At 73.0% G+C, this 56,785-nt stretch carries 53 protein-coding genes (1 of these 53 cut by a window edge); 16 read left to right on the forward strand and 37 right to left on the reverse strand.

The annotated features are described in order from the left end of the window. The 24 genes from AB0M46_RS31015 to AB0M46_RS31130 form a co-directional block, all read right to left on the reverse strand. Complete coding sequence (locus tag AB0M46_RS31015) at positions 1-774, reverse strand: alpha/beta hydrolase (RefSeq protein WP_363341730.1); 774 nt, start codon at positions 772-774, stop codon at positions 1-3. A gap of 118 nt (positions 775-892) precedes the next feature. Beyond that, entirely contained in the window at positions 893-1,912 is a 1,020-nt protein-coding gene (locus tag AB0M46_RS31020) for an LLM class flavin-dependent oxidoreductase (RefSeq protein WP_363341732.1), read from the reverse strand. Next, positions 1,909-2,232, reverse strand: a complete 324-nt coding sequence (locus tag AB0M46_RS31025) for a TIGR04076 family protein (protein WP_363341734.1) — start codon at positions 2,230-2,232, stop codon at positions 1,909-1,911. The genes AB0M46_RS31020 and AB0M46_RS31025 overlap by 4 nt, the downstream gene beginning before the upstream one ends. 3 nt (positions 2,233-2,235) lie before the next feature. After that, positions 2,236-3,210, reverse strand: a complete 975-nt coding sequence (locus AB0M46_RS31030) for an NADPH:quinone oxidoreductase family protein (RefSeq protein ID WP_363341736.1) — start codon at positions 3,208-3,210, stop codon at positions 2,236-2,238. Then, the gene (locus AB0M46_RS31035; protein ID WP_363341738.1) at positions 3,207-3,587 is read right to left on the reverse strand and encodes a nuclear transport factor 2 family protein; all 381 of its coding nucleotides are present in this window, start codon (positions 3,585-3,587) and stop codon (positions 3,207-3,209) included. Before AB0M46_RS31035 ends, AB0M46_RS31030 begins: the two co-directional genes overlap by 4 nt. Next, positions 3,584-4,801, reverse strand: coding sequence for an amidohydrolase family protein (locus tag AB0M46_RS31040; protein WP_363341740.1), 1,218 nt, complete (start codon positions 4,799-4,801; stop codon positions 3,584-3,586). Before AB0M46_RS31040 ends, AB0M46_RS31035 begins: the two co-directional genes overlap by 4 nt. Beyond that, a complete protein-coding gene (locus AB0M46_RS31045) occupies positions 4,798-6,456 on the reverse strand; it encodes a hydantoinase B/oxoprolinase family protein (RefSeq protein ID WP_363341742.1) in 1,659 nt (552 codons plus the stop codon). The genes AB0M46_RS31040 and AB0M46_RS31045 overlap by 4 nt, the downstream gene beginning before the upstream one ends. Further along, positions 6,449-8,113, reverse strand: a complete 1,665-nt coding sequence (locus AB0M46_RS31050) for a hydantoinase B/oxoprolinase family protein (RefSeq protein WP_363341744.1) — start codon at positions 8,111-8,113, stop codon at positions 6,449-6,451. Before AB0M46_RS31050 ends, AB0M46_RS31045 begins: the two co-directional genes overlap by 8 nt. Continuing rightward, positions 8,110-10,146 carry a hydantoinase/oxoprolinase family protein gene (locus AB0M46_RS31055; RefSeq protein WP_363341746.1) on the reverse strand — a complete coding sequence of 679 codons (2,037 nt, stop codon included), beginning with the start codon at positions 10,144-10,146 and terminating at the stop codon, positions 8,110-8,112. The genes AB0M46_RS31050 and AB0M46_RS31055 overlap by 4 nt, the downstream gene beginning before the upstream one ends. Next, entirely contained in the window at positions 10,143-12,047 is a 1,905-nt protein-coding gene (locus AB0M46_RS31060; RefSeq protein ID WP_363341748.1) for an ABC transporter ATP-binding protein, read from the reverse strand. The genes AB0M46_RS31055 and AB0M46_RS31060 overlap by 4 nt, the downstream gene beginning before the upstream one ends. A gap of 8 nt (positions 12,048-12,055) precedes the next feature. Next, entirely contained in the window at positions 12,056-12,913 is an 858-nt protein-coding gene (locus AB0M46_RS31065) for an ABC transporter permease (RefSeq protein ID WP_363341750.1), read from the reverse strand. Beyond that, positions 12,913-13,923 carry an ABC transporter permease gene (locus tag AB0M46_RS31070; protein ID WP_363341752.1) on the reverse strand — a complete coding sequence of 337 codons (1,011 nt, stop codon included), beginning with the start codon at positions 13,921-13,923 and terminating at the stop codon, positions 12,913-12,915. Before AB0M46_RS31070 ends, AB0M46_RS31065 begins: the two co-directional genes overlap by 1 nt. Next, positions 13,924-15,558 (reverse strand): ABC transporter substrate-binding protein, encoded by a 1,635-nt coding sequence (locus tag AB0M46_RS31075; RefSeq protein ID WP_363341754.1) that lies wholly within the window; start codon positions 15,556-15,558, stop codon positions 13,924-13,926. A gap of 196 nt (positions 15,559-15,754) precedes the next feature. Further along, positions 15,755-16,747 (reverse strand): amidohydrolase family protein, encoded by a 993-nt coding sequence (locus AB0M46_RS31080; RefSeq protein WP_363341756.1) that lies wholly within the window; start codon positions 16,745-16,747, stop codon positions 15,755-15,757. Further along, complete coding sequence (locus AB0M46_RS31085; RefSeq protein WP_363341758.1) at positions 16,744-17,262, reverse strand: 3-hydroxyanthranilate 3,4-dioxygenase; 519 nt, start codon at positions 17,260-17,262, stop codon at positions 16,744-16,746. Before AB0M46_RS31085 ends, AB0M46_RS31080 begins: the two co-directional genes overlap by 4 nt. Next, positions 17,255-17,686, reverse strand: coding sequence for a RidA family protein (locus AB0M46_RS31090; protein WP_363341760.1), 432 nt, complete (start codon positions 17,684-17,686; stop codon positions 17,255-17,257). Before AB0M46_RS31090 ends, AB0M46_RS31085 begins: the two co-directional genes overlap by 8 nt. Continuing rightward, on the reverse strand, positions 17,683-18,405 hold the full coding sequence (locus tag AB0M46_RS31095) for a 4-oxalocrotonate decarboxylase (protein ID WP_363341762.1): 723 nt from the start codon (positions 18,403-18,405) through the stop codon (positions 17,683-17,685). Before AB0M46_RS31095 ends, AB0M46_RS31090 begins: the two co-directional genes overlap by 4 nt. Beyond that, a complete protein-coding gene (dmpG, locus tag AB0M46_RS31100) occupies positions 18,402-19,415 on the reverse strand; it encodes a 4-hydroxy-2-oxovalerate aldolase (RefSeq protein WP_363341764.1) in 1,014 nt (337 codons plus the stop codon). The genes AB0M46_RS31095 and dmpG overlap by 4 nt, the downstream gene beginning before the upstream one ends. Then, positions 19,412-20,290 (reverse strand): acetaldehyde dehydrogenase (acetylating), encoded by an 879-nt coding sequence (locus AB0M46_RS31105; protein ID WP_363341766.1) that lies wholly within the window; start codon positions 20,288-20,290, stop codon positions 19,412-19,414. The genes dmpG and AB0M46_RS31105 overlap by 4 nt, the downstream gene beginning before the upstream one ends. Beyond that, positions 20,287-21,099 carry a fumarylacetoacetate hydrolase family protein gene (locus AB0M46_RS31110; RefSeq protein ID WP_363341768.1) on the reverse strand — a complete coding sequence of 271 codons (813 nt, stop codon included), beginning with the start codon at positions 21,097-21,099 and terminating at the stop codon, positions 20,287-20,289. The genes AB0M46_RS31105 and AB0M46_RS31110 overlap by 4 nt, the downstream gene beginning before the upstream one ends. Then, positions 21,096-22,550 carry a 2-hydroxymuconic semialdehyde dehydrogenase gene (locus AB0M46_RS31115; protein ID WP_363341770.1) on the reverse strand — a complete coding sequence of 485 codons (1,455 nt, stop codon included), beginning with the start codon at positions 22,548-22,550 and terminating at the stop codon, positions 21,096-21,098. Before AB0M46_RS31115 ends, AB0M46_RS31110 begins: the two co-directional genes overlap by 4 nt. Continuing rightward, the gene (locus tag AB0M46_RS31120) at positions 22,547-23,920 is read right to left on the reverse strand and encodes an NAD(P)/FAD-dependent oxidoreductase (protein WP_363341772.1); all 1,374 of its coding nucleotides are present in this window, start codon (positions 23,918-23,920) and stop codon (positions 22,547-22,549) included. Before AB0M46_RS31120 ends, AB0M46_RS31115 begins: the two co-directional genes overlap by 4 nt. Beyond that, a complete protein-coding gene (gene kynU, locus AB0M46_RS31125; protein WP_363341774.1) occupies positions 23,917-25,134 on the reverse strand; it encodes a kynureninase in 1,218 nt (405 codons plus the stop codon). Before kynU ends, AB0M46_RS31120 begins: the two co-directional genes overlap by 4 nt. Further along, on the reverse strand, positions 25,134-25,946 hold the full coding sequence (locus tag AB0M46_RS31130; RefSeq protein WP_363341776.1) for a tryptophan 2,3-dioxygenase family protein: 813 nt from the start codon (positions 25,944-25,946) through the stop codon (positions 25,134-25,136). The genes kynU and AB0M46_RS31130 overlap by 1 nt, the downstream gene beginning before the upstream one ends. A gap of 119 nt (positions 25,947-26,065) precedes the next feature. On the opposite strand from AB0M46_RS31130, the gene AB0M46_RS31135 reads away from it, so the two are divergent. From AB0M46_RS31135 to AB0M46_RS31145, 3 genes are all read left to right on the forward strand, one after another. Further along, complete coding sequence (locus tag AB0M46_RS31135) at positions 26,066-26,497, forward strand: Lrp/AsnC family transcriptional regulator (protein ID WP_363341778.1); 432 nt, start codon at positions 26,066-26,068, stop codon at positions 26,495-26,497. Between the two features lie 92 nt (positions 26,498-26,589). After that, positions 26,590-27,633, forward strand: coding sequence for an AI-2E family transporter (locus tag AB0M46_RS31140; protein ID WP_363341780.1), 1,044 nt, complete (start codon positions 26,590-26,592; stop codon positions 27,631-27,633). Positions 27,634-27,649: 16 nt separating this feature from the next. Then, positions 27,650-28,585, forward strand: coding sequence for a polyphosphate kinase 2 family protein (locus tag AB0M46_RS31145; protein WP_363341782.1), 936 nt, complete (start codon positions 27,650-27,652; stop codon positions 28,583-28,585). On the opposite strand, the gene AB0M46_RS31150 is transcribed toward AB0M46_RS31145, so the two are convergent. Together AB0M46_RS31150 and AB0M46_RS31155 are read right to left on the reverse strand one after the other, a co-directional pair. Continuing rightward, on the reverse strand, positions 28,586-29,164 hold the full coding sequence (locus AB0M46_RS31150) for a DUF308 domain-containing protein (RefSeq protein ID WP_363341784.1): 579 nt from the start codon (positions 29,162-29,164) through the stop codon (positions 28,586-28,588). A 147-nt stretch (positions 29,165-29,311) separates the two neighbouring features. Further along, the gene (locus tag AB0M46_RS31155) at positions 29,312-29,449 is read right to left on the reverse strand and encodes a hypothetical protein (protein ID WP_363341786.1); all 138 of its coding nucleotides are present in this window, start codon (positions 29,447-29,449) and stop codon (positions 29,312-29,314) included. Positions 29,450-29,534: 85 nt separating this feature from the next. On the opposite strand from AB0M46_RS31155, the gene AB0M46_RS31160 reads away from it, so the two are divergent. After that, entirely contained in the window at positions 29,535-30,044 is a 510-nt protein-coding gene (locus AB0M46_RS31160; RefSeq protein ID WP_363341788.1) for a DUF1269 domain-containing protein, read from the forward strand. 221 nt (positions 30,045-30,265) lie between these two features. Beyond that, positions 30,266-32,236 (forward strand): multicopper oxidase family protein, encoded by a 1,971-nt coding sequence (locus tag AB0M46_RS31165; RefSeq protein WP_363341790.1) that lies wholly within the window; start codon positions 30,266-30,268, stop codon positions 32,234-32,236. 16 nt (positions 32,237-32,252) lie between these two features. On the opposite strand, the gene AB0M46_RS31170 is transcribed toward AB0M46_RS31165, so the two are convergent. From AB0M46_RS31170 to AB0M46_RS31190, 5 genes are all read right to left on the reverse strand, one after another. Then, positions 32,253-32,537, reverse strand: coding sequence for a hypothetical protein (locus tag AB0M46_RS31170; RefSeq protein WP_363341792.1), 285 nt, complete (start codon positions 32,535-32,537; stop codon positions 32,253-32,255). A 26-nt stretch (positions 32,538-32,563) separates the two neighbouring features. Then, on the reverse strand, positions 32,564-33,325 hold the full coding sequence (locus tag AB0M46_RS31175; RefSeq protein ID WP_363341794.1) for an alpha/beta fold hydrolase: 762 nt from the start codon (positions 33,323-33,325) through the stop codon (positions 32,564-32,566). Positions 33,326-33,485: 160 nt separating this feature from the next. Continuing rightward, on the reverse strand, positions 33,486-34,202 hold the full coding sequence (locus AB0M46_RS31180) for a polysaccharide deacetylase family protein (RefSeq protein WP_363341796.1): 717 nt from the start codon (positions 34,200-34,202) through the stop codon (positions 33,486-33,488). Beyond that, on the reverse strand, positions 34,199-34,939 hold the full coding sequence (locus AB0M46_RS31185) for a glycosyltransferase family A protein (RefSeq protein ID WP_363341798.1): 741 nt from the start codon (positions 34,937-34,939) through the stop codon (positions 34,199-34,201). The genes AB0M46_RS31180 and AB0M46_RS31185 overlap by 4 nt, the downstream gene beginning before the upstream one ends. Positions 34,940-35,050: 111 nt before the next feature. After that, on the reverse strand, positions 35,051-37,297 hold the full coding sequence (locus tag AB0M46_RS31190) for a polymer-forming cytoskeletal protein (protein ID WP_363341800.1): 2,247 nt from the start codon (positions 37,295-37,297) through the stop codon (positions 35,051-35,053). A 94-nt stretch (positions 37,298-37,391) separates the two neighbouring features. On the opposite strand from AB0M46_RS31190, the gene AB0M46_RS31195 reads away from it, so the two are divergent. Continuing rightward, positions 37,392-38,195, forward strand: coding sequence for an SDR family oxidoreductase (locus tag AB0M46_RS31195; RefSeq protein WP_363341802.1), 804 nt, complete (start codon positions 37,392-37,394; stop codon positions 38,193-38,195). Positions 38,196-38,296: 101 nt separating this feature from the next. Here the strand turns inward: AB0M46_RS31195 and AB0M46_RS31200 are convergent, their stop codons facing one another. The 4 genes from AB0M46_RS31200 to AB0M46_RS31215 are packed head-to-tail and all read right to left on the reverse strand — an operon-like array spanning position 38,297 to position 42,118. Beyond that, positions 38,297-38,869, reverse strand: a complete 573-nt coding sequence (locus AB0M46_RS31200) for an ATP/GTP-binding protein (protein WP_363341804.1) — start codon at positions 38,867-38,869, stop codon at positions 38,297-38,299. Beyond that, positions 38,850-39,218: a DUF742 domain-containing protein gene (locus tag AB0M46_RS31205; RefSeq protein ID WP_363341806.1), complete on the reverse strand. Its 369-nt coding sequence runs from the start codon at positions 39,216-39,218 to the stop codon at positions 38,850-38,852. The genes AB0M46_RS31200 and AB0M46_RS31205 overlap by 20 nt, the downstream gene beginning before the upstream one ends. Positions 39,219-39,251: 33 nt before the next feature. Then, entirely contained in the window at positions 39,252-39,659 is a 408-nt protein-coding gene (locus tag AB0M46_RS31210; RefSeq protein ID WP_363341808.1) for a roadblock/LC7 domain-containing protein, read from the reverse strand. Further along, positions 39,659-42,118 (reverse strand): nitrate- and nitrite sensing domain-containing protein, encoded by a 2,460-nt coding sequence (locus AB0M46_RS31215; RefSeq protein WP_363341810.1) that lies wholly within the window; start codon positions 42,116-42,118, stop codon positions 39,659-39,661. The genes AB0M46_RS31210 and AB0M46_RS31215 overlap by 1 nt, the downstream gene beginning before the upstream one ends. A 392-nt stretch (positions 42,119-42,510) precedes the next feature. Between AB0M46_RS31215 and AB0M46_RS31220 the strand changes: the two genes are divergently transcribed. The 5 genes from AB0M46_RS31220 to AB0M46_RS31240 all read left to right on the forward strand — a co-directional run bounded on the left by AB0M46_RS31220 (position 42,511) and on the right by AB0M46_RS31240 (position 47,136). Next, positions 42,511-43,641 carry an ABC transporter substrate-binding protein gene (locus tag AB0M46_RS31220; protein WP_363341812.1) on the forward strand — a complete coding sequence of 377 codons (1,131 nt, stop codon included), beginning with the start codon at positions 42,511-42,513 and terminating at the stop codon, positions 43,639-43,641. A gap of 74 nt (positions 43,642-43,715) precedes the next feature. Beyond that, the gene (locus tag AB0M46_RS31225) at positions 43,716-44,738 is read left to right on the forward strand and encodes an ABC transporter substrate-binding protein (protein WP_363341814.1); all 1,023 of its coding nucleotides are present in this window, start codon (positions 43,716-43,718) and stop codon (positions 44,736-44,738) included. 2 nt (positions 44,739-44,740) lie between these two features. Continuing rightward, positions 44,741-45,541, forward strand: a complete 801-nt coding sequence (locus tag AB0M46_RS31230; protein ID WP_363341816.1) for a class I SAM-dependent methyltransferase — start codon at positions 44,741-44,743, stop codon at positions 45,539-45,541. Then, the gene (locus AB0M46_RS31235; protein ID WP_363341818.1) at positions 45,534-46,313 is read left to right on the forward strand and encodes an ABC transporter permease; all 780 of its coding nucleotides are present in this window, start codon (positions 45,534-45,536) and stop codon (positions 46,311-46,313) included. Before AB0M46_RS31230 ends, AB0M46_RS31235 begins: the two co-directional genes overlap by 8 nt. Positions 46,314-46,326: 13 nt before the next feature. Further along, positions 46,327-47,136, forward strand: a complete 810-nt coding sequence (locus AB0M46_RS31240) for an ABC transporter ATP-binding protein (RefSeq protein WP_363341820.1) — start codon at positions 46,327-46,329, stop codon at positions 47,134-47,136. A 69-nt stretch (positions 47,137-47,205) separates the two neighbouring features. Here the strand turns inward: AB0M46_RS31240 and AB0M46_RS31245 are convergent, their stop codons facing one another. Next, positions 47,206-50,145, reverse strand: a complete 2,940-nt coding sequence (locus AB0M46_RS31245) for a M36 family metallopeptidase (RefSeq protein WP_363341821.1) — start codon at positions 50,143-50,145, stop codon at positions 47,206-47,208. Positions 50,146-50,570: 425 nt separating this feature from the next. Here AB0M46_RS31245 and AB0M46_RS31250 point away from each other — a divergent pair, with 425 nt between their 5' ends. Then, positions 50,571-51,446, forward strand: a complete 876-nt coding sequence (locus tag AB0M46_RS31250; protein WP_363341823.1) for an LLM class flavin-dependent oxidoreductase — start codon at positions 50,571-50,573, stop codon at positions 51,444-51,446. 125 nt (positions 51,447-51,571) lie between these two features. Here AB0M46_RS31250 and AB0M46_RS31255 read toward each other — a convergent pair whose 3' ends face one another. Beyond that, positions 51,572-52,105 (reverse strand): DinB family protein, encoded by a 534-nt coding sequence (locus tag AB0M46_RS31255; protein WP_363341825.1) that lies wholly within the window; start codon positions 52,103-52,105, stop codon positions 51,572-51,574. Positions 52,106-52,205: 100 nt separating this feature from the next. Here AB0M46_RS31255 and AB0M46_RS31260 point away from each other — a divergent pair, with 100 nt between their 5' ends. From AB0M46_RS31260 to AB0M46_RS31275, 4 genes are all read left to right on the forward strand, one after another. Further along, positions 52,206-52,547, forward strand: coding sequence for a VOC family protein (locus AB0M46_RS31260; protein WP_363341827.1), 342 nt, complete (start codon positions 52,206-52,208; stop codon positions 52,545-52,547). Between the two features lie 66 nt (positions 52,548-52,613). Then, a complete protein-coding gene (locus tag AB0M46_RS31265; RefSeq protein WP_363341829.1) occupies positions 52,614-54,980 on the forward strand; it encodes an excinuclease ABC subunit UvrA in 2,367 nt (788 codons plus the stop codon). A gap of 97 nt (positions 54,981-55,077) precedes the next feature. Further along, complete coding sequence (locus AB0M46_RS31270) at positions 55,078-55,881, forward strand: SGNH/GDSL hydrolase family protein (protein ID WP_363341831.1); 804 nt, start codon at positions 55,078-55,080, stop codon at positions 55,879-55,881. A gap of 257 nt (positions 55,882-56,138) precedes the next feature. After that, positions 56,139-56,785: the start of a glycosyl hydrolase gene (locus AB0M46_RS31275; protein WP_363341833.1), read on the forward strand. Its footprint extends 2,302 nt past the window's final position; only the first 647 of its 2,949 coding nucleotides appear in the window; its start codon is at positions 56,139-56,141; the stop codon falls past the right edge of the window.

The following is a 56,785-nucleotide window of genomic DNA, read 5'->3' on the forward strand; positions in this document are numbered from 1 at the left end:
TCAAGCTGGAGATCGTCGATGGGTACGCGCTCGCCGAGTGGCTCGCGGAACCGGACCTCTACTGGATCGCGCACACCTACCTGCCCGCACCGCGAGCTGCCCGCCGGCCGAATGACCGAACAGCGCCAGCCGCGACGGGTCGACCCGGGCATCGGCGGCGCCCGCGAAGGCCAGGCCCGCGGCGACGTCGGCCGTCGTGGCCGCCCAGCCGTGGCGGTCCGGGCGCCGGTACTCGAGGTTCCACGCGGCGAACCCGCGCTCGGCCAGGTCGATCGCCATCGCGTCCATGAGGTCGGCACCCCAGACCGAGCGCCAGAAGCCGCCGTGCAGCAGCACCGCGACGGGTGCCGGGCCGGTGCCGGCGGGCAGCCGCAGCTCGCCCCACTGCTCCGCGTCCGGACCGTAGGCGATGCGCCGGGCCGGGTGCCGCAGCCGGTGCACGGCCCGCCGGACGGCCCAGGTGACGCCCCAGATCTCGCGGCCCTGATGGTGCTCCGACCCGGCCGCGACGGGCTGTGGCCCGGTCGCGGTCAGGTCGAGCCACACCGTGCGCGGGGCGTGGCGGCCCGGCGTCGCCATCAGCGCCCGGGCCGATGCCGTGGGCCCGGGCAGCGCGACGACGGCGCCGGTCGTGGCCTCCAGCGCCGCCGCGAGGTCCGGCGCCGCGTGGACGGCGCCCTCCACGCCGAGCCCGGCGAACTCGGCCGCGGCGAGTTCGCGCACCAGGTCGAGGTCGGCGACCACGTCCGGGCCCACGATGACGTCGACGTTCACGCCGCCCTACCTTCAGCAGTGGGAACCGATCCAGGAGCGCGGCAAGCCCGCCTGCGCATCGCCGCGGCACGCCGCAAAGCAGGTCCACGCCGCCGCCGTCCGCCCATCGCCGCGGCAGTCATGGCGCCTCCCGCCGCAGCAGGGGCAGCACCGCGCCGCCCAACAGCTCCACGCCGCCGTCGTCGGTCAGCCCGTGCGGCGTGCCGAACTCCACCCGCCCGACGCCGGCGTCGATGAGCGCCTGCGCCTGGGCCGCGACCTGCTCCGGCGTGCCGGAGAACGCGAACAGGTCGAGCACGTCGTCGGGCACGAGCCGGCCGGCGGCCTCGTGCTCGCCCCGGTCGACCAGCTCGGCGACCCGGCGGACGAGATCCGCCGGCACGCCCGCGGTCGGGTCGAGCTCGGCGACCACCGCGAGGTACATCGCGACCTCGGTGCGGGCCTTGGCCCGGGCCGCGGCCCCGTCCCGGTCGACCACGGTCACCGCGCCGAGCACGATCCGCACGTCGCTCACCGACCGGCCGGCCGGTTCGGCGCCCGCCCGCAGCCGCTCGCGCATCACGCCGGCCATCGCCGGGTTGGCGCTGCCGCCGACCTTGATCTCGGCGGCGATCCGGCCGGCGAGCGCCGCGCCCTGCGCGCCCCAGGCGCCGATCAGCAGCGGCGGGTCGGGCCGCTGGACCGGATAGCGCAGGGCGACGTCCGGCGCGAGCCGGAACACCCGGCCGTCGAAGCCGTCGGTCCGGCCGCCGAGGAGGCGGTAGACGACCTCGGCCGCCTCGCCGAGCGCCGAGATCGGCCGGGGCTGGTCGATCCCGACCGCGCCTAGCCAGGTGCCCCGGGCCAGCCCGAGGTAGGCGCGGCCGGCCGAGGCGAGGTCGAGCGCCGCGACCTGCCCGGCGATCTCGTAGGGCGCCATGGAGTACGGGTTGAGGCAGGCCGCGCCGAGCCGGACCCGCGAGGTGGCGCCGGCCATCTCCAGCAGCGGGAAGATCGGCGGCTGGAACATGAGGTCGCCGAAGACGGTCAGCACGTCGAAGCCGTGCGCCTCGGCCGCCCGGGCCAGGCGGGCGTAGTCGCCGGGCCGCTTGTCGCTCTGGATGCCCAGGCCGATCTCGACCCTTGCCGGCACGCTCACGTGAGGTCGCCCGAGCGCATCCCGCGCTGCCGGGTGCGCTCGACCCGCATCACCAGTCGCTCCTCCGGATCGGGGCAGCAGAACAGGGTGTCGCGCTCCAGCCAGTCGCCGGCCGGCAGCGCGCGCTGCTTGGCCGCCAGGAACGGCAGGACGGCCGCCAGCGCGTAGACGCAGAAGTGCTTGCCGTCGGGCAGCCGCAGGTGGGCGCTGCGCTCCAGCTCGAACCAGTCACCGACCGCCATCCCGCAGACCGAGCGGCCCTCGATCTGCTCGACGGTGACCCTGAGGTCGTAGATCTCCATGTCGTTGTCTTCGGACATTCCTCACCCTCCGATCCGGACGACGATCTTGCCGGTGGTGCGCCCGGCGGCCAGGTCCTGCAGCGCGGCGGGCGCCCCTTCGAGCGGCTCGACCCGGTTGACCGGCGGCTGCACGGCGCCCGAGGCGCAGAGCACGAACAGGGCCTCGTAGGCGGCGGCGACCTCGTCCGGCCGCCGCCACGGGTAGGCCGATCCCCACGAGAGGCCGACGAGGGTGGCGTTGCGGGCGACGAGGCGCATCGGGTCGACCGCCGGCGGCGGGCCGGCCGCGGCGCCGACGGCGACGATGCGGCCCTCGAAGGCGAGGCAGTCCAGCGAGCGGGCGAACACGTCGCCGCCGACGGGGTCGATCACCACGTCGACGCCCGCGCCGCCGGTGGCGGCGTCCACGGCCCGGGGGAAGTCCTCGGCGTGATAGTCGATCGCGACGCCGGCACCGTTGGCGCGGCACGCCTCGGTCTTCGCCGGGCCGCCGGCGGTGCAGATCACCCGCGCGCCGCGGGCGACGGCGAGCTGGGTGGCCGCGACGCCGACGCCGCCGGCCCCGGCGTGCACGAGCACGGTGTCCCCGGCGGATACCCCGGCGCGCTGCAGGGCGAACCACGCGGTCTGGTACGTCACCGGGATCCCCGCGCCGGTCACCGGGTCGAGCGCGGCGGGCCGCGGCACGAGCAGGCCGGCGTCGATGGTGACGGTCTCGCCGAGGGCGCCGTGCGGCAGCGCCGGGCAACCGATCACCGCGCGGCCGGCGTCGGGCCCGGTCAGGACCCGGCCGCTGAACTCGACCCCGGGCGTGACCGGAGGCTCCGGGCGCACCGGGTAGGTCCCGCGGCACAGCATCACGTCGAGGAAGTTGAGACCGACCGCCTCGACCGCGACGGTCACTTGGCCCGGGCCGGGCTCCGGGTCGTCCGGCACGTCGGCGACGGCGAGCACGTCGAGCGGCTCGCCGTCGCGGTGGGCGACGAGGCGCTTCACGGCCGCACCAGCTCCGCGTGGTGGTGCACGATCCGCCAGCCGTCGCCGGTGCGGCGCAGCACGTCGGTGACGCGGGTGACGGACACCCCGCCCTCGGCCCGGGCGTGCAGCTCGTAGCGGGCCACCCCGACGTCGCCGAAGACGTCGATCCGCTTGGCGTGGGCGGACAGCTCGGCCGGGCGCGGACGCTGGCCGGCGGAGTCCCGCCGGTCGCGGTACTCGTCCAGCTCGGCCCGCGTGCGCAGCGGCCCCGGCAGATGTGTCTCCCAGGTGGTGACCTCGGGGTCGAGGTGGGCGTCGAAGCGGCCCCGGTCGCCGGCGAGGAAGGCGGCGTACATGTCGTCGATCGCGGCGGCGATCTCCACGCGGGCGGTCACGGCCGCACCCCGGCCCGGTCGTCGCGCACCACGGCGCCTCCCTTCATCACCCACCGCACGCCCCGAAACGCCGAGGTGCGGGCCGTCGGGTCGTCGTCCATCGCGATCAGGTCGGCGTACTTGCCCGGCTCGACCGTGCCCAGGTCGTGCTCGGCCCGCAGCCAGCGCACCGGCCCGAGCGTGCCGGCGTAGAGCGCCCGCTGCGGACCGATGACCGCCGACATGTGCTCCAGCTCGCGCACGGTCGCGCTGGTGCCCTCGAACTGCCAGAACGGCGGCATGTCGCTGCCCAGCAGCACCTCCACCCCGGCGGCGACGGCGAGCTGGTAGCTCTCGAGGTGCCGCTCGCCCGCGCCCAGCGACCGCTGCTGCATCCACTCCGGGACGCCAAGCTCGTCGAAGAACGCCTTGCACCGGGTGACGAGCAGGGTCGGCACGAGGGCGGTGCCGCGCTCGGCCATGAGCGCGGCCAGTTCCGCGGTCAGCTCGTAGCCGTGTTCGACACAGTCGAGGCCCAGTTCGACCGCCTCGGTGATGACCGGCGCCGGGCCGGCATGGGCGGTGACCCGCCGCCCCCAGTCGTGCGCGGTCTTCAGTACCGCCGCCAGCTCGTCGGCGTGCAACTGGCGGGTGTCGATCGACTCGTGCCGGCCGGCGATGCCGCCGGAGATCATCACCTTGATCAGGTCGGCGCCGGCCTTGACCTGCTCGCGCACCCCGCGCCGGAAGCCGTCGGCGCCGTCGCACTCGAGGGTGTCGCTGCTCTCGTGGCCGTGGCCGCCGGTGCACACCAGGGCGCGGCCGGCGGTGAAGATCCGCGGTCCGGGCGCGCGGCCGGCCTCGATCGACCGGCGCAGCGCGAAGTCGGCGTGGTCCTTCTCGGCGACGCACCGGACCGTCGTCACGCCGCAGTGCAGGGTGCGGCGGGCTCCGTCGGCCATGTAGAGCGCGAGCTCGTGCGGGCCCATCTGCTTGAGCCGGTCGCCGGCCGTGCCCGGCAGGGTGAGCGACAGGTGGGTGTGCATGTTGGCCAGGCCCGGGGTGAGCCAGGCGCCGCCGAGGTCGATGCGGGTCGCGTCGCCGCCGGCCTCGGCCAGCACCCGCTCGCGCGGGCCGACGGCGGCGATGCGCTCCCCGACCACCCAGACGGCGGCGTCCTCGACCGGCTGGATACGCCCATCGACGACCGTGCAGTTCTCCAGCAGCAGGCTCATGGTTGCACTCCGTAGATCGTGCGGGCGGCGCCGGCGGAGACGTAGCCGTCGGCCACGTCCTCGCGGACCGCGTCCGGATGGCGCAGGGCGGGGTCGCCGTGTCCCCCGCCGCCGGCGGTCAGCACCGTCACCCGGTCGCCGGCCGCAACGGGCGTGCGCCTGGTGCTGACGGCGCGCTCCCGGGCGGTGCCGGGGAACAGCAGGATCCGGTTCGCCTCCGGGACCGCGCCGCCGTCGCTCGCCCAGGGCCGGGACTTGGTCTTCTTGATCACCGACAGGAACTCGCCCGGGGTCACGAACCGGATGTCCCGGCGCAGCCCGGGCCCGCCGCGGAACCGGCCGGCCCCGCCCGAGTCGGTGCGGATCTCCATCCGCTCGAAGAACATGCCGGTCTTCGCCTCCAGCACCTCGACCGGCGTGATCCGGGCCTGGGTCTGGCACGGGTGGTTGGCCGGCCCGATGCCGTCGTGACCGGGCGTCCCGCCCCAGCCGACCGGCTCGTTGTTGGACACCGCGAACAGCGATCCGGTGTCCGGGTGGACGCCGACCATCATGAAGCCGGGCACGTCCCCGCCTGACGAGGCCGGCAGCCGGCCGCCCATGCCCTGCGCCAGCGCCTTGTAGATCAGCTCCAGCGCGACGGTGCCCGTCCACTGGGTGAACGTCGCGGCCGGGTAGACGGCGTGGAAGAGCGTGCCCGGCTCGGCCCGCACGACCAGCGGCGCGAAGTGGCCGGCGTTCGTCTGCTCGGCCGGCGTGGTGATCGCCTTGAACGCCACCCGGCAGGTGGCGATGGTCGCGCCGAGGGGCAGGTTGACCGGGCCCGGCACGGCCGGCGACGAGCCGGCGAAGTCGACGGTGAACGTGCCGCCGTCGATCGTCACGGTGACCCGCATCAGGATCGGCTCGTCGGTGATCCCGTCGTCGTCGAGCCAGTCCTGCGCCGTCCACGAGCCCTGCGGCAGCGCGTCGACGGCCTCCCGGGCGGACTGCGCGGCGGCGTCGATGACGGCGTCGACCACCGCGCCCACCGTCTCCCGGCCGTACGTGGCGAACAGCTCGGCGACCCGCCGCTCGCCGGTGCGCAGGCACGCCACCTGGGCGTGCAGGTCGCCGAGCACCGCGTCGGGCATGCGCGAGTTGAAGCGGATCAGCTCGTGGATCTCCCGGACCGGCTCGCCTTCCGCGAACACCCGGGTGCCCGGAAAAAGCAGGCCCTCCTGGTGTACGTCGGTGGAGTCGAGCACGTAGCCGGGGTCCTTGGCGCCGAGGTCCATCCAGTGGGCCCGCACGCACAGGAAGGCCACGAGCGCGTCGCCGGCGAACACGGGCGCGAACAGCGTCGCGTCGTAGGCGTGCGCGGCGTTCCAGTACGGGTAGTTGAGCAGCACGATGTCGCCCGGCCGCAGCGTGTCCCGGCCGACGTACTCCACGCCCTTGCGGATCGAGTAGTCGTTGGCGCCGAGGAAGCGCGACAGGCCCGTCGACTCGGCGACCAGGCGCAGGTCGGGGTCGTAGATCGAGATGCCGAAGTCGTGGACCTCGTAGATGACCGGGTTGAACGCGGTGCGCACGAGCGCGGCGCGCATCTCCTCGGCCGCGGCCACGAGGTAGCTGCGCACCACCTCGGCGGTGGCGCCGTCGACCTCAGGCATCCTCGACCCCGTACACCTCGCGGGCCCGCTGCGCCGAGACGTACCCCTCGGCAACGTCCTCGCGCACGAGGTCCGGGTCGCGCTCGCGCGGGTCGCCGTGCCCGCCGCCCCCAGCGGTCAGCAGCGTGACCCGGTCCCCGGCGGCGACGGCGGTGCGCTTCGTGCTGACCGACTGCTCCCGGTCGGTACCCGGGAAGATGATCACGCGGTTCGCCTCGGGGGACAGCCCGCCGGCAAGCGCCCACGGCCGGGACTTGGTCTTCTTGATGACCGACAGGAACTCCCCCGGCGTGACGAACCGGATGTCCCGGCGCAGGCCTGCCCCGCCGCGGAACCGGCCGGCACCGCCGGAGTCGGTGCGCATCTCCATCCGCTCGAAGAACATCCCGGTCCGCGCCTCCAGCACCTCGATCGGCGTGATCCGCCCGGTGCTGCCGGAGACGTGGGTGGCGGCGTTCATGCCGTCGTGGTGCGCCGTGCCGCCCCAGCCGACGGGCTCGTTGTTGGAGACCGCGAACAGCGCGCCCGTGTCGGGGTGGACGCCGACCATCATGAAGCCGGGCACGTCGCCGCCCGACGAGGCCGGCAGCCGGTCGGGCATGCCCTGCGCGAGCGCCTTGAGGATCAGCTCGACCGCGACGATGCCGGTCCAGAGCGTGAACGTCGGCTGCGGGTAGACGGCGTGGAACAGCGTGCCGGGCTCCGCCTTCACCACCAGCGGTGCGACGGTCCCGGCGTTGGAGGGCTGGTCGGCCGACGTCAGCGACTTGAGGATGACCTTGCAGATCGCCTCGGTCGCGCCGTAGGGCATGTTGACCGGCCCGGCCACGGCCGGCGACGACCCGTCGAAGTCGACCGTGAACGCGCCGTCGGCGATCGTGACGGTCACCTTCATGTGGATCGGCTCGTCGGTGATGCCGTCGTCGTCGAGCACGTCCTGGGCGGTCCAGGAGCCCTGCGGCAGCGCGGCCAGGGCTGAGCGGGTGCGGGCGGCGCCGTCGGCGATCATCCGCTCGACCGTCGCCTCGACGGTCGGGCGGCCGAACTTCTCGACGATCTCCAGCAGCCGGCGCTCGCCGGTGCGCAGGGCGGCGATCTGGGCGTGCAGGTCACCCATCACCTCGTCGGGCATGCGCGAGTTGAACCGGATCAGCTCGTGGATCTCCCGGACCGGCTCGCCGCGCGACACGACCTTGGTGCCCGGGAAGAGGATGCCTTCCTGGTGTACGTCGGTGGAGTCGAGCACGTAGCCGGGGTCCTTGGCGCCGAGGTCCATCCAGTGCGCCCGCACGCAGAGGAACCCGACCAGCGGCCCGTCCGGCTCGAACACCGGCGCGAAGAGCGTGGCGTCGTAGGCGTGGGCGGCGTTCCAGTACGGGTAGTTGAGCAGCACCACGTCGCCGGGGTGCAGGTTCTCCCGGCCGACGTACTCCACGCCCTTGCGCAGCGAGAAGTCGTTGGCGCCGAGAAAGAACGTCAGGCCGGTCGCCTCGGCGACGAGGCGCAGGTCGGCGTCGTACAGCGAGAGCCCGAAGTCGTGGACCTCGTAGATGACCGGGTTGAACGAGGTGCGGATCAGCGTCGCGCGCATCTCCTCGGCCGCGGCGAGCAGGTAGGAGCGCACGACCTCGGCGGTAGCGCCATCCAGCGTCGTCATGCCGCACGCACCAGCAGGTAGCCGCAGGCGTTGACCGAGACCCGCTGGCCCGAGGGCACCACGGTGGTCGACGTGCCCTCGTCGACGAGCGCCGGCCCGTCGAACGCGTCGCCCGGCGCGAGCAGCGACCGGTCGTAGACGGCGAACGGCACGACCGCCCGGGTGCCGAAGTCGAACGCGTCCCGGTGCCCGAGCAGGGCCCGCGCCGGGTTCCCGTCGCCCGGCGGCTGCTCGACCAGCGTCGGGTTCGCCGTGCGGCCCACCGCGCGCAGGCGCAGGTTCAGGATCTGCAGGCGGTTGTGCATCGCGTGGCCGTACCGGGCGGCGTGCAGCTCCTGGAATGCGGCCCGCGCGCTGCCGGGGTCGAGGGTGCCGCGCCCGATCGTGACCGTGAGGCTGTGCTCCTGCCCGAGGTAGCGCAGTTCCAGCTGCCGCTGCAGGACCGCCAGCTGCGCGGGCACGCCCTGCGCGCTCAGCGACTCCATCGCCTCCGCCTCGATCTCGGCGAAGGTGGCCTCGACCGCGGCCGGCTCGATCTCGTCGAGCGGGGTCATGAGGGTACGGCTGAAGTTGTCCTCGATGTCGGCGCTGAGCATGCCCCACGCCGAGAAGCCCGACGGCGCGAACGGCACGACGACCTCCGCGATGCCCATCTCCCGGGCGAGCAGCGGCGCCAGCAGCGGCCCGGCGCCGCCGAAGGCGAGCAGCGAGAACTGCCGCGGGTCGCGGCCGCGCTCGACGGTGATCTGCCGGACCGCGCCGACGGTGCGCGCGAGCAGCACGTCGAAGATGCCCGCGGCCGCCGCCTCGACCGGCAGCCCGAGCGGCCCGGCCACCTGCTCGTCGAGGGCCTTGCGGGCCTCGTCGGCCTGCAGCCCCATCTCGCCGCCGAGGAACCGGTCCGGGTCCACGTAGCCGAGCGCGACGGCGGCGTCGGTGACGGTCGGGCGGGTGCCGCCGCGGCCGTAGCAGACCGGGCCCGGGTCGGCACCCGCGCTCTGCGGGCCGACCTTGAGCAGGCCTCGGTCGAGCCAGGCGATCGAGCCGCCGCCGGCGCCGATGGTGCGGATGTCGTACGTCGGGATCAGCAGCGGGAAGTGCTCCAGCTGCGCCTCGTGGGCGGCCACCGCGCTGCCCTGCTCGATGACGCACGCGTCGAGCGAGGTGCCCCCGATGTCGAAGGTGAGGAGGCTGTCGCGGCCCAGCGCGGCGGCGAGGTACGCGGCGCCGACGATGCCGCCGGCCGGTCCGCTGAGGACGGTGTGGGTCGGCGAGCGCTTGGCCGCCTCGCTGGTCATCGACCCGCCGCCGGAGCGCATGATGAGGAAGCGCCCGGCGAAACCGCCGTCGGCCAGCCCCCGCTCCAGCTCGTCGACGTAACGCTCGAAGATCGGGCGGATGTACGCCTCCAGCACGGTCGTGCTGGAGCGCTCGTACTCGCGGTACTCCCGCGCGATGTCCGTCGACAGCGAGAGGCTGACGTCGGGGTAACGCTCGCGGATGAGGGCCGCCGCGGCGCGCTCGTGCGACGGGTCGAGGAACGCGTGCAGGAAGCAGATGGCGATCGACCGCACGCCCTGCACCTCGACCAGCTCGCGGGCGGCGGCCAGCACGGATTCGGCGTCGAGGTCCTCGACCACGCGGCCCTTGTAGTCCAGCCGCCCCTTCACCCCCGCCGTGTGCCGGCGCTTCACCAGGCTCGGCGGGCGCTCGTACTGGAAGTCGTACATGTGGTCGGAGGGGACGTTGCCGCGCCCGATCAGGAACACGTCCCGGAAGCCCTCGTTGGTGATGATGCCGGTCGCGGCGCCGCGGCGCTCCAGCACTGCGTTGAGGCCCAGCGTCGTACCGTGGATGAACAGCTCGACGTCGGACAGGTCCGTGCCGAGCGCGGCCACCGCGGCGAGCACGCCGTCGGCCGGGCGGGCCGGGGTGGTCGACGCCTTGCGGAACCGCACCTGATTGGTCCGGGTGTCCAGCTCCATCGCGTCGACGAAGGTGCCGCCGATGTCGACGGCCAGCCTGAGACTCACACCAACTCCCCAATCTCCGGCACCCGCCAGCAGGCGGCCCGGCTCTGCCCGTACTGCTGCAACTGCTGGTCCTCGCCGCGGCACCGGTCGGCGACGAACGGGCACCGGGCCGCGAGCGCGCATCCGGTCGCCGCGTCGGCCTCCTCCAGGTCGCGGACCAGGGCCGTGCCGGGCGAGAGGCCACGCGACAGCAACGCCCGCGTGTAGGGGTGCCGCGGCCGCGCGAAGACCTCCTCGACCGGCCCCTCCTCGACGATCCGGCCGAGATAGAGCACGACGACCCGGTCGGCGAACCCGCGGACGGTGGCGAGGTCGTGCGAGATGAACACCGAGCCGCGCCAGCGGTCCGCGGCGAGATCGTCGATCACCGCGAGGATCTGCGCCTGCACGGTCACGTCCAGCGCCGACGTCGGCTCGTCGAAGACGATCAGGTCCGGCTCCGCGACGAGCGCGCGGGCGATGCCGACCCGCTGCGCCTGGCCGCCGCTGAGCTCGTGCGGCCGGCGGGTGAGGATCGAGCGGTCCAGCTCCATCCGGTCCAGCGCGGCGGCCGCCCGGGCGGCCCGCTGCGCGGCGGGGACGCCGAGCGCGCGCAGCGGTTCGCCGATCGCGTCCTCGACGGTCCGGCGCGGGCTGAGCGAGCCGATCGGGTCCTGGAAGACCAGCGCGCTGCGGGCGGCCGTGACGCTGCCGCTGGTCGGCTTGGCCAGCCCCACGATGAGCCGGGCGAGGGTGGACTTGCCGCACCCGCTCTCGCCGACGACGCCGACCCGCTCGCCCTTGGCGACGGTGAGGCTGACCCCGCGCAGCGCGTGGTGCCCGCCCCGGCCGAACCGGCTCTTGTAGACCACGTGCGCGTCGTCCACGACGAGCACGGGTTCGGCGCCCTCGGTCGCCGCGGCCCGCCGGGCGGGGGTCCCGACCGTCACGTCGGTCGCCTGCCCCGCCTCGACGGCGTCGTGCAGCGGGTGGAAGCAGGCCGCCGTCCACTGCCGGCCCTGCCGCTGCGGCTGCGGGCGAGCGGTCCGGCAGTCGTCCTCGGCGTGCGCGCAGCGCGGCGCGAAGGGGCACGCGGCCGGCGCCTCGCGCAGCAGCGGCATCGCGCCGGGCGTCACCACCACGGGCCGGCCGTCGAGGTCGGGCACCGAACGCAGCAGCGCCCGGGTGTACGGGTGCGCCGGCGCGGTCAGCACCCGCCGGGCCGGGCCGGTCTCGGCGACGGTGCCGGCGTAGAGGACCACGATGCGGTCGCACACGGCCGCGATCGCGTCGATGTCGTGGGAGACCAGCAGCACGCCCCGGCCGTCGTTGTCGGCGGCGTGCCGGAACTGGCGCAGGATCTCGGCGGTCAGCGTGACGTCGAGGCCGGTGGTCGGCTCGTCGGCGATGAGCAGGCGCGGCGCGCACCCGGCGGCGAGCGAGATCATCACCCGCTGGGCCATGCCGCCGGACAACTCGTGAGGGTAGGCGTCGAGGCGGCGCCGGGCGCTGCGGATGCCGACCGCCTCGAACAGTTCCAGCGCCGACGAGCGGGCCCGCTCGCCGTCCATGTCCTGATGGGTCCGCAGCCGGTCGACCAGCTGCCGCCCCGCGGTCCGGGTCGGGCTGAGCGCGCCGCGCGGGTTCTGGAAGCACATCGCGGCACCGTGGCCGCGGTGGTGGGCCAGCCGCTCGGCGGACATGGTCAGCACGTCGATGCCGTCGAAGCCGACCCGGCCGGTCGCCACCGAGCCGGTGGGCAGCATGCCGACGATCGCCCGGCCGACCATGCTCTTGCCGCCGCCGCTCTCCCCGACCAGCCCCACGACCTCGCCGGTGTCGACGGTGAACGAGACGTTGCTGAGCGCGGCGACGCGCCCGCCGATGACGACGGAGAGGTTGTCGATCGAAAGCAGGCTCATGCGGCTCCTCACCGTCGGACCCGGTCGGCGCGCTCCTGCAGGCCCTCGCCGAGGAGGCTGAAGCCCAGGACGCAGACGAGCAGTGCGATGCCGGGCGGCACCGAGGTCCACCACCGGCCCGCCACCACGTCGCTGGTGCCGAGACTGATCATGGCGCCCCACTCGGCGTCGGGCACCGCGATGCCCAGCCCGAGAAACGACAGGCCGGCCAGGGTGAGCATCGCCCAGCCGCAGTTGAGCGGGGCGATCACCCGCACCGGCGTGAGGCTGTTGGGCAGCACGTGCCGCCACAGCAGCCCGATCGTCGAGGCGCCGGAGGTGCGCGCGGCGTCGACGTAGGTCAGGTCGCGGATCGTGCGCACCTCGGCGCGCACCAGGCGGGCGTAGGCGGGCGCGTTCACCAGCGCGATCGCCACGGTCAGGTTGAGCGGTCCGCTGCCCAGCAGGGCGGCGACGGCCAGCGCGAGGATGAACGTGGGGAACGCCTGGAAGATGTCGGTCAGGCGCATCAGCACGTCGTCGAGCCAGCCGCCGAAGTAGCCGGCGACCACGCCCAGGGTGCTGCCCAGCACGACGGCGGCGGCGACCGCGGCGATCGCGATGCCGAGGTCGACGCGCCCGGCGTACAGCAGCCGGCTCCACACGTCCATGCCGTTGACGTCGGTGCCGAACAGGTGCGCGTCGCCGGGCTCGGCGAGGGTGGGCGCGTCCCCGTCGATCTGGTTCGGTCCCCACGGGGTGAGCAGCGGGCCGAGCAGCACGGCCAGCGCGACGACGGCCAGGATCCCGGCGCCGGTGGCCACCAGGACGGTGCCGAAGCGGCCGTCGCGGTCCTGCCGGCGGCGGCCGGTGCGCAGCAACGACATCAGATCCTCACCCTCGGGTCGAGCATGGCGTGCACGACGTCGGCGATCAGGAACACCACGACGTAGCAGAGCGCGATCACCAGCACCGACGCCTGCACCACCGGGTAGTCGCGGTAGAGCAGGCCGCGCAGCGCCCACTGCCCGAAGCCCTGCCAGGAGTAGACGTACTCGATGAGCACCGTCGAGCCGATCGCGAAGCCGAAGACGAGGGCGGCCAGCGACGGCAGGCGTACCAGGGCCGCCCGCACCAGGTAACCGCGGCGCAGCAGCCGGCCGGGCAGCCCGTGGGCCTCGGCGGCCGCGTAGGGCTCGGAGCGCAGTACCTCCAGCGCCGACGCGCGCACGCTGCGCAGCAGCGGGGCCACGATCGCGATGACGAGCGTGAGCACCGGCAGCGCCAGGTGCCACAGCGCCGACGTCAGCGCCGGCATGTTGCCGGTCAGCAGGGCGTCGAGCGCGTCGGCGCCGGTGATCGGGGTGAGGTCGGTGTCCGGGTCGACGCGGCCGCTGGGCGCCGGAAACCAGCCCAGGCCCGCGTAGCCGACGAGGATCAGCACCAGGCCCAGCCAGAACTCCGGCATCGAGTTGCCGATCAGCGCGAGCACCCGGATGCCGTGGTCGCCGGCCCGGTTCGCGTGCCGGGCCGACCACAGGCCCGCGACGGTGGCGATCACCACGGCGATCGCCACTGCCAGCACGACCAGCTCCATGGTGGGGCCGATCCGCAGCGCCATCTCGCTGCCGACCGACTGTCCACTCTGGATGGACGTGCCGAAGTCGCCGGTGACCAGGCCGCCGAGGTAGTCGGTGAACTGGCGCCACAGCGGACGGTCGAGGCCGAAGCGGGCCCGCGCCGCCGCCTCGTCGGCGGCGGTCGCGTTGGGCCCGAGGATGGTCCGGATCGGGTCACCGGGCAGCACCCGGACCAGCAGGAATGTCAGTACGACCACCCCGAGCAGGACCGGAATGAGCTGGAGCAGCCGGCGGGCGACGAACCGGAGGATACGCATCTACGCCGACGCACCCAGGTAGCGCAGGCGGGCCAGGCCGTCCATCGGCTGCACCCAGCCGGCCACCGACTTGCGCACCGGCAGGTTGAAGTTGGGCTGGCAGATCACGACCCACGGCACGTCCTCGGCCATGACCTCCTGCACCTGCGCCCAGAGCTGGTTGCGCGCGCCGGTGTCCACGGTGGTGTGCGACTGCTCGTAGAGCTGCTCGATCTTCGGGTTGGTGTAGTTGGCGTAGTTGAGGTTGGCGCCCTGCACGAAGCTCGTCGCCAGCATGTACTCGACGTCGTTGACCCACAGCTGGCCCGAGGTGATCTGCAGCGGGATGTTCTTCTTCCCGCGCCGGTCGGCGAGCGTCGCCGGGTCGAGCGGGGTCAGCTTGAGCTCGATGCCGGCCTTGCGGGCCTCGCTCTGCACGAGCACGGCGAGCTGCTGCTGTTCGTCGCTGTCGGCCTGGAAGACCAGCTCCGAGCTGATCGAGGTCTTGCCCGACGCGGCGAGCGCCGCCTTGGCCTTGTCGATGTCGTACGTGTACGGGTACCCCTTCTCGGAGTATCCCGGCATGTCCAGCGGCACGATGCTCTTGGTCGGCCGGGCGTCGCCGCCGTAGACGTTCTTGATGATCTGCTCGTAGGGCGTGGCGTAGGCCAGCGCCTTGCGCACGTTGACGTCGTCGAACGGCGCGGTGGTCGTGGACATCTGGATGGCGATCTGCGAGTTGCTGGCCGCCGACAGCACCGTGACGCCGGAGGCGCTCTTGAGGTCCTTGATGTCGCGCGGGCTCGCGCCGAGCGCCACGTCGATGTCGCCGGCCTGCAACTGTAGCCGCTGGTTGGCGGCGGCCGGCACGACCGAGATGCGAATCGTCCTGGTCCGGGCCGGGTCCGGGCCCGGGTAGGCCTCGTTCGCGGTGAGCTCGATCTCCTGGCCCTGGGTGGCCTTGCTGACGTTGAAGTAGCCGCCGGTGGGCGGGTTCTTGGCGAACCACTCCTTGGCCCACGGGTCCGCGTCGGTGGCGTGCTTCTTCGCCTCGACCGAGTCGAAGACGTACAGCGAGATGGCCTGGATCTGCCGGGTCAGCGCGCTCGGGAACTCCTGATGGAACTCGACCGTGTAGTCGTCGACCACGACGACCTGCTCGGCCTTGGTGAGGCCGATCGTGCGGTAGATGCCGGCGACGTTGGCCTTGGCGGCGAACGCCCGGTCCTTCGACCACTTCACGTCGGCGGCCTTGAGCTCGTTGCCGCTGGGGAACTTGAAGCCCTTGCGCAGCTTGAGCGTCCACACCTTCTTCGCGGCGTCCGGCTCGAAGGACTCGGCGAACGTCGGCATGATGTTGTCGGTATCGAGGATCTTGCTGCCGCCGACGGCCTTCACGCCGTAATCGATCATGTATGGGAAGACGTTCTTGTACAGCATCAGGGCGGTCAGGTCGAAGCCGACGAAGTCCTGGTCCCAGCTGCTGATGTAGCTGGACACCGCAATCTTCAGGGTCGACGACTTGGCGCCGCCGGAGCCCGACGACGAAGGGGTGTTCTTGCTGCCGCTCGCGCAGGCGCCGGTGGCGAGCAGGAGCGCGCCCACGCCGCCGAGCTGAAGTACGGAGCGGCGGGAGAGAAGGGGAGAGTCTGCCATGTTCACTCCTCGGTGAGCCCGACCTGCCCGTTGTTCTATCAGGCGCGAGTTCAGTGAACAAGATGCGTCCCGCGGTGAACAGGAAAGATACAGCTCATGGCGGAGCTATCCGGCCGCGCGGGGGATACCGGAGCGGATCTGTTCACAAAATTTCACAAACACAAAACCGCGGGCCGGAAGCGGCGCCGGGCCGTGGTCAGCGCCCGAGGAACCGCAGTGCGTTGCCGCCCAGCAGCTTCGCGCGCTGGGCCTCGCTCAGGAAGCCGGCCCGGTCGACCACCGCGCCGGCCGGGCGCTCGCCCAGCGGATACGGGTAGTCGCTGCCCACCATGACCCGGTCCTCCCCCAGCGTCTCGACCAGCAGCCGCAGGGCGGCCGGGTCGAACACGACGGAGTCGACCGAGAAGCGGTCCACGTAGTGCGACGGCGGGTGGGCCGAGCGGCCCCGGACCACCTCGCCGCGGCGGTGCCAGGCGTTCTCGGCACGGCCGAGCCAGAAGGCGAAGCTGCCGCCGCCGTGCGCGAAACAGATCCGCAGCGACGGCGGTACCGCGTCGAAGACCCCGCCGAGGATCATCGCCACGATCGACAGGTGGGTCTCGGCCGGCATGCCGGTCAGCCAGCGGGCCATCCACCGGTCCAGGCGGGGACCGGCCGGCATATCCCACGGGTGCACGAACACCGGCGCACCGACCGCCGCGCAGTGCTGCAGGAACGACACGATGCCCGGGTCGTCCAGATCGCGCTCGCCGACGTGGTTGCCGATCTCGACGCCGCCGTGCCCGTTGGCCAGGCAGCGGTCGAGCTCGGCGCAGGCCGCGTCCGGGTCCTGCAGCGGCACCTGGCAGAACGGCACGAACCGGCCCGCGCCCTCGGCGGCCAGCTTCAGCGTCAGGTCGTTGAAGATCCGGGCGACCTTGACCGCCTGGTCGGCCGGGCGGTCGTAGGAGAAGAACACCGGCGTCGGGGAGATCACCTGCAGGTCGACGCCGTCGTCGCCCATGTCCTCCAGGCGCGTCGGCGCGTCCCACGCCGCCGGGCCGATCGGCCGGAACTCGGTGGACCCCACCATGATCATTGCCGCGCGCTCGGAGTCGACGCGCAGCCATGGCCACCCGGTGCCGCCGCACTCGGCCGCGAGGTCCGGCCAGCCGAACGGCACCAGGTGGGTGTGGACGTCGACCCTCATGCTCGGCCCGGGTGGACCGTGCCGCACCGGGTGCAGGTTCGCGCCTGCTCGTCCTCGTAGAACGCCTGGAACACGGGCGGCAGGTCGACCACGATGTCGCGCACCTGCAGCTCGACCTCATGCACCTTGTGCCCGCACGACGGGCAGTACCACTGGAACTTCTCCAGGGTCCCCTCCTCGCGCACCCGCTCCACCACGAGGCCGATCGAGCCGGCCTCGCGCTGCGGCGAGTGCGGCATGTTGCCCGGCAGCAGCCACATCCCGCCCTCCTCGAGGTGTACCGTATCGGGGCCGTCGGGCGTCATGACGTTGAGGTGCATGTTGCCCTTGATCTGGTAGAAGTACTCCTCGTACGGGTCCACGTGGAAGTCGGTGCGCTGGTTGGGGCCGCCGACGACCATCACGATGAAGTCCGACCCGGTCGGGAACAGCTGCTTGTTGCCGACCGGCGGCTTGAGCAGGTGCTGGTTCTCGGCGAGCCAGTCGGGAAAGCTCACCGGGGACATGTCAGTCATTGCCGGCCTCCTCTGGGGCACTGCACCGGGGCATCAGCGCGACGGCCTGGATCTCGATCAGCAGGTGCGGGTGCGGCAGCTGGTGCACCGCCACGGTGGTGCGGGCCGGCCCGCTCTCGTCGAAGAACTCGCCGTAGACCTCGTTGTAGCCGCCGAAGTCGTTCATGTTCACGAGATACGTGGTCACCTGCACCACGTCGGCGAGCGACGCGCCGATCGCGGCGAGGATGTCATCGATGTTGCGCAGCACGGCCCGGGTCTGCTTGCGGATGTCGAGGCTCGTCGTGCCCAGCTCGTCCACCGACGCGCCCGCGATGGTGTTGTCGGGCCGGCGCGCCGACGTGCCGGAGACGAACGCGAACCCACCCGCGACCTTCACGTGCGGGAACCGCCCGCGCGGCCGGGCCGCGCCCTCGACGATCATGACAGCGCCCGCAGGGAGGCGGTGCCCAGGCCATCGACGACCGCGCGCACGTGCGCACCGGGCGCGAGCGGCACGGCCGCCGTCGCGGCGCCGGCGAGCAGCACCCAGCCGTCCTCCAGCAGTACGCCCGCCGAGGAGGCCAGCGTGGCCGCGGCCGCGAGGGCCCGGCGGGGGTCGCCCAGGATGGCGGCCGTGGATCCGATCTGGGCGACCCGCCCGTCGACCTCCAGCAGCACGCCCAGGTTGTCCAGGCCGGCCGGCAGCGGCTGCCACGCACCGATGACGAACCCGGCCGCCGAGGTGTTGTCGGCGATCACGTCGGGCAGCGTGAACCTGAAGTCGGCGTAGCGGGAGTCGATCAGCTCCAGCGCGGGCGCGACGGCGGTGGCCGCGCCGTTCGCGTCGAGGCGGAACGCCACCTCCGGCTCGACCCGGGGGTGGATGTACCGGCCGGCGTCGACCGTGCCGCCGTCCTCGACCCGCATCGCGTCGGTGAGCCGGCCCCAGATCACCTGCTCGACGCCGACCTGCGCCATCTTGGCCCGGCTGGTCAGGCCGAGCTTGAGCCCGACGAGCCGTTCGCCGCGGCCGACCCGCAGCGCCACGAGCGCCTCCTGGATGCGGTACGCCTCGTCGGCATCGGCGCCGCTCTGCGAGACCACCTGGGCAATCGCCGTGCGGGTCCGCTCGGCCTCATCGAGCAGATCTGCCAGGGTCATTCGCGCTCCTTCACCAGATCGAGGGCGACGTCCACGATCATGTCCTCCTGGCCGCCGACCATCCGCCGGCGGCCCAGCTCCACCAGGATGTCCCGCACGTCCACGCCGAAGCGTTGCGAGGCCCGCTCGGCGTGGCGCAGGAAGCTCGAGTAGACCCCGGCGTAGCCCAGCGAGAGCGTCTCCCGGTCGACCCGCACGGGACGGTCCTGCAGCGGCCGCACCAGGTCCTCGGCCGCGTCCATGAGCGCGAACGTGTCGCAGCCGTGCGCCCAGCCCATCAGGTCGGCGACCGCCACGAACACCTCCAGCGGCGCGTTGCCGGCGCCGGCGCCCTGCCCGGCGAGGGAGGCGTCGACCCGCACGGTGCCGTGCTCGACGGCGACGACGCTGTTGGCGACGCCGAGCGACAGGTTGTGGTGGGCGTGGATGCCGATCTGGGTGGCCGGGTCGAGCACCTGGCGATAGGCGTCGACCCGCTCGGCGACATCGCGCATGAGCAGCCGGCCGCCGGAGTCGGTGACGTAGACGCAGTGCGCGCCGTACGACTCCATCAGCCTGGCCTGCTCGGCCAGCGCCGCGGGCGGGTTCATGTGCGACATCATCAGGAAGCCGGAGACGTCCATGCCGTGCTCCCGCGCCCAGCCGATGTGCTGGGCGGCGATGTCGGCCTCGGTGCAGTGGGTGGCGATCCGCACGCTGGTGACCCCGAGGTCCCGGGCCTGCCGCAGATCGGCGATGGTGCCGATCCCGGGCAGCAGCAGCGTGGTCAGCCTCGCGTTGGTGATCGCCTCCGCGGCCGCCGCGATCCACTCGGGGTCCGTGGCGGCGCCGCGGCCGTAGTTGACGCTCGACCCGGCCAGGCCGTCGCCGTGCGCGACCTCGATGGCGTCGACCCCGGCCGCGTCGAGCGCCGCGGTGATCGTGCGCACCTGCTCGACGGTGTACCGGTGCGCGATGGCGTGCATGCCGTCGCGCAGCGTCACGTCCTGGATGTACAGCCGCTCGCTCACCGGGCCATCCTCTCGGCGACCTGGAGCGCGGCGGAGGTCATGATGTCGAGGTTGCCGGCGTAGGCGGGCAGGTAGTGCCCGGCGCCGGAGACCTCGAGGAACACGGACACGAGCAGCCCCTCGGGGTCGGCGGAGAACTGGACCTCCTGCTTGAGGCGGTAGCCGGGCACGTACCCGCCGACCGCCTTGACCATCGCCTCGACCGACGCGGCGATCGCGGTCCGGTCGGCGTCGCGGTCGGGGCAAACGCAGTACACGGTGTCGCGCATCAGCAGCGGCGGGTCGGCCGGGTTGAGCACGATGATGGCCTTGCCCCGGGCGGCGCCGCCGACGACCTCCAGCGCGCGGGCGGTGGTGACGGTGAACTCGTCGATGTTGGCCCGGGTGCCGGGGCCGGCCGACTTCGAGGCGATCGAGGCGACGATCTCGGCGTAGCCGACCGGGGTCACCGCCCCGACCGCGGCGACGATCGGCACGGTCGCCTGCCCGCCGCACGTCACGAGGTTGACGTTGGGCGCGGCGAGGTGCTCGTCGAGGTTGACCGGCGGCACGACGTACGGCCCGATCGCGGCGGGCGTGAGGTCGACGACCCGGCGGCCGTGTGCCTGCAGCACCTCGTGGTGGTGCCGGTGGGCCCCGGCGCTCGTCGCGTCGAAGACGATCCGCACGCCGGCGAACTCGGGCATGGCGACCAGGCCGTCGACGCCGGCCGCGGTCGTGGCGACGCCGAGCCGCCGCGCCCGGGCGAGCCCGTCGGAGTCCGGGTCGATGCCGGCCATCGCGACCATCTCCAGTGACTCGGAGAGCCGCAGTACCTTGATCATCAGGTCGGTGCCGATGTTGCCCGACCCGATGACCGCCACGCCTACGGTCATGTCTTCGCCCCTTCGACGCTGCCTTCGAAAACGGCCCGGACTGACCCGAGCCCCGAGACCCGCGCCTCGTACACCGGTCCCGCGGCCGTCACGGGCACCGGCACCATCGGGCCGAGCGCGCCGGACAGCACGAGGTCGCCGGCGCGCAGCGGGCGGCCGGCCGCGGCCAGCGTGCTCGCCAGCCAGGCGACCGCGTGCACCGGGTTGCCGAGGCAGGCCGCGCCCGCGCCGACCGACACCGGCTCGCCGGCGTGCTTCACCACGGCGCCGCACAACCGCAGGTCCACGTCGGCCAGCCGGCGCGGCGCGGTGCCGAGCACGTAGAGGCCGCTGGAGGCGTTGTCGGCCACGGTGTCGACGATGGAGATGTCCCAGCCGGCGATGCGCGAGTCGACCACCTCGATCGCCGGCAGCAGGTACTCGGTGGCCCGGATGACGTCGACCACGGTGACTCGCTCGTCCGGCAGGTCCCGGCCGAGCACGAACGCGACCTCGACCTCCACGCGCGGCTGGAGCAGCAGCCCGGCCGGGATCGGGGCGCCGTCGGGCACGGCCATGTCGGCGTAGAGCACGCCGAAGTCCGGCTGGAAGACCCCGAACATGCTCTGCACGGCCGGCGAGGTCAGGCCGATCTTCGCGCCGACCGGCCGCCGCCCGGCCGCCTCCCAGCGCTCGGCCTGGGCCCGCTGCACGGCGTACGCCGTGGCGACGTCGCCCTCCGGCAGCACCGTCCCGCGCAGCGGCGGGATCGGGGTGCCGGTCTCGTAGGCGGCCAGCAGCGCCTCGGCCGCCTTCTGCACATCGGTCATGAGAGATCCACGCAGACGTTGGTGAGCTCGGAGTAGAAGTTGAGCGAGTGCACGCCGCCCTCACGGCCGATGCCGGAGGCCTTCACGCCGCCGAAGGGCGAGCGCAGGTCGCGCAGGAACCAGGTGTTGACCCAGACCAGCCCGGCGTCCAGCGCCAGGCCGGCCCGGTGCGCCCGGCCGACGTCGCGGGTCCACACGGTCGCGGCGAGGCCGTAGTCGCTGTCGTTGGCCAGCGCGAACGCCTCCTCCTCGGTGTCGAACGGCGCGACGTGGCAGACCGGCCCGAAGATCTCCTCGCGGTTGGTCCGCGCGTCCGGCGGGAGGCCGACGAGCACGGTCGGCTGGACGTACGCGCCGCCGTCGCGGGCGTCGTCGAACGCCGGCACCCCGCCGCCGGTCACCACCGTGGCGCCCTCCGTGCGGGCGAGGTCGTAGTAGCCGAGCACCTTCTCGCGGTGCTGCCTGGAGATCAGCGGCATCGTGGCGGTGCCCTCGTCCTGCGGCCATCCCCAGGCCAGGGCGGACGCCGCCTTGCCCAGCCGGGTGACGAACTCGTCGAAGACCGGGCGCTGCACGTACAGCCGCTCGGTGCACAGGCACACCTGGCCGCCGTTGGTGAAGCTGGAGCGCACCGAGCCGGCGACGGCCGCGTCGAGGTCGGCGTCGGCGAAGACTAGGCCGGCGTTCTTCCCGCCGAGCTCGAACGAGACCGCCTTCACCCCGTTGGCGGCGGCCCGCATGATCGCCGAACCGGTCGCGGACTCGCCGGTGAACGTGATCGCGTCGACGTCCGGGTGGCGGGTGAGGAACTCCCCCGCCGAGTCCGGCCCGAACCCGTGCACGAGGTTGAAGACGCCGTCGGGCACGCCGGCGGCGGACATCACCTCGGCGAGTACCGTCGCCGAGGAGGGTGTCTCCTCCGAGGGCTTGACCACGACCGCGTTGCCGCACGCGAGCGCCGGGGCCACCTTCCAGGTCAGCAGCAGCAGCGGCAGGTTCCACGGCACGACGACGGCGACCACGCCGACCGGCTTGCGCACCGCGTAGTTGAGGGCGCGTCCCCCGGCCGGGGTGACGGTGGTGAACGACTCGGCCGGCGCCGCGGCGACGATGTCGGCGAACGCCCGGAAGTTGGCCGCCCCGCGCGGGATGTCGAGCGTGCGCGCCTGGCTGACCGGCTTGCCGGTGTCGGCCACCTCGGCGGCGACCAGGTCGTCGAAGCGCCGCTCCAGCTCGTCGGCGATCCGGCGCAGCACGGCGGCGCGCTCCAGCTCGCTGGTGCGCCCCCATGGGCCGCGCACGGCCGCCCGCGCCGCGGCCACCGCAGCGTCCACAGTGGACCGGTCCGCCTCGCACACCTCGGTGATGCGGTTGCCGGTGACCGGGCTCAGTTTCGCGAACGTCGGATCGGTGGCGACGAAGCGCCCGCCGATGAAGTGCCGCAGGGTCATCGCCGCCGCCCCCTGGCCACGGCGGCGCCGAGCGCGCCGAGCCCGCCGAGCGCGAGCGCGCCGACCGCCCCGAGCACCCGGTGCTGCCGCCGCACCCGGTCCCGCACCTGCGCGTAGGGCGTGGTGCTGAACGAGACCAGCTCGTAGCGGGACACGTACCGGCCGGGCAGCGCGCGCTCCAGCGCGTGCTCGATCTTCTTGCCGAGCTGGAACACCGGCGAGGCCACCTTGTCCCGCATCTCCACGAAGTTGTTGAGCGCCATGGTCGCGATCGCCTCGACGTCGTCGCGGCGGCGGGTGTCGAACAGCGGCAGCGCGGCGGCGAAGTCGTCGCCGGTCTCGTCGAGTACCCGGTCGAGCACGACGCAGTCCTCGAAGCCACAGTTGGCGCCCTGCCCGTAGAACGGCACGATCGCGTGGGCGGCGTCACCGATCAGGCCGACCGGGCCGCCCGGCGTCGCCGCCTGCCACGGCCCGCAGCGGACCGTGCCGAGCAGGCCGACCGGGTTGAGCCGGTAGTCCTCGACCAGGTTCGGCATCAGCGGTACCACGTCCGGGTAGACCGCCCGGAAGTGCCGCTCGATCGCGGCCGGGCTGCCCAGCGAGGCGAGGCTCGACGTGCCGCCGTGGGGCCAGAACAGCGTGCAGGTGAACGTCCGGTCCGGATTGGGCAGCGCGATCATCATCGACGTGCCGCGCGGCCAGATGTGCAGCGCGCCGGGGTCCATGGCGAAGTCGCCGTCCGGTCCCGCCGCGATGCTCAGCTCCTTGTAGCCGTAGTCGAGGAAGTCGACCGACTCGTCGAGCAGCCCCATGCCGAGCAGCTGGCCGCGCACCGCGCTGCCGGCCCCGTCGGCGCCGATGACGACGTCGGCGGCCGCCTTCGCCTCGCCAGCCGGCGTCGCGAACACCAGCGGGTCGAGCCCGGTGAGCCGGTGCTCGAAGACGATGCGCACCCCGGGGGTGGCGGCGGCCTCGTCGAGCAGGGCGTTGTTGAGCGCGCCCCGGCTGATCGAGTTGATCGCCCGCCGCCCGTCGAGGCTGTACTGCTGGAAGTCCAGCTCGCCGTCGACCGGATGGATCATCCGCCCGCGCATCGGCAGCGCGTCGACGAGCACCCGCTGGTGCAGGCCGACCCGCCGCAGCGCGTCGATGCCCCGCTCCGACAGCGCCAGGTTGATCGACCGGCCGCGCTCCGCCGCCGTGGTGCGCGGGTCGGGGCGGCGCTCGTAGACGGTCACGGTGTGCCCGCGCCGGGCCAGGTAACAGGCGAGCAGGCTGCCGGTGAGCCCGGCCCCGATCACGGCGACATGCGTGGGCGAGGAGTGGGCTTGCGAGCCCCGCAGCCCACGGCCGGAGAGACCGCTCATGCCCCCACCTCCTGGGCGATCGCGGCGGCGGCCCGCCAGCAGTCGTGGTACGTCGAATACAGCGGCACCGGCGCCAGCCGCACGATGTCGGGCTCGCGGCTGTCGGCGATCACCCCGTGCCGGTGCCGCAGGGCCTTGCTCAGCCCGCCGGCGTCGGCGACCCGCAGCGACAGCTGGCAGCCGCGCCGCGCCGGGTCGCGCGGCGTCACCACCTCGACGCCGATCGGGTCCAGCAGCGACTGCAGGTACGCGGTGAGCCGCTCGCTGCGGGCCCGCAGCGCCGGCATGCCCACCGCGTCGAACAGCTCCAGGGACGTGCGCACCGCGCTCATCGCGAGGATCGGCGGGTTGGACACCTGCCACGCGTCGGCGGTCCGCGGCGGCCGGGACACCGGCGCCATCTCGAACCGGGTCGCCGGCTCGGTGCTCCACCAGCCCTCGAACCGGGGCAGGTCGCCGCCGGCGTGCCGCTCGTGCACGAACGCGCCCGCCACCGCTCCCGGCCCGCTGTTGAGGTACTTGTACGAGCACCACGCGGCGAAGTCGACGCCCCACTCGTGCAGCCGCAGCGGGACGTTGCCGGCCGCGTGCGCCAGGTCCCACCCGACGACCGCGCCGGCCGCGTGCCCCGCCGCCGTGATCCCCGGGATGTCCATCAGCTCGCCGGTGAGGTAGTTGACCCCGCCCAGCAGGACCAGCGCGATGCGGTCGCCGTGCTCGCGGATCGCCGCCAGCGGGTCGTTCGTGCGCACCACCGTCGCGTCCGGGTCGAGGCCGTGGAAGGCCGCCTGGCTGCGCACCGCGTAGCTGTCCGACGGAAACGCCGTGTCCTCCACGACGATCAGCGTGCGCGGGCCCTGCGGCCGGTAGAACGAGACCATCAGCAGGTGCAGGTTGACGGTCAGCGAGTTCATCACGACCGTCTCGGCCGGCAGCGCGCCGACCAGGCGGGCGGCCGGCTCGCGCAGCAGTTCGTGGTACGGCAGCCAGGGCCGCCGCGCCTCCAGATGCCCCTCGACGCCGAGCCGGGCCCACTCGTCGAGCTCCTGCAGCAGCTCACCCCGCACGGCCCGCGGCTGCAGGCCGAGCGAGTTGCCGGCCAGGTACGCCGTCTCCGGGCGCTCGCCGCCCTCGGCGGGTGGCACGAGGAACAGCTCCCGGTGCCCCGGATCGGCGGCGTCCAGCCGCCGGGCCTCGTCCTGCGCGAGCCGCATCAGATCACCGTCCGGGCCGACCACAGCTCGGCGAAGACGACCCGCGCCATGCTGCGGGTCAGCCAGGCCGCGCCCGAGGAGCCGCCGCTACCCGGCTTGTTGCCCATGGTCCGTTGTACCGCGGTCAGGTGCTTGTACCGCCAGTCGCCGAACACCTCCGCGACGTCGGTCAGCGCCTCGCCGAGCAGGTAGAGCGGGTTGTCGGCGCGGTCGTCGCGGTAGATCTCCACCCAGGCCCGCTCGACCTGCGGCGACGGCTCGTACTCGCGCGTGTGGTCGCGCCGCAGCACCTCGGCGGGGATCTCGAAGCCGCGCCGGGCGAGCAGCGCGGTGACGTCGTCCCACACGCTCGGCGCGCGCAGGGCGGCGGTCAGGTCCTGGTACAGGTCGGCCTGCCGCTTGAACGGGCGGATCAGCGCCTCGCTCTTGAGCCCGAGCAGGAACTCCAGCTGGCGGTACATCGCCGACTGGAAGCCCGAGGCCTCGCCGAGCTGCGCGCGGAAGCGGTTGAAGTCGGGCGGCGTCATCCAGCGCAGCCCGTTCCAGGCGGCGACGAGCCCTTCCAGATGCAGCTTGATGCGCCGCAGCGGGGCGAGGGCCCCCCACACGTCGTCCTCGCGCAGGAGCCGCTGGGTGTCGCGCAGTTCGTGGCACGCCAGCCCGAACCACAGCTCCATCACCTGGCTGACCACGAGGAACGACATCTCGCCGGGGTCCTTGGTCAGCGGCTGCTGCAGCGAGTGCAGCGTGCTGGCGTGGACGTACGCGTCGTAGGGGACCTGATCGGGAAAGTCGAGGACCGGACCGCTCACACCTCAATCCTGGTACGGTGACCCACCTCCACGAAATAGTGGATCAACGGTCGTTCGGGCTGCTCACGTACGGTATGGAAACCGTCCGGGCTGATCGACTTTTCGAACGGAAGGTGTCCGTGGACAGCATGGACTGGGCGCTGCTGCGCGAACTGCAGGATGACGGCCGGCTTTCATACTCCGAACTGTCCCGCCGGGTCCACCTCTCACCCCCGGCGGTCGCCGAGCGGGTTCGCCGTCTGGAGACCGCCGGGGTGATCACCGGCTACCACGCGCACGTCGACCCGGCCAAGGCCGGCCGGCACGTCGTCGCACTGATCACGATGTCGTGCTACGGCCCGCGTTGCGTGCTGCGCGATCCCGAGGTGCTGCACTGGCCGGAGGTCATGGAGGTGCACCGCGTGACCGGCGACGCGTGCTCGATCCTGAAGGTCGTGACGGCGTCGATGGAGGACTTCGAGTCCACGATTGATCGTTTGGCCCCGTACGGCCAGCCGTCGAGCACCATGGTCCTGTCGACCCCGCTGGGCTGGCGCCCCCTGTCGCCGTAGCGATCGGCCGGTTGCGGAAAGGATTGCCCGCGCTCTGCGGGGGTACTGCCCGGCGGATGTTGATCCGCCTTGGTCGGGCACCGTCACGGCCGTTGACACGCCGGCTGCGAGCAGCCGGCGCCGTAGCCTGGTCGCTGGTCGGCGTGGCGCTGCTGGTGGTCGCGGCGATCTTCCTGCTCGTCGTCCTGCGGCCCATCGTGATCTCGCTGGTGGTCGCCCTGTTCCTGGCCATCGTGTTCCTGCCGGTCATCGACGGCATCGCGCGGCGCCGCGTGCCCCGCGGTGTCGGTGCTGCCACCACGCTGCTGCTCGTGATAGCGCTGGGCGCCGGCGCCATCGCGCTCGTCGTGTGGGGCGTGGCCAGCCAGCACGAGCAGATCAGCAAGAACCTGGACGCGGCCGTCAGCGAGCTGCACCGCATCCTCACGGCGGCGGGGGTCAGCGGCAACGTCGCCGAGGCCGGCCGCAACTCCGTGCAGCACTCGGGAAACACGCTCCTGGCCGGCCTGCTGCCGGCGCTGGGCAACCTGCTCGGCACCGGCGTCAACCTCCTGCTCGGCCTGTTCGTCGCGCTGTTCGTCTGCTTCTTCCTGCTCATGAACGGGCACGCCATCGCCGACCGGGCCGCCGCGCGGCTCCCGCTGCCCGAGCACCTGGCCCGGCGCCTGCTCGGCCGGGCCGCCGTCGTCATCCGGCGCTACTACGGCGGGCTGAGCCTGATCGGGGCGTTCAACGCCGTCGCGGTGGCGATCGGCGCGCTGATCCTGCATGTACCGCTGGTGGGCGCGATAGCGGTGATCACGTTCCTCGGGACGTACGTGCCGTACCTCGGCGCGGCGGTCGCCTCGATATTCGCCGTCCTGATCGCCCTCGGCAGCGGCGGGCAGTCGGCCGCACTGTGGATGATCCTGGTCGTCGTGCTCGCCAACGGCCTGCTCCAGAACCTTGTCAGTCCACTCGCCTTCGGCGCCACACTGCGCATGAGCGCACCGGCGGTCCTCCTCGCCACGCTGGTGGGCGGCGCGCTGGCGGGCGTCGCCGGTCTCGCCCTCGCCACGCCGGTGACCGCCATCGTGGCGCGCAGCATCGAAGTCCTGAGGGAGCCACCTCCGGCCCAACCGGACCCGGAGCAGTAACGGGGAGGCGAGCGCCGTGCCGAACAAACCGCGTGACAGTCGCCATGGTGATGACGACTCGGGCGGGCCGCGTGACCGCATCGCCGAGCTGATCGCGCCGCTGCGCGTCCGGCCCGGCACGAAGGTCCGGCTGCCGCGGGACTTCGACCCCGGGCACACCGGGGACCTGGTCAACAAGCCCGCCGGCACCGAGCTGCTGCAGCGGGGCGTGGCGATGCTCGCCGACTACCAGGCGCGGCTCGCCGCCGAGCACCGCCGGGGGCTCCTGGTCGTGCTGCAGGCCCTCGACGCCGCCGGCAAGGACGGCACCATCCGCCACGTCATGAGCGGCGTCAACCCCCAGGGCGTGCGGGTGCACAGCTTCAAGGTCCCCTCGGCGGAAGAGCTCGGCCACGACTACCTGTGGCGGTACGGCTCGCGGCTGCCCGCCCGCGGCGAGATCGCCATCTTCAACCGCTCCCACTACGAGGAGGTCCTCGTCGTGCGCGTCCACCCGGAACTGCTGGACAACCAGCAGCTGCCGCCGTCGGTGCGCCGGCGTGACGTCTGGGAGCACCGGTTCCACGCCATCAACGAGTTCGAGCGGCACCTGAGCGAGAACGGCTTCCGGATCGTCAAGCTGTTCCTCAACGTCTCCAAGGAGGAGCAGCGCAGGCGGCTGCTGCAGCGCATCGACCGGCCGGAGAAGAACTGGAAGTTCTCGGCGGCCGACCTGCGGGAGCGGCAGTTCTGGGACGACTATCAGAAGGCGTACGCCGACATGCTCTCCAACACGAGCACCGAGTGGGCGCCGTGGTACGTCATCCCGGCCGACCACAAATGGTTCGCCCGCATCGCCGCGGCCGGCACCATCGTCCACGCGCTCATGGAGCTCGACCCGCAGTTCCCGACCCTGGACAGCCAGGCGCGCCGCGAGCTGATCCAGCTGCGCAGCGCGCTCGAACAGCAGTGACTAGTGCGCGGCGACCTCCCGGCGGGCCTGCAGGGCCACGCCCACCTCGACCGCGCCCAGCACGAGCGCGGTGATCCCGGTCAGCAGGATCAGCGACGTCAAGGAGATCCCCGGCCAGGCGAAGAACACGATGCCGACCGCGATCGACACCCCGCCCAGCGTCAGCAGCCACGTCCGCGGGCGCCCGTGGGCCGACATGCCCAGCAGCAGCTCGGCGAAGCCGCTCACCAGCCAGGCCAGGCCGATCAGCACCGACAAGGCCACGACCGCGGTCCCGGTCGAGCGCAGGCACGCAACGCCCAGGACGAGCAGCACCAGCCCGAAGGCGCCGTCGACGAGGTGCCGCATCGTCGTGCCGTGGCCGGCCCTGAACACCCCGACGACGCGCGACAGGCCCATCACCACCAGCCAGATGCCGGCGAGCACGCCGAGCAGGCGCAGCGTCGCCGCCGGCCAGACCAGCACCGCGACGCCGAACAGCGCCGTGATGACCCCGGCGGCCACCAACTGCCAGAACGGCACCTCGACCGGGCCGTGCATCGTCCCGGCGGTCGAGGGATGTCCGGAAGCCGTAGTCATGGTGCGACACCTCCAAGGGCTAGCCCGACATCTACAGCGTCGGCCCCAAACCGTCACCGCTCATCCCCCGTGCGGGGTGAGCGCAAGCGTTGCTGCAACTGGCGACCGTGCGCCGGGACGGTCGCCCGGCCGCGATGGCCGGTGAGGTCACCGGCCGGCGCGCGCCGTGCCGTGGCGGAGCACCGGCTCGACCCAGCCGGCGCCGTGGTCGAGCTGGTAGCCGAGGTGCATCGCGGCGCTGATGAGCGCGAGATGGCTGAACGCCTGCGGGGAGTTGCTCGCCACTCCTGCCGGGCGAGGCGGTTCGGCGGCGATCCGCCGACCGTTGCAGCAGGGCGGATACGCCAACCGCGATCTGAGAGGACGCACCATGAGCGATCTGATTGCCATCGGGTACCGCGACACGGCCACCGCGAACGCCGCGCGGGAGAAGATCATCGAACTGCAGCGGCAGGGACTCATCACCGTACGCGATGCCGCCGTGGTGGAGTCCGGCGCCGACGGCAAGGTCCGGCTGCACCAGGCAGCAAGCGCGACCGCGGTCGGAGCGGCCGGTGGGGCCATGTGGGGAGGCCTCATCGGGCTGCTGTTCTTCGCACCGTTCCTCGGCATGGCGGTCGGTGCGGCCACCGGCGCGATCGCCGGAAAGGCCACCGACGTCGGGGTCGACGACAAGTTCATGAAGGACGTCGGCGCGGCGCTGCAGCCCGGCTCCGCGGCGCTGTTCCTGCTCATCGACCAGGTCACCGTCGACAAGGTCATGGCGGAGATGGCGCCGTACCAGTTCGGTGGCCGGCTGCTGCGCAGCTCCCTGAGCACGGAGGCGGAGCAGCGCCTGCGCGACGCCATCGAGGCCGCGCACCTGACGCCCGCACGATGAGCCTGGCACGGCCATAACGGACGGTGCCCCGGCGGCTCCCCCGCCGGGGCACCTCCCACCTGCACCTGTTCCCCGCCGCGGCGTGCCGCAGCGCCGGATCCTGCAACGCGCGAGCTGAGAATTGGGCCGGAGTCCGTTCTCGGCCCGTTCGGCGTTCGCCGGGTATGGTCCGCGTGACGTGGGCGCGGGACGCACCGGGGGGTGCGGGTGGAGGCGATGGCGTGTATCTGTGGGTCCACTACACCGACATGGTGATCGCGTTGCTGCAGCTGCCGGTGGCCGCGGCGGTGTGGTGGGCCGGGACCGGCCCGGGGGCCTCGGCGGCGAGGCCGTCGCGCACGGCGGCGGTGGCGTTCCTGCTGCTGCTCGGCGGGGCCGCGCTGCGGCTGGCCGCCGGGGTGCTGCTGCTGCCCTGGGGGTGGGAGTTCGCCGGGCCCCGGCTGGTGTTCGTGGCGCCGGCGCTGGTGGTGGCGGCGACGGTGTACCTGGTGTGGCTGCGCCCGGCCGGGGAGCCGCCGGGCGAGCCGCCGGTGTACCGCAGTGGCCAGGAACGGGTGGCCGCGGTCGTCGGCGCGGTCGGTGTCGTGCTCGTCGCGGCGATGGCGGAGCTGGCCGGAACGGGCGCCGCCGCTGCCACCGGCCTCGCGGTCCTCGGGGCGTCGGCGATGGGGTGGGCGTACCGGAAGCTCCGCCGCCGTCCGGCACCCGAGCACGCCGGATGGCGGCCCGCGGCGGCGCGCGTGGCGGTCGGCGTGGCGCTGGTCGTCGCCGTGGCGGCGGGCGTTTCCGCGGCCAGTGTCCTGCCGGCGCGCAGCAGCATGACGGGCGGGGCCGTGGACACCGGCGGCGGCGCGGCGGGGCATCAGCACCGCGGCGGGATCAGCGTGACCGAGCTGACCGGCGCGGACACCACCGCCGCCGGGGACGTGGCGGTAGACCGGTTCACGTTGACGGCGCAGGAGGCCACGGTACGGCTGGACTCCGGCGAACAGGTGGCGGCGTGGACGTTCAACGGCGCCACGCCCGGGCCGCAGCTGGTGGTCCGGCAGGGCGATCTGGTGGAGGTGACGCTGGTCAACCGGCTGCCCGGGGTCGGCGTGACCGTCCACTGGCACGGCGTGGACGTGCCCAACGCGATGGACGGCGTGGCCGGGGTGACCCAGGACGCGGTCGCGCCCGGGGCCACCTTCGTGTACCGGTTCCGCGCCGTGCAGGCGGGCACGTACTGGTACCACTCACACGAGATGTCCTCGGTCCAGGTCCGCCGCGGCCTGTTCGGCGCCCTCGTCGTGCTGCCACGGGACGCGCCGGTGCGCGACGGCGACACGGTCGACGAGACGGTGCTGCGGCACACCTGGGGCAGCGAGGACGGGGTGGCGACGCTCGGCCTGGGGTCCGGCGTGCAGCGGCGGGCGGTGCCGGCCGGGCGGCAGGTGCGCCTGCGGCTGGTCAACACCGACGGCGACCCCGCCACGTTCACCCTGACCGGCGCCCCGGTGCGCGTCGCGGCGATCGACGGCACCGACGTGCACGAACCGGGAGTACTGCCCGGGGCACGGATCCTCGTCGGTGGCGGCGCCCGCTACGACCTCGTCTTCACCATGCCCGACCAGCCGGTCACGCTGCGCGCGGACGGGCCGGGCATCGTCTACAGCCCGCACGGCGACGCCGGCCCGGACCACGCCGCCGCGCCGGCGATGCTGGATCCGGCCCGCTACGGCACGCCGGCCGCGACCGCATTCGGCACGGACAGTCGATTCGACCGGCGGTTCACGCTGCGGCTCGACGAGCGGCTCGGCTTCTACGACGGCCGCCCGGCGGTGCGGTACACGCTGAACGACGCCACGTTCCCGGACGTGCCGATGCTCATGGTCTCCGACGGCGACCTGGTCGAGGTCACCTACATCAACCGCAGCGGCCAGCACCACCCGATGCACCTGCACGGCCACCACATGCTGGTGCTCGCCCGCAACGGCCGGACCACCACCGGCAGCCCGTGGTGGGTCGACACGCTCGACGCCGGCCCCGGCGAGACGTACCGGGTCGCGTTCCGCGCCGACAACCCCGGCATGTGGATGGACCACTGCCACAACCTCGAGCACGCCGCCAACGGGATGATCCTGCACCTCGGCTACACCGGGGTCACCAGCCCGTTCCAGACCGGATCGGGCACCGTCAACCACCCGGAATGACCGCCGGCCGGGGACGTCAGGCCGGGTTGGGCGCGCTGTCGCGAGCCGCGATGGCCAGCGCGATGAACGAGCGGAAGCGCTCGTACTCGGCCGCGTCCATGGTGAGCCAGGCGCCGGACATGACCTGGTCGCCGTACGCCGGCCCGACCTGGACCTTGAACCGGTCGCCCTTCGGCTTCACGGAGACGCCCAGGAACGCCACGTGGACCCGCCTCGAGTCGTCGTTGCCCCGGTGGAAGATCTCCAGGACCCGGCCGTCGAGCACCAGGATGTAGGCCTCGTGGATGAATTCGGTCGCCATGGTGCCGCAAGGTTAGCGGAGTCGCGCTAGGCCGGTGGGGCGGCGGTGCGCAGGAAGTCGTCGACGGCCTTGGTGGCCTCCGGGGCGCCCTCGGCGGTGACGCTGAGCAGGGCCATGCCGTGCAGCCGGCCCTCCACCAGGACCAGCTTGCGGGCCTGGCCGGGGGTGGCGTCGTACATCGCCTGCGCCGACTCCGCGAACGCGCTGTCGCCCTTCGCCGCCACGTAGAGTACCGGCGCGGTCAGCCGGGGCACGGACTGCAGGGCGCTCTCGCGGGCGTAGTCGCCGGGGCCGGACAGGCTGATCACCGCGACCGGCGGCGGGTTCAGGGCCGCCGCCGCGACCAGGGCCGCCGTCGCACCCCGCGAGGCGCCGACGAGCACGACCTTGCCGGAGCCGCCGGCGCGGGCGAAGGCGGCGGCCGCGGCGACGTCGTCGGAGTTGTGGCCGGCCTCGGCGCGGCGGGAGCGGCCCTCGCCGTTGAAGTCGAAGGCCAGGACGCGGTACCCGGCCGCCGCCTGCTGCTTCGCCCACGACAGCCACGAGCAGCCGGTGGTGCTGGCCTGCGGGGCGAGCACGAGCGTCACGCCGCCGGCGCCGAGGACGTAGGCGGCCAGGTGGGCCCCGGTCTTGCCGGGGAAGGTCACCTGCTTGTCGTCGAGCTCCGGGTCGCCGCACAGGCCGTGGGTCGGGCTCGGCGCGGCGGCCAGGCTCGGCCCGGCCGACGTGTCCGCCGTGCCGGACTTTTCGGATTTGGCGGAGCAGCCGCCGGCAAGGAGCAGCAGCACACAGCAGATCCCCGTCAACACACGCATACCGTTGCGACCAGCGAACCGGCCCGGAAGTTGCATCACGATCCGGCATCCCCACGGCCGGTGCGGGCGAGCTCGCCCGGCCGATCGCCTCGTCACCACGGCGTTCACGGTCGAGGCGCGGGACTGAGCCCGGCTACGCCTGGTACGCGGGCACGCCGAGCAGTTCGTCCACCGTGACGAACCGGTAGCCCCGGGCCAGCAGGCCCTCGACCGTCTCCCGCACGGCGACGACGGTCTGCGAGCGGTTGCCGCCCCGGCTGTCGAACCCGTCGTGAAAGATGAGGATCGAGCCGGGGCGGGTCTTGGCCACGGCGCGGCGGGCCATCCGCGCGCCGGAGGGCTGGAACACCTCCAGGGCATGGCCGAACTCGCCGGCGACCGGGTGCAGCCCGCCGCGGCGCAGCATCCGCAGCAGCGCCGGCTGGCGCCACAGCCAGGGGGTGCGGGCCAGGGCCGGCGTGCGGCCGGTGACGCGCGCCAGGATGCCCTGGGTCCGCTCGACCTCCCCCGCGAATGCGCCCGGCCGCAGGTACGTGCCGAACCGGTGGCTCAGCGAGTGGTTGCCCACCACGTGGCCGGCGCCGATCGCGCGGACGGCGACCTCGGGGTGGCGCTCGACGCACTGCCCGACGTGGAAGAAGGTCGCCCGGACGTCGTGCTCCGCCAGGATGTCGAGGATCTGCGAGGTGTACGGCTCGTTCGGGCCGTCGTCGAAGGTCAGCGCGACGACCCGTTCGGCGGCCGGGCCGTGGTAGGGATAGGCGCGCGAGGACGGGGCGAACGGCGACATCAGCAGCCAGTACGCCCCGCCCAGCGCGGCCGCCAGCGCCAGCACGCCCAGGACGATCACCGGTCCGCCTCGCGGAAGGCGGGCGCCGACCCGAGCACGCGCCGTCCCGCTGCCCGGTTCACGGCGTAGGTCAGCAGGTAGTGCACCGGCAGGGTCACGAACAGGTTGTACGCGAGCCCGCGGTCGAGCCGGCGGCCCGAGGTGTAGGTCGGGTTGGCGTGGTCGTAGACGACCCGGCCCTTCTTGCGCAGCCGGCGCAGCTGGTCGAGCTCGTCCCCGCCCTGCGTCAGGCTGGTGTCGTAGCCCGTCCACGCCTCGCGGCGGAAGGCGATGTTCGTCGCGCTCGCGTACGCGGCGCGGCCGGTCAGCCGGTAGACGCCGTTGACCGCCCCGAAGAGCAGCCGGCCGTAGCCCGCGCCCCAGCTCGGGCCGTCGGCGTACCGGCAGGGGCCGACGACCGCGACGACCCGGCCGTCTTCGCGGAACCGCGCGTCGATCCGGCTGAGCCAGTCGCGCTCGTGGACCGTGTCGGCGTCGGTCGAGACGACGATCTCGCCGCGCGCCGCCTCCGTGCCCCGCTGCCGGGCGTTGCACACCCCTGGGACGGGCTCGGCGACGACCCGCGCGCCGAAGTCGCGGGCGATGCCGGCGGTGTCGTCCGTGCAGTTGTTGTCGACCACGATGACCTCGAACACTCCGTCGAAGTCCTGCTTGCGCAGGGAGAGCAGGGTGTCGGTGAGGTAGCCGGCCTCGTTGAAGCACGGTATGACGATGCTGAACCTGGGCCTTTCTGCCATGTGAAGCAGTCTTGAACAGCGAATCTTCCGAATCGATCCGGAACTCCCCCGATTCCGACCGGGGGTTTCCCCCACCGCGCGGTGCCGGTCTCCCCTAAGCACCCGCGCAGCTCAGGCGGTGCGGGCGAGCTTCGTGAACGACAGGACGTACATCGTGCTCAGCAGCCAGCCGGCGAGCGTGGCCAGGTTGAGCCACCACTCGGCGAGCCGCCCGTGCTCGGCCTCGGGGCTCGGGTACCAGGTGGACCGCTGGCCGAGGGAGATCAGCGGCACGACGGTGTCCACGGCGTACAGCACCGGGCTGAAGCACCGCACCTGCCCGTCGCCGCACGGGTCGCGGCGGGGCGCCCGGGCCGAGCGGGTGGCGTCGGGCGGGTCCGGCTGCGCCTCGCCCGCGTCGACGGTGACCAGCCGCCCGTCGACGGCGTAGGCGTTGCCCCGCGGGTCCGTGGCACGCAGCGAGTCGCGCACGTCCGGGACGTACAGCGACGCCGCCACCGCGATGAGCAGCACCAGCAGCAGCCAGGCGGTGCGGCCCGGGCGGTAGCCGTAGCCGACCGCGGCGCCGTAGCACGCGTCGAGCAGCCCGCGCGGGTCCAGCCGGTGCCGGCGGGCGGCGCGGCGGGCCCGGTGGCGGCGCTCGATGAGGATCGCCTCGGCGTCGCCGATGTACCCGTGCCGGCGGAACACCCGCGCCAGCTGCTCGTACGGCCCAGCGTCGTAGACGGCCTGCCGGGCCAGCCAGCGCAGCCGCGCCGCCCGGTCCCACGACGGTTTACCGAAGCGCTCGTACGTCATGCCGGACACCACGATCCACTCCGGCCAGCGGTCCGGGTCGTCGTCGAGCACGCTGGTCGTCAGGTTGCGCAGGTCCACGCTGGGCTCGACGGCGGCCCAGCGCAGCCGCAGCCCGCCGCGCACGCTCGCCCCGATCGCCTGCACCGCGTGCCCGTGCGTGTTGTCCGGCGACGGCCGGGGGCAGACGAAGTGCCCGTCGCAGAGGTTGAGCCGGCCCTCGATCGTGCACCGGTTGAGCTGCACGACGCCGTTGGAGCGGAAGCCGTCCTTGAGCCGCACCGAGCCGCCGACGCTCGCCTGGACCAGCCGCACGCTCGGCCCGCCGGGGTTGTCGACGCTCGCGCCGGTGGCGTCGAAGACGTTGCCAATGCGGGCACCGCGGAAGCCGAGGTGCCCGCCGGTGGCCGACAGCCCCTCGAGCCGCGCCGACCCGTCGATGGTGATCCCCGCCGCCGCGACGAGGGCGCCGTCGGGCTGCGGGGCGCGCAGCGTGACCCCGCGCAGGGACAGGTCGCCGCGGATGCGGGCCCGGGCGACGCGGACGGTGCCCTCGACCACCGTGCCCGGCTCGACGGTCACATGCGAGCGCACGTCCGCGCCGACGAGGTCCAGCGCGATGCGCCCGGGCGCGGTGAGCGCGCAGCCGGCCCCGACCGACAGCGTCGTGAAGCTCGCGTACGTCAGGTCCAGCCCGCCGCCCACCGAGCACCGCCCCTCGACCGCGACCGAGCCGCCGACCCGCAGCCGCGGCGCGACGAGGGCCGGCTCCCCGCCGTCGCCGCCGAGGTCGGCGTCGCGGATCACCACCCGCCCGGCGACGGTGGCCTGGTCGGCCACGATCGACCCGCCCAGCCGCGGCCGCCGCGGCGCGCGCCCGTCGGCGAACTGATGGTCGATGACGGACAGGCTGCCGCCGATGCTCGCCTCGCCGAGGTCGACCGCGATCCCGGCCCGCGGCGCGATGTGCGCGCCGACCACCTCGACCGACCCGGCGATGCGGGCGCCGGGCAGCCGGATCTCGCCGTCGGCGGTGAACCCGCGCAGCAGCCGCAGCGTGCCGCCGATCTGCGCCCGGTCGGCGTGCAGCGCCCGCCCGCCGCCGGCCTCGATGGAGGTGTCCAGGCACTGCAGCCGCCCCCCGATGCGCGCCTCGCGCAGCCACACCGCCGCCATGCTGCGGCTGCCGGACCCAGGGTGCACCCCGGCGATCCGGCTGCCGGACAGGTCGAGGTCGCCGCGCACCTGCAGCCCGTCGGCGAACAGCCCGGGCAGCCGGGGCGCCCACCTGATCGCCAGCGCCCGCACCGAGGCGCCGGTGAGGTCGGGCGCCTCGTCGAACGCGCACCCGTCGAACATCAGCGGGAACCCGGCGTCCACCCCGGCCAGGTCGAGCCGGCCGCGGACCCGCACCTCGCGCAGCCGGATCCCGCGCGGGTCGACCGAGCCCGCCCCGGCCAGGCAGCACTCCCGCAGCAGGTCCGCGTCAATCGCCCCGCCGCGCAGCTCGGTGCCGCGCCGTGCCGCCCAGAACAACGCCCGCCGCCGCGATCCCAGAGCCACCCCCCGAGCCTATCGGCGCGCCGCTGTCGTGCACCGTGGCCCACCTGACGAGGTCGGCCTGACTGTTCCCGCGCCGCGTGGGTATGGTGCAGCGATGGATCGCACCGCGCTGGTCACCGGGGCGTCGTCCGGGATCGGCAAGGCCACCGCGGCCGCGCTGGCGGCACGGGGCTACCGGGTCGTGGGCACCAGCCGGCACCCGGAGGCGCTCGGGCCCGGCCAGCGTGCCGACGGGGTCGAGTACCTGCCGCTGGACCTCGGCGACGACGCCTCCATCGAGGCGTTGGCCGCGGCCGCCGGCAGCGTCGACGTGCTGGTCAACAACGCGGGCGAGAGCCAGTCCGGGCCGTTCGAGGAGCTGCCCGGCGACGCGCTGCGGCGGCTGTTCCAGGTCAACGTGCTCGGCCCGGTGCGGCTCAGCCAGCTGCTCCTGCCCGGCATGCGCGCGCGGGGCCACGGCCGGGTCGTGATGGTCGGCTCGATGCTGGCCTCGTTCCCGCTCGCCTACCGCTCCTCCTACGTGGCGACGAAGGCCGCGCTCAAGGGGTTCAGCGACGGGGCGCGGCACGAGTACTCGCCGTTCGGCGTCTGGCTGACCACCGTCGAGCCCGGGTCGATCAGCACCGGCATCAGCGCGCGCCGCACGAAGTACACCTCGGAAACCTCGCCGCATCGCGCGGACTTCGAGCGGATGCTGGCCGCGCTGGACCGCAACGAGAAGGCCGGCGTCTCGGCCGACCGGGTCGCGGCCACCATCGTCAAGGCCGTCGAGGCTTCCCGCCCGAAGGCGCACTACGCGGTCGGCAGCAACGCCGCGCTCGTCTTCCCGCTGCGCCGCCTGCTCCCCCAGACCTTGGTGGAGCGGGCCACCCACCGCCGCCACGACCTGCGCCGGTAGCGGTCGTCACCGATCGGCAGTGCGCCTCGGCGACCTGAAGACACGTGACCGTGCGCGACCGGGTGCCGCCGCCACGGGCGACGGGAGCCGGCCGCGACGGGTCAGTGGGTGCTCAGCAGCGACAGCGCGTGTTCGGCGATGGTGACGAGGGTCTGCTTCACCGAGTCGCGGGAGCGCGCGTCGAAGAGGGCCAGCGGCACGTGCCCGGCGAGGGCGAGGGCCTGGCGGACCTCCTCGACGTCGTACCGCGGCGCCCCGTCGAAGCAGTTGACCGCGGCCAGGTACGGCAGCCCCCGGTGCTCGAAGAAGTCCAGCGCCGCGAAGCTGTCCTGGATGCGGCGGGTGTCCACGACCACGACCGCGCCCAGCGCGCCGCGGATGAGCTCGTCCCACATGAACCAGAAGCGGGTCTGGCCGGGCGTGCCGAACAGGTACAGGATCAGGTCGTCGGCGATGGTGATGCGGCCGAAGTCCATCGCGACCGTGGTCGTGTTCTTCTCCGGCACCGCGCCGGCGTCGTCGACCCCGACGCCGGCCGCGGTCATCACCGCCTCGGTGGTCAGCGGGGCTATCTCCGAGATGGCGCCGACGAGCGTGGTCTTGCCGGCGCCGAAGCCGCCCGCGATGAGGATCTTTACCGCGGTGATGCGGCGCTCAGAGGTTGCGGAGTCCAATGAGAACCCTTTCCAGTATGTTGATCCGCTCCGCCGTGTCGCCCACCTCGAGCGGCTCGTACAGAGTCAGAATCCCTTCGGTGATCATGTCGGCCACCAGCACCCGGGCCACCCCGAGCGGCACGCTCAGCCGGGCCGCGATCTCGGCCAGCGACTGTGCGCGGTCGTTGCAGAAGCTCGCGATGAGCTGCCGGTCGCGCCCGGCGTAACGGCTCGCCTCCACGCCCTGCTGCATGGTCAGCAGCACGGCCTCGATGGCGATCTCGCGGGTCGGCTCCGTCCGGCCGCGGGTCATCGCGTACGGGCGCACGAGCGCGCCGCGCGGGTCGTCCTCGCCGCCCTGCACCATCGCCGCCGCCCCTCAGCCGCTCGCCGCGGTCGCCTACCGGGCCACCGTCTCGCGCGGGGGCGACACCAGCGACTGGCCGACCCGCTCGACCAGCAGCGCCATCTCGTAGCCGACGTGCCCGACGTCGCAGTGCCGGGCCGCGAGCACGACGAGCGAGGAGCCGTCGCTGATCGCCATGAGGATCAGGTAGCCGGCCTCCATGTGCACGATCGTCTGGCGCACCTTGCCGCCGTCGAAGTGCCGGGCCGTGCCGTAGGTCAGGCTCACCAGCCCGGCCGTGATCGAGGCGAGCTGCTCGGCCCGCTCGGGCGGCAGGTCGCCGGTGGCGGCCAGCAACAGCCCGTCGGCCGAGACCGCGATGACGTGCGCGACCCCCTCGAGCGGCTGGGCGAAGCTGTCGAGCAGCCAGCTCAGGTTCTCCAATGCGCCGGACCCCGTCATCAGCGATTCTCCTCCGTTGCCTGGGCGTGGTGCTCCACGGTCGCGCCGGCCTGACGTCCACGCTGGACACCCCGCTGGTACGACGACAGCAGGCCCCGCAGTTCCGTGGCGCTGGGCCGGTTGAGCTTCGCCGGCCGGGCGGGCACGCCGCCGGGCACGAGCTGGGCCTGCGGCTGGCGGATGGGCAGGCCGGAGCGGGTGCTCCCGTCGGTCGGGGGGTGCTGCGCCGCGGCGGCGGCGCGCCAGCCGTCGTCGGCCCGGGTGCGCCAGCGGTCGGGCACCTCCCCGGCCGGCGGCATGGGCGGCGCCGTCGGCCGGGGCGCGGGCGGCGGCGGCCCGCCCAGCGCGGTGTGGCCGCGTTCGTGGAACCAGGTCGCCTGGATCTCGCGGAAGATCGGAAGCTCCGTCGTGTCGTCGTCCACCGCGACGGGAGCCACGAGGCCGGCCCACCGCTCGGCGGGAGGCGCCGCCTCCATCAGCGTCGCGCCCGGGCTGCGCCGGGCCGGCAGCGCGGCCGGGCGCTCCTCGCGCGGCAGCACGAGCACCCCGGCCGGCAGCACGATCTCGGCGATGGTCCCGCCACCGGCGTTGGCGCGCAGCTGCACCGTGATGTGGTTGCGGGCGGCGAGGCGGCCGACGACCGCGATGCCCATCAGCCGGAACGCGCCGATGTCGACCGGGGCCGGCTCGGCCAGCCGGCGGTTGAAGTCGGCCAGGGCGTCGGGGGCGATGCCGAGCCCGCGGTCCTCGATGCGCACCACCGTGCGGTCGCCGAGGCGCTGCCCGCCCATCATGACCGGGGCGTGCGGCGGCGAGAACCGGGTGGCGTTGTCCATGAGCTCGGCCAGCAGCCGCACCACGTCGTTGACCGCCCGGGCGGCGACGTGGACCTCGTCGTCGACGTGGGCGAACTCGACGCGCTCGTAGAGCTCGATCTCGGACTGGGCGGCGCGCATGACGTCGAGCAACGGCGCGTCCTGGCGGCGCGGCGGCGCCGTGTCGGCACCGGCCAGCACGAGGACGTTCTCGTCGTTGCGGCGCATGCGGGTGGCGAGGTGGTCGAGCGCGAACAGCTGGGCCAGCCGCTTCGGGTCCTCCTCGCCGCGCTCGATCCGGTCGAGCTGGCCGATCATCCGGTCGACCAGGGTCTGGCTGCGCCGGGCCAGGCCGAGGAACATGGCCGAGACGCTGTTGCGCAGCACGGCCTGCTCGGCCGCGACCCGGACGGCCTCGCGGTGCACGGTGTCGAAGGCCCGCACCACCTCGCCGATCTCGTCCTTGTGCCCGGCGCCGGCCGGGGCCCGGACCTGGCCGGCGATCTCCTGCGGCGAGCTCTCCCCCAGCGCGCTGGCGTCGCGCAGCCGGCTCACCAGCGCCGGCAGGTCCTGCCGGGCCACGGTGAGCGCGGTCTGGCGCAGCTGCCGCAGCGAGCGGATCATCGAGCGGGCGGTCATCAGGGCCAGGCCGATCACCACGGCCAGCACGAGCAGCACGACGGCCGACTCCACGACCACCCGGCGGCGCACCTGCGCGCCGATGGCGGAGGCGTCGCCGGCCAGGGCGTCGTCGAGCCGCTCCTCGGTCCAGCGCATGAGGTCGTTGACCGCGCCGAACACGGCGACCGCGTCGTCGGCGGTGACCGGGGGCGGCTGGCCGACCGAGCGCTGCAGCGCGCCGGTCATGTCGTCGGCCATCTGGGTGGCGTCGCCGGCGATGGTGGCCTCGACGATCTGGCGCTGCCGGACGCTGGCCGACAGCGAGAAGGCGACGAACGCCTCCTGCTGCCCGGTGAGCGTGGCCAGCAGCGACGAGAGCTGGTGGGCGTCGAGCGGCCCCGTCTTCAGCGCCGCGTAGGCGATCGCCTCCTGCTGCGACACCTGCGCCTTGGCCTTGGAGAAGGCGGCGGCCGCGCGCAGCTCGTCGGCGAGGGTCGGGTCGGTGCTCACCTGGGCGACGGCCTCGCGGTAGGCGACCAGGTCGTCGACGACGACGCCGTAGCGCACCAGGACCTCGCCGACCGACACGCCGGGGCGCCCGGCGACGTCCTTGCGGATCACGGCGAGCGAGTCGAGCTGGTCGTCGATGCGGTCGAGCCGGTCGCGCACGGCGCCGGGCACGTCGCCGAGGGAGTGCCGGCGCCCGGTGTAGCCCGTCACCGCTGCGTCCGTGCGCACGATCTGGCGGTTGTAGGCCTCGGGCGGGACGGCCGTCGAGGACAGCAGCGCCGCGGCCGCCATCCGCTCCAGGTGGACCTGCTGGGCCAGGGCGGACACGTCGGCGGAGAGCCGGGTCAGGCCGCCGACCCGCTCAGCGTCGCCCGCCCGCCGGCCGGCGTCGCCGAGGCGGAACGCGGCCAGCGTCACGATCGCCAGGATCGGGATCAGCAGGATCAGCCCGAGCTTGGACCGGATCCGGGCATTGGCCAGCCGGGGCAGGCCGATGCGAAACGGTGCGGGCATGCAGGATCTCCGCGGTTGGTCGCCGATGACGGTCCCGGCGCATGCGGCGCGCGGGATGCAACGGTCGGGCATGGTGCTCCACCCCCGGGTGGCCCGGGGCGCGGGGCAGGGCATTTCACCACGAACGAGACTACCGACGAAAGCCCCGGGCGTCCGACCGCATCCAGCGAAATTTGTCGATCAAGCTAATGGCCAGGGCATTTATGAATGACACTGAGTAAAGGAGGCCCGTTCGCGTGGGTACTGTACCGGACGGCCCGGCATGCGATTCAGCAAGGGGGCGGAACGCGTAATTCGAACCTCTTGACCGACCTGGTAGGAGTTGGCAAGGTGTTGGGCGCAAACTTCGACCGGGGGGAATCGACGTGCCGCGGTGGCGCAATCTTGCGACGATGCTGGCGGTCGCGCTGACAGCATCGGCGGGATGCACCGACGCCAATGCCTGTAACGGCGCCGACGTGGTCGTGGCGGCGAGCCTGGAGCTTTCCGGGAGCGCGGCCGACCTCGGGGTGGCCTACCAGCGGGCGCTGGAGCTGCGGGCGGCGCAGATCAACGCCAGCGGGCTGCTGGGCCGGCGCCGGGTCACGGTGAAGTTCCAGGACAACCGCGGCGACCCCGCCATCGCGCTGAGCCAGATCACGGCGTTCACCGAGGACTCCTCGGTGGTCGCGATCGTCACCGGCGCGTGCGCCGAGTGCACGATCGGGGCGGCCGGGCCGATCGACGCCCACCGCAAGCCGACGATCGCACTGTCGCCGGTCGCGGCGGTGAGCGCGCCGGTCTCCGAGCGGCGCTACATCTTCCGCCTGGCCCCCAACGCGGACGACAACGCCGTCGTGCTCGGCCGCGAGCTGGGCCGGGCCGGGCAGCGCAAGCTCGCCTTCCTGGCCAGCGACGACGCCTACGGCCGGGGCGGCACCGACGCGCTGACCAGGGAGGCCGGCAAGATCGGGGCCAAGGTGGTGGCGCACGCGCAGTACGCGCCGTCCGACGCCGACCTCGGCCGCGCGGCCCGCGCGGCACTGGCCGGCAACCCGGACGCGGTCGTGGTCTGGGGCTACCCGCCGCAGGCCGGGCTCGCGGTCGCGGCGCTGCGCGGCGACGGCTACCACGGCGCGGTGTACCTGGACGCCGACGCGGCCGGGGACCTCTTCCTCGGCGGCCCGGCGGCAAACACCGACGGCACGGCGCTCGTCTTCACCCAGACGCTCGCCATCGATGACGTCATCGCGACCACCCCCGCGAAGGCGGCCCGGCGGCAGTGGTTCCAGGACTACACGTCGCACTACGGGACGTACCACGGCCACGCCTCCTTCGCCGCCGACGCCCTGCAGCTCGTCGCGAACGCGGTGGCGCACTCCGGATCGACCGACGGCGACACGCTGCGGGCCCGGCTGGAAACGTCGCAGATCGACGGCCTGAGTGGCCCCATTCGATTTACCCCCAACAATCATTCGGGCTTCATGCCGCAGGCGCTCACGATGCTCGAGGCGCGGGCCGGCCGATGGCGGCTGGCCGGATAGCACGAACGTTCGAATCGCGGCGGACATCGGCCGCCGAATACACACGTCCGGACATGAGAAACGGGAGAATGGCGATGAGGCGTTATCGCGCGCTACTCGCAGGCGTGCTCGCCGTGGCGCTGATCGGCGCGGCGGCGGGGTGCTCGGATTCGAAGGCGGAGCCCGCGGCTGCCGGCGGGGGCTCCGCGAAGGCGGACAAGGTCACGTACCTGACGGCGTTCGGCGCGGTCGGCCGCGACGCGTTCGCCTGGGTGGCGCAGGAGAAGGGCTACTTCAAGGAGGCCGGCCTCGACGTCACCATCCAGCTCGGCGCGGCCACCGGCGAGAACCTCAAGGGCCTCGCCGCCGGTCAGGCTCAGTTCGCCAACCTGGACCTGATCGGCGCCTGGATCCTCGCCGGCAAGGGCGAGTACAAGGACTTCCGCGCCATCGCCGCGATCCATCAGCAGTCGCTGGTCTCCATCGTGGCCCTCGAGGGCTCGGGCATCACCTCGCCCAAGGATCTCGAGGGCAAGAAGGTCGGCGCGGCCACCGGCTCGGTGAACCAGCTGCTGTTCCCGGCCTACGCCAAGCTGGCCGACATCGACCCGGCCAAGGTTCAGTGGGTCAACGCGCAGCCGCCCCAGCTGCCCGCGCTGCTGGCCGGCGGCCAGGTGCAGGCGCTGAGCACGTTCCTGATCGGCACCAAGGGCATCGAGAAGGCGGCCGGCGGCAAGAAGACCGTCGTGCTGCCCTACAGCAAGTACCTCGGCGACCTCTACGGCAACGGCATCATCACCACCTCGAAGCTCGCCAAGGAGAACCCGGACCTCGCCCGCCGGTTCCGCGACGCCTCGCTCAAGGCGCTGAAGTACACCATCGAGCACCCGGACGAGGCCGCCCAGATCCTCAAGAAGGCGCAGCCCGCCGCGGACATCACCGCCGCGGTCGGCGAGATCACGCTCATGACGCCGTACGTCGGCTCCGGCGGCACGCTCGGCAGCATGGACCAGCAGCGGGTCGCCCGCGCGATCGCCACGCTGCAGGCCGGTGGGCTGATCCCGGCCGGGCTCACGCCGGACGCGGTCGTCGACTTCGACCTCACCCCGAAGGCCTGACCATGACGGCAGCCATCGATCCCGTGTCGCGGTACTCCTTCAACAACGACGACCCGGAGTCCGTCGGGCGGCACAGCCACCTCTCGGACATCCTCGACGGCCTCACCTTCCGGCGCCTCGCCACCGTGGGTGACCTGGCCGGGAAGCGCTGCCTCGAGGTCGGCGCCGGCGGCGGCAGCGTCGCCCGGTGGATGGCCGAGCAGGGCGGCGACGTGCTGGCCACCGACCTCAACGTGCGGCACGTGCCGGTCGGCGCCGGCTTCCGGGTGCTGCGCCACGACCTGGCGACCGAGCCGGTGCCGGACGGCCCGTGGGACCTCATCCACGCCCGGCTGGTCCTGCTGCACATCCCCCAGCGCGAGGAGATCCTGGCCCGGCTCGCGGCCTCCCTCGCGCCGGGCGGGGCGATCGTGGTCGAGGACTGGGCGACCGAGTTCGGCCGCCTGTGCCTGTCCGCCCCCGACGCCGGGACCGCCGGGATCATCGAGCACTACCGCGACCTGCTGGTGAACACCGTGCTCCCGGCCCGGGGCAACGACCCGACCTGGGCCGCGAGCGTGCACGAGCGGATGGTCGGCCTCGGGCTGGAGGCGCAGACGGTCGTCGAGGCCGAGTCGTGGCCCGGCGGCAGCCCCGGCGCGCTGCTCATCGCGGCCAACGTGGCCCAGCTGCGCGACGACTTCATGGCCGCGGGCTTCACCGAGGAGCACATCGAGCGCCTGTACGCCGCCGTGCGGGACCCGCGGCTGGTCGTGCGCGGCCACTTCACCTACTCGACCATCGGCCGACGCCCGCATGCCTGACGAAGAGCGCGCCGCGCCCCGCTGGACCGGCCCCGTGCTGCCCCTGGTCGGCGCCGCCGTGGCCGTCGGCCTGTGGTGGGGCGCGACCGCGCTCTTCGGCATCCGGGCGTTCTTCCTGCCCGCTCCCCCGGACATCGTCGCGGCGTTCCGCGCGCAGCCCGCGTACCTGCTGCGGGAGGCGTGGGCGACGCTGCAGGAGACGGTGCTGGGCTTCGTCCTCGCGGTGGCGGCCGGGCTGCTGCTGGCCATGCTGCTCACCGCGTCGCGGGCGGTCGAGCGGGCCACGCTGCCGCTCATCGTGGCGCTCAACTCGATCCCGAAGGTCGCGCTCGCGCCGCTGCTGATCGTCTGGCTCGGCTACGGCCCGGCCCCGAAGATCGTGATGATCGTGCTCATCGCCTTCTTCCCGATCGTGGTGGCCTCGGTCGCCGGGCTGAGCTCCACCCCGGCCGACCTCGGCGAGCTGGCCGCGTCGCTGACCGCGTCGTGGTGGCAGGCGTACCTCAAGGTGCGCCTGCCCTGGGCGCTGCCCCAGGTGTTCGTGGGGCTCAAGCTCGGCATCTCGCTGGCCGTCATCGGCGCCGTGGTCGCCGAGATCAGCAGCCCCAACGGCGGGCTCGGTGCGGTCATCGTGCTGTCCGGCAGCTCGCTGGACACCCCGCTCGCGTTCGCCGCCATCACGCTGCTGGCGGCCCTGAGCATCGTGCTGTTCTACCTCGTCGTGGGCCTGGAGCGGCTGCTGCTGCCCTGGGCGCGGGCGATCTCCGGGTAAGCGAGGAGGTCTCGTGATCGAGCTGATCGGGGTGTCCCGGACGTTTCGCACCCGGGCCGGGGACATCGAGGCGCTGCGGGCGATCGACCTGAGCGTCGCCGAGGGCGAGTTCCTGGCGGTCATCGGCCGCTCCGGCTGCGGCAAGTCCACCCTGCTGCGGCTCGTGGCCGGGCTGCTGCGCCCGACCGAGGGCCAGGTCCACGTCGGCGGCGCCCCGGTCGCCAGGCCGAGGCGGGACGTCGCCCTGATGTTCCAGCGCCCGGCGCTGCTGCCGTGGCGCTCGGTGCTGGGCAACGTGCTGCTGCCGCTGGAGATCCACGGCCAGGCCCGCCGAAGCAAGCAGAGCGCGGGCGAGCGGGAGCGGGCCCGCGCCCTGCTGGACTCGGTCGGCCTGGCCGGCTTCCACAAGCGCCTGCCGCACGAGCTGTCCGGCGGCATGCAGCAGCGGGTGGCGCTGTGCCGGGCGCTGGTGCAGCGGCCCCGGGTGCTGCTCATGGACGAGCCGTTCTCCGCGCTGGACGCGCTGACCCGGGAAGAACTGGCCGGGCAGCTGCAGCAGGTGCACATGGAGGTGCGGCCGACGACGATCTTCGTCACCCACTCGATCCAGGAGGCCGTGCTGCTCGCCGACCGGGTCGCCGTGCTCGGCGAGCGGCCGGGCCGGGTGCGGCGCATCATCACCGTGGACATCCCCCGGCCGCGCTCGTTCGGCCACAACGCCCACCTGGCCGACGTCACGGCCCGCGTCGCCGAGCTCACCGACCTGCTGCACGCCACGGACGCGCCGGCGAAGGCCCTGCTGGACTCCGGCCCGGCCGGCTGACCGCCCGGGTCATGCAGGCGGGCCCCGCCGGACGATGCCGACGGGGCCCTGGACGGTGTTACCTCTTGCCTACTGCCCCGGCGTGATGTTGCCGCTGGAGCCGAAGACCTGCACCTCGGCGATGCGGACCTCGTTGCGGAACGGGCTGTTGGTAGCGCAGTCCGTGTTCGCCCGCGGGTCGTTGTCCTGCTCCCCGGCGTAGAACGGGTTACCGGTGCACTGGCTGGACAGCACGACCACGCGCACGTGCGTGGCCAGCGTCGGGTGGATGTCGAAGGTGCGCAGGTTCAGCTGCGGCGCCACCGGACGCCAGGCGCCGCCCGGGAAGGCGTCGTCGTTGCTGCGGTACGCCTCCTTGTAACTCGAGTCCTGGCTGCAGTCGGCCTTCGTGGCGTCGCAGGTGAGGACCGCGAACGAGCGCAGGGCGCTGAACCGGTTCTGGTTCGCCGTGGGGGAGTCGACGTCGCCCTTGAGGGCCGGGCGCAGCAGGGCACTGATGTTCAGCGACTGGACGTTGACCGGCTTGTCGCCGGCCAGGTCGATCGTGACCTGCTTGCCGGCCACGCCGTTCACCGACGCCCAGTTGGTGGCCTCGGTCTCGTCGTTGATCTTGGGGAGGTTGACGCCGTCACCCGTCGCCACGGCGCCCAGAGCCGACGATGCCACGTTCTGCGGCAGCTTCAGCTTCAGGTCCTGCTTGCCGGGCTTGAAGGTGGCGGTGAACTTCTGGCTGCCCCAGCCCTTGCCGTTGACCACGAAGTGGAACTCGGTGTTCGGCAGGATCTGGAACGTGTCCGGCAGCGGCGTCGACGGGTCGGTGTCGGCCACGGGGGTCACCCGCGCCTCGTAGTCACCGACGTACAGCGTGATGTTCGCGCCGGCGGAACCGGCCATCGGCCGCAGGGTCACGGTCGCGTTGTCGGCGTACGGCGAGTGGAAGCTCGGCGTCGGGTCGTGGTCCGACGGCGCGCCCGTCGCCCCCTCGCCCAGGCCGGACTCGGCGAAGCCCTTCCAGATGATGTCCTGGTTGGCCCCGCCGAAGCGGACCAGGTCGGCCGCCAGCATGTTGTCGCGCATGCTGGTCATGGTGGCCCCGCTGGCCGCCTGCAGCAGGAACGAGTCGAACATCAGCTGGATCCAGCGCCGGTTACCGGGGCAGGACGCCACGTCGGCGAGGCCGTCGGCGCACTTCTGCTGCAGCTCGGGGGTGCCGAGGCCGTAGCGGCTGACGAACTCCTTGCGCACGCGCAGGTTCGTGGCGACCCAGATCTCGCCGTCGGCGTGGACCTCGGGGCCGACCAGGTCGAAGCCGAAGTCCGAGTAGTTCAGCGGGCTCTTGCTGGCGTCGTAGTCGCGGATGCCCTCGTGCAGGTTGCCCGTGACGTAGGCGCCGGTGACGTACTCGGTGTCGCCCGGAGCGCGCAGGCCGTTCTCGTACAGGTACTCGGCGGCGACCAGGTCGCTCCACGCCTCGCCCATCGAGCCGCCCTGCGTGCCGGTGATGCCGTTGTTCGGGCCGGCGATCATGCGGTTGGTGATCGCGTGGGTGTACTCGTGCCCGATGACGGTCATGTCGTAGTCGCCGTCAACGCACGGCGGGTACGCCGAGCCGGCCACCGGCTGCCACAGGTACATGTTGGTGGTCGACGCCGCGCCGTCACGGCCGGTGCTCTGGTTGGCGTTGTTCCGGCTGCCGCTCAGGGCACCGGACTGCGCGCGACCCAGCTCGGGGTCGTTGCCCAGGCCGCCCGGCTTGTTGTTGACGACCTGCATGTTCCACGCGGCCTCGGTGAAGCCCAGGTGGTAGCTGAAGTCGTGCATCCGGTTGTGCATGCCGAACAGGTTCGACACCGCCGCGTCCGCGTCGTTACGCCTCGCCGAGGTGAACACGTCCGGGTTGCACTTGGACTCGTGCCACTGGTCGGTGAACGCGTAGTTGTAGTTGCGGTCCGTCTTGGTGGCCGCCGGGAAGGCCGCCACGCCACCGCCCCACTGCACCACGTTGTTGGCCGAGTTGCCCGACGAGGTGAACGTCGGCTGACCGGTGAGCTGGTTGACGTCCCAGGCCTTGCCCGAGGAGGCGTCGCTCACGGTCTTCGCGCAGTTGACCAACGGAGTGAAGCACCAGGTCACACGGGAGTCGTTGCCCGGGGTGACCTGCTGCGGCGCGGCCGTCGGGTAGACGGCCCAGCTCGGGTTGTCGGAGTCGAAGTCGACCATGTCCTCACGGACGAGGATCTCGCCCGTACGCGCGTCGACGAAGGTCGAGTAGGCGATGGGGTTGTCGGCGTCCGTCGAAACCAGTGTCACCTGGTACGCGGCGCGCGGCCCGTCCTGCGGGGTGGGCACGGCGACCTCGAGCACGTCGGGCGCGCTGATCTGACCGGCCGTGAGCCCGGCGTCGGCCAGGGCCGCGGCGACGGCGTCGGACACCGACAGCGTCGCCGGCTCCGGCGCGGTGGTGTCGCGCGAGAGCGACGACGTGACCCGCACGACGTTGCCCTCGTTGAGCAGAATCGCCACGAGACCGTCGTGACCGGCCGGCAGGTTGCCGAAGCGCTGCTGCAGCTGCACGACGGTGCCGGTGCCGAGCGGCTGGACGAAGATCGGGTCCATCGCGTCGACGGCCGAGGCGTCGAGCGCGTACAGATCCTGGTTGTCCAGCAGGTACTTGCGGGCCGCGGCGACCGGGTCGCCGGTCAGGCCGGTGGCCAGGGCCGCGTCCGGGCCGACGGCCTCGGGCTCGCCGAGCGCGTTCCAGCGGACCTTGTCGCCACCGACACGGTCGGCGGCCGCCTTCTGCTTCGCGGTCGGCGCTTTGCCACCGCGGCGGTTGTCGACGTCACGCGGGCCGTGCCCGTCGATGTCATGGGCCTTTCCGGGGTTGGGCTTGGGATCGGCGGCGGCGGGCGCGGCGGTCACCGCGCTCGTCGCCACGACGGCGGCGGCAGTGAACGCGGCTAGCGTCCTGCCCCGCCAGCGCCTGGGGTTCCACCCAGATGTGCGCACGATCGGTTCTCCTCTTGCTAGATGGGGGCGCGTGTTACTCGTTGGGGGCGCCAAAGTGGATCTCAAGAGGCCTATCACGGCCCGGCGCAGGCACACCAGGCTGCGCGAATTTTGCTCCACAGTGGACAACAAGGCGACAGTCCGGCCAGGACGTGGCGTCGTTGTGGCGCTTCGGGTAACAACGGGCAAATCGATCAAGAGGGCTGCCCGGCGATGTACCGGCACTTCCGGATATGACTCGATTTGAGGGAATGTTCATCAACCGCGATGACCGACATTCGGCTCACGGGAACGATCGACGGCAAGCATTCGCGCCCTAGTGCATAATGCCACATTGCTTATCGATAGCTGTCGCCGCCGGGCAGGTCTGTGTCAAGACCCGCATTTGCGCCCGGCGGTGCCCGCCGGTTGCGTAGGATCGCGCGGTGCGCATCGGTGTCCTGCTGCTTCCGGCCGACCCGTGGGCCCAGTCGGTGCAACGGGCGCGGCACCTGGAGGCGCTCGGTTTCCACCACCTGTGGACCTACGATCACCTCTCCTGGCGGCGGTACCGCGACCTGCCCTGGCACGCCGCGATCCCCTGGCTCACCGGGCTGGCCGGGGTCACCGAGCGGGTCGGGCTGGGCACGATGGTCGCCTCCCCCAACTACCGCCACCCGGTGACGCTGGCCAAGGAGGCGATGACGCTCGACCACGTGAGCGCCGGGCGGGTGATCCTCGGCGTCGGGGCCGGCGGCACCGGCTTCGACGCCACCGTCCTGGGCGGGGAAGCGCCCTCGCCGCGGGAGCGGACCGACCGGTTCACCGAGTTCGTCGAGGTGCTCGACGGGCTGCTCGGCGCCCCGTCCTACAACCACCGCGGCCGCTTCTACGGCGCCGAGGAGGCCCGCATGATCCCCGGCAGCGTCCAGCGCCCCCGCCTGCCGCTGGCGGTCGCCGCGGCCGGGCCGAGGGCGCTGGACCTGACCGCCCGCCTCGGCGACGCCTGGATCACCTACGGCGACCCGGGCGCCGAGGACCAGTCGGCCGCGGCGACCGAGGCGGCCGTGCGCCGGCAGGCGGCGCGGCTGGACGAGCGGTGCGCCGCGCTCGGGCGGGATCCGGGGAGCCTGCGGCGGTACTTCCTCATCGGCAACACCGACGAGCGCCCCCTGGCCAGCGTCGACGCGTTCGAGGACTTCGCCGGCCGGTACGCCGAACTCGGCTTCACCGACCTCGTCTTCCACGACCCGCGCCCCGGCGACCCCGTCCTCACCGAGGACCCCGCCGTCGTCGACGCGATCGCCGAGCGGCTCTTGTAGTCGGGCCGCGTCCTGCCGATCACGCCGGCCCGCGACGGGCCAGGATTCCGCCTGCGCGCGCCCCGCGAAGACCACACGCAGCCGTCCCGGCCGCGGACGCTGTCAGAACGGCCCGGGAGCGCCGGTCAAGCGGAACGCCGCTGCAGGATGCCCTTCAGCAGGGCCGCCTGGCCCACGTGCTGCAACCCCTCCATGACGACTCCCACCAGGCGTTCCTCGACGGTGACGGTGTCGCCCAAGGTCGGGCTGAACGCCGGCCGGTCGAGGTCGTCGGCGGGGCTCTGCCCGAGGTACCCCCGGATCATCGTGACGACCGCGTCGTGATAGCCGGCGACGGCGTCGATGCCGGGCGAGCGGAACGCGGCCAGCTGCGCGGGGCCGTGCCGGTAGCCGGTCTCGTCCGGGTCGGCGGCCATCCCCCACGTCGCGTGCCACCCGGCGTCCACCCACAGCTGCGGGCGCCCGTGCAGCTCGCTCACGTTGCGGTCGTGACTGCGTGTGAGGTGCCACAGCAGCCACCCGATGGTGTTGGTGCCGGGCTCGACCGGCTCGTCCAGCCAGGTCGGCGGCAGTCCGTCGAGCACGTCGAGCAGCTGCAGCTCGGTGCGGTCGATGAGCCGGCGCACGAGGCCGGGCCAGTCACGCTGCACGGTGGTCATCGGGGACCGAGCTTACTCCGCGCAGGATTCGAGAAGCGCGCCCGCCCGGGCGCAACTAGCGTGGACATCACCGAGCGTGACAATCACCTGAGGAGGAGCTATGTCCGACGTCCTGGGCGTGAAGACCATCCTGCACCCCGTCTCCGACCTGGCCAAGGCCAAGGCCGTGTACACCGCCCTGCTCGGCGCCGAGCCGACCGCCGACAGCGAGTACTACGTCGGCTACGACGTCGCCGGGCAGCACATCGGCCTCGTGCCCGGCGGCGGCCAGGGCGGGCCGGTCGCGTACTGGCACGTCACCGACATCGAGGGCAAGATCGCCGAGGTCACCGGGGCCGGCGGCGCGGTCAAGGAGGCCCCCAAGGAGGTCGGTCACGGCCGCCGCGTGGCCACCGTGACCGACGCCGACGGCAACGTGCTGGGCCTGCTCGAGGACAAGTAACGCCGACCGCGCCGTTCCCGCGCCGATAGGGTGGCGCGGGAACGGGCGTATCCAATGGAGGACACGATGAGCGAGGCCGCCGGGCACGTAGCCGACAGCCATGACCTGATCCGCGTGCACGGCGCCCGCGAGAACAACCTCAAGGACGTCAGCGTCGAGATCCCGAAGCGGCGCCTGACGGTCTTCACCGGCGTCTCCGGCTCCGGCAAGAGCTCCCTGGTGTTCAGCACCATCGCGGCCGAGTCGCAGCGGATGATCAACGAGACGTACAGCGCCTTCGTGCAGGGCTTCATGCCGACGCTGGCCCGCCCCGAGGTCGACGTGCTCGACGGGCTGACCACCGCGATCATCGTGGACCAGGCCCGGATGGGGGCCGACACCCGATCCACCGTCGGCACCGCCACCGACGCCAACGCCATGCTGCGCATCCTCTTCAGCCGGCTGGGCAAGCCGCATATCGGCGGGCCGAACGCGTTCTCGTTCAACGTGCCGTCGGTCTCGGCGGCCGGCGCGATCACGGTCGAGCGCGGCAGCAAGACCACGGTCCGCAAGACCTTCAACCGCGTCGGCGGCATGTGCCCGCGCTGCGAGGGGCTGGGCAAGGTCAACGACATCGACCTCACGCAGCTCTTCGACGACGCCAAGTCCCTCAACGAGGGCGCCATCACCATTCCGGGCTACAAGGTCGACAGCTGGTGGACGGTGGGGGTCTTCGCCAAGTCCGGGTTCCTCGACCCGGACAAGCCGATCCGCAAGTACACCAAGAAGGAAATGCAGGATTTCCTGTACCGCGAACCGATCAAGGTGAAGATCGAGAACGTCAACCTCACCTACGAGGGGCTCGTACCCAAGATCCAGAAGTCGTTCCTGTCGAAGGACCGCGACGCGCTGCAGCCGCACATCCGGGCGTTCGTCGACCGGGCGGTCACGTTCACCATCTGCCCCGAGTGCGAGGGCAGCCGGCTGGCCGAGGCGGCCCGCTCCTGCACGATCGAGGGAATCAGCATCGCCGACGCGTGCGCGATGCAGATCAGCGACCTCGCGGCCTGGGTCCGCGGGCTGCGGGAGCCGTCGGTGGGTCCGCTGCTGGACGCGCTCGCCCACACGCTGGAGTCCTTCGACGAGATCGGGCTGGGGTACCTCGCCCTCGAGCGGCCGTCGGGCACCCTGTCCGGCGGCGAGGCCCAGCGGGTCAAGATGATCCGGCACCTCGGCTCGTCGCTCACCGACGTGACGTACGTCTTCGACGAGCCCACCACCGGCCTGCACCCGCACGACATCCAGCGGATGAATGGCCTGCTGCTGCGGCTGCGGGACAAGGGCAACACGGTGCTCGTGGTGGAGCACAAGCCGGAGACCATCGCGATCGCCGACCACGTCATCGACCTCGGCCCGGGCGCGGGCACGGCCGGCGGCACGGTGTGCTTCGAGGGCAGCTTCGACGGGCTGCGCTCCAGCGACACGATCACCGGCCGGCACCTCGACGACCGGGCCGCATTGAAGGCGGGCGTGCGCAAGCCGACCGGTCGGCTCGAGGTGCGCGGCGCCGCGGCGCACAACCTGCGCGACGTCGACGTCGACATCCCGCTCGGCGTGCTGGTCGCGGTGACCGGTGTGGCCGGCTCGGGCAAGAGCTCGCTCATCCACGGCTCGGTGGCCGGCCACGACGGCGTGGTGGCCGTCGACCAGAGCCAGATCCGCGGCTCCCGGCGCAGCAACCCGGCCACCTACACCGGCCTGCTGGAGCCGATCCGCAAGGCGTTCGCCAAGGCCAACGGCGTCAAGCCGGCACTGTTCAGCGCCAACTCGGAGGGCGCCTGCCCGACCTGCAACGGCGCCGGGGTCATCTACACCGACCTGGCCGTGATGGCCGGGGTGGCGACCGTGTGCGAGGACTGCGAGGGGCGCCGCTTCGACGCCTCGGTGCTGGAGTACCGCCTCGGCGGGCGGGACATCAGCGAGGTGCTCGCGATGTCAGTCACGGAGGCCGCCGGGTTCTTCGCCGAGGGCGAGGCCCGCACCCCGGCCGCCTCGGCCGTCCTGGACCGGCTGGCCGACGTCGGGCTGGGCTACCTGAGCCTGGGCCAGCCGCTGACCACGCTGTCCGGCGGCGAGCGGCAGCGGCTCAAGCTCGCCGTGCACCTGGCCGACAAGGGCGGCATCTACGTGCTCGACGAGCCGACCGCCGGGCTGCACCTGGCCGACGTCGAGCAGTTGCTCGGCCTGCTCGACCGGCTCGTCGACGGCGGCAAGTCGGTCATCGTCATCGAGCACCACCAGGCCGTCATGGCGCACGCCGACTGGATCATCGACCTCGGCCCCGGCGCCGGCCACGACGGCGGGCGGGTCGTCTTCGAGGGCACGCCCGCCGAACTCGTCGCGGGCCGCTCGACCATCACCGGCGAGCACCTGGCGGCGTACGTCGGGCGCTGATCCCGCCGCACCCGTTCGTTCAACCGGAAGGGTTTACTCCTTAACCATCGTTTGATATCAATCTCCGCACATGCCCCCGGCACCACTGGAGTGCAACGTGCGGAGAACCCGTCTCGTCACCCTCGCCCTGGGCGTGGCCGCCGCCATCGGCGCCACGCTCCTCGCCTCTTCCCCCGCCGCGGCCGCGGCCTCCGACCGGTACGTAGCCCTCGGCGACTCCTACGCCTCCGGCGTCGGCGCCGACAGCTACACCTCGGAGGGCGGCTCCTGCCAGCGCAGCACCAACGCCTATTCCGCCCTGTACAACGCGAACGTCCACCCTGCCGCGTACCGCTCGGTGGCCTGCTCCGGCGCCACCACCGCCGACGTCGTGAACGGCCAGCTGTCCGCCCTGTCCACCAGCACCACGCTGGTGAGCGTCACCGTGGGCGGCAACGACATCGGCTTCTCCAGCATCATGTCCACCTGCGTGCTCTCCGGCGAGTCCGACTGCATCGCCGCCGTCGCCGCCGCCGAGACGAAGGTCCGCAACGAACTGCCGGCCAGGCTCGCGGGCGTCTACAAGGGCATCCGCTCCCACGCCCCCTCGGCCCGCATCGTGGTCGTCGGCTACCCGGTCTTCTACCAGCTCGGCACGGTCTGCGTCGGGCTGAGCGCCAACTCCCGCGCGAAGATCGACGAGGGCATCAACCTCCTCGACGACGTCACCAAGACGGCCGCCGCCGCGGCCGGCGCGAAGTTCGCCGACGTGCGCTCGCAGTTCGTCGGCCACCAGCTGTGCAGCTACGGCGACAAGTGGCTGCACGCGCTGAACTACCTCAACCTCTCCGTCTCCTACCACCCGACCGCGGCCGGGCAGTCCGGCGGCATGTACCCGGTCTTCCGCTCCGCCGCGGGCTGAGACCGCTCCCCCGCACCGGGGCCGCGCCGCTCGCCCTCTCGGGGCGCGACGGCGGCCCCGGTGTCGGCTTTCCAGGCCCAAGCCAGGACGTCACCGGCACCCTGACCTGCCGGCCGAGAGCGCTCTCATCGCAAATACACAGCTCAGCAACGTTACCAGAAAGCGCTCTCCCGCGTCGCGGCATTGACATTGATCGCGACGATCGCCCATCATTCCCAGGGACCCCCCGCAAGCCCGCCACTACACAGGGAGTCCTGATGCGCCTTGCCCGAGGCCGGCCCGCCGCGGCCGCCGCCCTCGTCGTCGCCGCGGCCGCCGCGGTGCTGACCGTCATGACACTGCCGAGCGCCGAGGCCGCCACCATCGGCTCCGGCAGTTACGCCACGACCCGCCCGGCCGGCACCACCGGTCCGACCGGCTGCGGCAGCATCGCCACCAACCCGCGCCAGTACCTCACCGCCAACGCCCCGGCCGGCCCGGTGCCGACCAACGACTGGTGGTCGTCGCTGCTGTTCAAGCGGACCGACTGCGCGTTCTCCTCGCCGCTGCAGGCGCACCCGATGGCGTTCCAGCCGTCCGCGGGCGGCCTCGGCGTCTCGTACACCACCGACGCCGCCATCTCCGGCACGGCCACCGGCCCCGGCGAGTACCACTACCCGTACACGACCGAGTTCACCCTCGGCGTGACCGGCCTCAACGCGCCGAACACCCTGGTGGACGGCTGGACGGACTGGACCGTCACGCCGTCGTGGTCCGACGGCGCCCGCACCCTGCGCGCCACCATCGGCCACGGCCTGCCCTTCGTCTACGCCCGCACGAGCGGCGGCAACGCCCAGCTGAGTTTCGGCGGGGCGCCCACGGTCTGGACCAACAGCGGCAACCGGGTCGGGTTCACCGTCCGCGG

This window comes from Dactylosporangium sp. NPDC051485 (genome assembly GCF_040682015.1).
Classification (GTDB): domain Bacteria; phylum Actinomycetota; class Actinomycetes; order Mycobacteriales; family Micromonosporaceae; genus Dactylosporangium.

Excerpts from the sequence above, each read along its gene's own strand:
- AB0M46_RS31025 (WP_363341734.1), bottom strand. The coding sequence starts at position 2,232 with ATGTCCGAAGACAACGACATGGAGATCTACGACCTCAGGGTCACCGTC.
- AB0M46_RS31040 (WP_363341740.1), bottom strand. The coding sequence starts at position 4,801 with ATGAGCCTGCTGCTGGAGAACTGCACGGTCGTCGATGGGCGTATCCAG.
- AB0M46_RS31045 (WP_363341742.1), bottom strand. The coding sequence starts at position 6,456 with ATGCCTGAGGTCGACGGCGCCACCGCCGAGGTGGTGCGCAGCTACCTC.
- AB0M46_RS31050 (WP_363341744.1), bottom strand. The coding sequence starts at position 8,113 with ATGACGACGCTGGATGGCGCTACCGCCGAGGTCGTGCGCTCCTACCTG.
- AB0M46_RS31060 (WP_363341748.1), bottom strand. The coding sequence starts at position 12,047 with ATGAGCCTGCTTTCGATCGACAACCTCTCCGTCGTCATCGGCGGGCGC.
- AB0M46_RS31065 (WP_363341750.1), bottom strand. The coding sequence starts at position 12,913 with ATGTCGTTGCTGCGCACCGGCCGCCGCCGGCAGGACCGCGACGGCCGC.
- AB0M46_RS31070 (WP_363341752.1), bottom strand. The coding sequence starts at position 13,923 with ATGCGTATCCTCCGGTTCGTCGCCCGCCGGCTGCTCCAGCTCATTCCG.
- AB0M46_RS31075 (WP_363341754.1), bottom strand. The coding sequence starts at position 15,558 with ATGGCAGACTCTCCCCTTCTCTCCCGCCGCTCCGTACTTCAGCTCGGC.
- AB0M46_RS31080 (WP_363341756.1), bottom strand. The coding sequence starts at position 16,747 with ATGAGGGTCGACGTCCACACCCACCTGGTGCCGTTCGGCTGGCCGGAC.
- AB0M46_RS31085 (WP_363341758.1), bottom strand. The coding sequence starts at position 17,262 with ATGACTGACATGTCCCCGGTGAGCTTTCCCGACTGGCTCGCCGAGAAC.
- AB0M46_RS31090 (WP_363341760.1), bottom strand. The coding sequence starts at position 17,686 with ATGATCGTCGAGGGCGCGGCCCGGCCGCGCGGGCGGTTCCCGCACGTG.
- AB0M46_RS31095 (WP_363341762.1), bottom strand. The coding sequence starts at position 18,405 with ATGACCCTGGCAGATCTGCTCGATGAGGCCGAGCGGACCCGCACGGCG.
- AB0M46_RS31105 (WP_363341766.1), bottom strand. The coding sequence starts at position 20,290 with ATGACCGTAGGCGTGGCGGTCATCGGGTCGGGCAACATCGGCACCGAC.
- AB0M46_RS31110 (WP_363341768.1), bottom strand. The coding sequence starts at position 21,099 with ATGACCGATGTGCAGAAGGCGGCCGAGGCGCTGCTGGCCGCCTACGAG.
- AB0M46_RS31115 (WP_363341770.1), bottom strand. The coding sequence starts at position 22,550 with ATGACCCTGCGGCACTTCATCGGCGGGCGCTTCGTCGCCACCGATCCG.
- AB0M46_RS31120 (WP_363341772.1), bottom strand. The coding sequence starts at position 23,920 with ATGAGCGGTCTCTCCGGCCGTGGGCTGCGGGGCTCGCAAGCCCACTCC.
- kynU (WP_363341774.1), bottom strand. The coding sequence starts at position 25,134 with ATGCGGCTCGCGCAGGACGAGGCCCGGCGGCTGGACGCCGCCGATCCG.
- AB0M46_RS31150 (WP_363341784.1), bottom strand. The coding sequence starts at position 29,164 with ATGACTACGGCTTCCGGACATCCCTCGACCGCCGGGACGATGCACGGC.
- AB0M46_RS31160 (WP_363341788.1), top strand. The coding sequence starts at position 29,535 with ATGAGCGATCTGATTGCCATCGGGTACCGCGACACGGCCACCGCGAAC.
- AB0M46_RS31170 (WP_363341792.1), bottom strand. The coding sequence starts at position 32,537 with ATGGCGACCGAATTCATCCACGAGGCCTACATCCTGGTGCTCGACGGC.
- AB0M46_RS31185 (WP_363341798.1), bottom strand. The coding sequence starts at position 34,939 with ATGGCAGAAAGGCCCAGGTTCAGCATCGTCATACCGTGCTTCAACGAG.
- AB0M46_RS31195 (WP_363341802.1), top strand. The coding sequence starts at position 37,392 with ATGGATCGCACCGCGCTGGTCACCGGGGCGTCGTCCGGGATCGGCAAG.
- AB0M46_RS31205 (WP_363341806.1), bottom strand. The coding sequence starts at position 39,218 with ATGGTGCAGGGCGGCGAGGACGACCCGCGCGGCGCGCTCGTGCGCCCG.
- AB0M46_RS31210 (WP_363341808.1), bottom strand. The coding sequence starts at position 39,659 with ATGACGGGGTCCGGCGCATTGGAGAACCTGAGCTGGCTGCTCGACAGC.
- AB0M46_RS31215 (WP_363341810.1), bottom strand. The coding sequence starts at position 42,118 with ATGCCCGCACCGTTTCGCATCGGCCTGCCCCGGCTGGCCAATGCCCGG.
- AB0M46_RS31220 (WP_363341812.1), top strand. The coding sequence starts at position 42,511 with ATGCTGGCGGTCGCGCTGACAGCATCGGCGGGATGCACCGACGCCAAT.
- AB0M46_RS31225 (WP_363341814.1), top strand. The coding sequence starts at position 43,716 with ATGAGGCGTTATCGCGCGCTACTCGCAGGCGTGCTCGCCGTGGCGCTG.
- AB0M46_RS31230 (WP_363341816.1), top strand. The coding sequence starts at position 44,741 with ATGACGGCAGCCATCGATCCCGTGTCGCGGTACTCCTTCAACAACGAC.
- AB0M46_RS31235 (WP_363341818.1), top strand. The coding sequence starts at position 45,534 with ATGCCTGACGAAGAGCGCGCCGCGCCCCGCTGGACCGGCCCCGTGCTG.
- AB0M46_RS31255 (WP_363341825.1), bottom strand. The coding sequence starts at position 52,105 with ATGACCACCGTGCAGCGTGACTGGCCCGGCCTCGTGCGCCGGCTCATC.
- AB0M46_RS31260 (WP_363341827.1), top strand. The coding sequence starts at position 52,206 with ATGTCCGACGTCCTGGGCGTGAAGACCATCCTGCACCCCGTCTCCGAC.
- AB0M46_RS31265 (WP_363341829.1), top strand. The coding sequence starts at position 52,614 with ATGAGCGAGGCCGCCGGGCACGTAGCCGACAGCCATGACCTGATCCGC.